Annotated in this window: 72 protein-coding genes, 1 rRNA gene, 1 pseudogene and 2 other annotated features (1 of these 76 cut by a window edge); of the genes and pseudogenes, 70 read left to right on the top strand and 4 right to left on the bottom strand. The window is 38.0% G+C overall.

What is annotated here, in order from left to right:
- From ACFSTA_RS19920 to rpsI, 59 genes are all read left to right on the top strand, one after another.
- On the top strand, nt 1–110 hold the end of the coding sequence (locus tag ACFSTA_RS19920) for a PIN/TRAM domain-containing protein (RefSeq protein WP_377558582.1). 991 nt of this gene lie to the left of the window's left edge; the window shows 110 of its 1,101 coding nt (coding positions 992–1,101); its start codon lies off the left edge, out of view; the stop codon is at nt 108–110.
- Between the two features lie 239 nt (nt 111–349).
- Nucleotides 350–1,819, top strand: coding sequence for a glutamate--tRNA ligase (gltX, locus tag ACFSTA_RS19915; RefSeq protein WP_377558581.1), 1,470 nt, complete (start codon nt 350–352; stop codon nt 1,817–1,819).
- A gap of 43 nt (nt 1,820–1,862) precedes the next feature.
- Nucleotides 1,863–2,107 (top strand) — a binding site (T-box leader).
- A gap of 51 nt (nt 2,108–2,158) precedes the next feature.
- Complete coding sequence (gene cysE, locus ACFSTA_RS19910) at nt 2,159–2,827, top strand: serine O-acetyltransferase (protein ID WP_377558580.1); 669 nt, start codon at nt 2,159–2,161, stop codon at nt 2,825–2,827.
- Nucleotides 2,808–4,208 carry a cysteine--tRNA ligase gene (cysS, locus tag ACFSTA_RS19905; RefSeq protein ID WP_377558579.1) on the top strand — a complete coding sequence of 467 codons (1,401 nt, stop codon included), beginning with the start codon at nt 2,808–2,810 and terminating at the stop codon, nt 4,206–4,208. The genes cysE and cysS overlap by 20 nt, the downstream gene beginning before the upstream one ends.
- Before the next feature lie 3 nt (nt 4,209–4,211).
- The gene (locus ACFSTA_RS19900; RefSeq protein WP_377558578.1) at nt 4,212–4,610 is read left to right on the top strand and encodes a Mini-ribonuclease 3; all 399 of its coding nucleotides are present in this window, start codon (nt 4,212–4,214) and stop codon (nt 4,608–4,610) included.
- Complete coding sequence (rlmB, locus tag ACFSTA_RS19895; RefSeq protein ID WP_377558577.1) at nt 4,610–5,353, top strand: 23S rRNA (guanosine(2251)-2'-O)-methyltransferase RlmB; 744 nt, start codon at nt 4,610–4,612, stop codon at nt 5,351–5,353. The genes ACFSTA_RS19900 and rlmB overlap by 1 nt, the downstream gene beginning before the upstream one ends.
- A gap of 2 nt (nt 5,354–5,355) precedes the next feature.
- Nucleotides 5,356–5,865: an NYN domain-containing protein gene (locus ACFSTA_RS19890; RefSeq protein ID WP_377558576.1), complete on the top strand. Its 510-nt coding sequence runs from the start codon at nt 5,356–5,358 to the stop codon at nt 5,863–5,865.
- A gap of 127 nt (nt 5,866–5,992) precedes the next feature.
- Nucleotides 5,993–6,625, top strand: coding sequence for an RNA polymerase sporulation sigma factor SigH (sigH, locus tag ACFSTA_RS19885; RefSeq protein WP_377558591.1), 633 nt, complete (start codon nt 5,993–5,995; stop codon nt 6,623–6,625).
- 165 nt (nt 6,626–6,790) lie between these two features.
- Entirely contained in the window at nt 6,791–6,940 is a 150-nt protein-coding gene (rpmG, locus tag ACFSTA_RS19880; RefSeq protein ID WP_377558575.1) for a 50S ribosomal protein L33, read from the top strand.
- A gap of 36 nt (nt 6,941–6,976) precedes the next feature.
- Nucleotides 6,977–7,144, top strand: a complete 168-nt coding sequence (gene secE / locus ACFSTA_RS19875; RefSeq protein WP_377558574.1) for a preprotein translocase subunit SecE — start codon at nt 6,977–6,979, stop codon at nt 7,142–7,144.
- 325 nt (nt 7,145–7,469) lie between these two features.
- Complete coding sequence (gene nusG / locus ACFSTA_RS19870; RefSeq protein WP_377558573.1) at nt 7,470–8,003, top strand: transcription termination/antitermination protein NusG; 534 nt, start codon at nt 7,470–7,472, stop codon at nt 8,001–8,003.
- 165 nt (nt 8,004–8,168) lie between these two features.
- On the top strand, nt 8,169–8,594 hold the full coding sequence (rplK, locus tag ACFSTA_RS19865; protein WP_139177966.1) for a 50S ribosomal protein L11: 426 nt from the start codon (nt 8,169–8,171) through the stop codon (nt 8,592–8,594).
- A gap of 194 nt (nt 8,595–8,788) precedes the next feature.
- Nucleotides 8,789–9,481 (top strand): 50S ribosomal protein L1, encoded by a 693-nt coding sequence (gene rplA, locus ACFSTA_RS19860; protein ID WP_377558572.1) that lies wholly within the window; start codon nt 8,789–8,791, stop codon nt 9,479–9,481.
- 47 nt (nt 9,482–9,528) lie between these two features.
- Nucleotides 9,529–9,665 (top strand) — a sequence feature (ribosomal protein L10 leader region).
- Nucleotides 9,666–9,706: 41 nt separating this feature from the next.
- Nucleotides 9,707–10,207: a 50S ribosomal protein L10 gene (gene rplJ / locus ACFSTA_RS19855; protein WP_377558571.1), complete on the top strand. Its 501-nt coding sequence runs from the start codon at nt 9,707–9,709 to the stop codon at nt 10,205–10,207.
- A gap of 67 nt (nt 10,208–10,274) precedes the next feature.
- Nucleotides 10,275–10,640 carry a 50S ribosomal protein L7/L12 gene (gene rplL, locus ACFSTA_RS19850; RefSeq protein WP_377558570.1) on the top strand — a complete coding sequence of 122 codons (366 nt, stop codon included), beginning with the start codon at nt 10,275–10,277 and terminating at the stop codon, nt 10,638–10,640.
- A 99-nt stretch (nt 10,641–10,739) separates the two neighbouring features.
- Nucleotides 10,740–11,339 carry a class I SAM-dependent methyltransferase gene (locus ACFSTA_RS19845; RefSeq protein WP_377558569.1) on the top strand — a complete coding sequence of 200 codons (600 nt, stop codon included), beginning with the start codon at nt 10,740–10,742 and terminating at the stop codon, nt 11,337–11,339.
- Between the two features lie 506 nt (nt 11,340–11,845).
- Nucleotides 11,846–15,382: a DNA-directed RNA polymerase subunit beta gene (gene rpoB / locus ACFSTA_RS19840; protein WP_377558568.1), complete on the top strand. Its 3,537-nt coding sequence runs from the start codon at nt 11,846–11,848 to the stop codon at nt 15,380–15,382.
- A gap of 108 nt (nt 15,383–15,490) precedes the next feature.
- Nucleotides 15,491–19,102 (top strand): DNA-directed RNA polymerase subunit beta', encoded by a 3,612-nt coding sequence (rpoC, locus tag ACFSTA_RS19835; RefSeq protein WP_377558567.1) that lies wholly within the window; start codon nt 15,491–15,493, stop codon nt 19,100–19,102.
- A 153-nt stretch (nt 19,103–19,255) separates the two neighbouring features.
- Nucleotides 19,256–19,522, top strand: coding sequence for a ribosomal L7Ae/L30e/S12e/Gadd45 family protein (locus ACFSTA_RS19830; RefSeq protein WP_377558566.1), 267 nt, complete (start codon nt 19,256–19,258; stop codon nt 19,520–19,522).
- 123 nt (nt 19,523–19,645) lie between these two features.
- Nucleotides 19,646–20,059, top strand: coding sequence for a 30S ribosomal protein S12 (gene rpsL, locus ACFSTA_RS19825; protein ID WP_377558565.1), 414 nt, complete (start codon nt 19,646–19,648; stop codon nt 20,057–20,059).
- A 37-nt stretch (nt 20,060–20,096) separates the two neighbouring features.
- The gene (gene rpsG / locus ACFSTA_RS19820) at nt 20,097–20,567 is read left to right on the top strand and encodes a 30S ribosomal protein S7 (RefSeq protein ID WP_377558564.1); all 471 of its coding nucleotides are present in this window, start codon (nt 20,097–20,099) and stop codon (nt 20,565–20,567) included.
- Nucleotides 20,568–20,612: 45 nt separating this feature from the next.
- A complete protein-coding gene (gene fusA, locus ACFSTA_RS19815) occupies nt 20,613–22,691 on the top strand; it encodes an elongation factor G (RefSeq protein WP_377558563.1) in 2,079 nt (692 codons plus the stop codon).
- A gap of 118 nt (nt 22,692–22,809) precedes the next feature.
- The gene (gene tuf, locus ACFSTA_RS19810; protein ID WP_377558562.1) at nt 22,810–24,000 is read left to right on the top strand and encodes an elongation factor Tu; all 1,191 of its coding nucleotides are present in this window, start codon (nt 22,810–22,812) and stop codon (nt 23,998–24,000) included.
- Between the two features lie 435 nt (nt 24,001–24,435).
- Nucleotides 24,436–24,744: a 30S ribosomal protein S10 gene (gene rpsJ / locus ACFSTA_RS19805; RefSeq protein WP_377558561.1), complete on the top strand. Its 309-nt coding sequence runs from the start codon at nt 24,436–24,438 to the stop codon at nt 24,742–24,744.
- 30 nt (nt 24,745–24,774) lie between these two features.
- Complete coding sequence (rplC, locus tag ACFSTA_RS19800; protein ID WP_377558560.1) at nt 24,775–25,404, top strand: 50S ribosomal protein L3; 630 nt, start codon at nt 24,775–24,777, stop codon at nt 25,402–25,404.
- A gap of 26 nt (nt 25,405–25,430) precedes the next feature.
- Nucleotides 25,431–26,054 carry a 50S ribosomal protein L4 gene (gene rplD, locus ACFSTA_RS19795; RefSeq protein WP_377558559.1) on the top strand — a complete coding sequence of 208 codons (624 nt, stop codon included), beginning with the start codon at nt 25,431–25,433 and terminating at the stop codon, nt 26,052–26,054.
- A complete protein-coding gene (gene rplW, locus ACFSTA_RS19790) occupies nt 26,054–26,341 on the top strand; it encodes a 50S ribosomal protein L23 (protein WP_377558558.1) in 288 nt (95 codons plus the stop codon). Before rplD ends, rplW begins: the two co-directional genes overlap by 1 nt.
- Nucleotides 26,342–26,370: 29 nt before the next feature.
- Nucleotides 26,371–27,201, top strand: a complete 831-nt coding sequence (rplB, locus tag ACFSTA_RS19785; RefSeq protein WP_377558557.1) for a 50S ribosomal protein L2 — start codon at nt 26,371–26,373, stop codon at nt 27,199–27,201.
- A gap of 57 nt (nt 27,202–27,258) precedes the next feature.
- The gene (rpsS, locus tag ACFSTA_RS19780; protein ID WP_377558556.1) at nt 27,259–27,537 is read left to right on the top strand and encodes a 30S ribosomal protein S19; all 279 of its coding nucleotides are present in this window, start codon (nt 27,259–27,261) and stop codon (nt 27,535–27,537) included.
- Between the two features lie 18 nt (nt 27,538–27,555).
- The gene (gene rplV / locus ACFSTA_RS19775) at nt 27,556–27,897 is read left to right on the top strand and encodes a 50S ribosomal protein L22 (protein WP_377558555.1); all 342 of its coding nucleotides are present in this window, start codon (nt 27,556–27,558) and stop codon (nt 27,895–27,897) included.
- 3 nt (nt 27,898–27,900) lie between these two features.
- A complete protein-coding gene (gene rpsC, locus ACFSTA_RS19770) occupies nt 27,901–28,542 on the top strand; it encodes a 30S ribosomal protein S3 (protein ID WP_377558554.1) in 642 nt (213 codons plus the stop codon).
- Between the two features lie 18 nt (nt 28,543–28,560).
- On the top strand, nt 28,561–28,995 hold the full coding sequence (rplP, locus tag ACFSTA_RS19765; RefSeq protein WP_155671307.1) for a 50S ribosomal protein L16: 435 nt from the start codon (nt 28,561–28,563) through the stop codon (nt 28,993–28,995).
- On the top strand, nt 28,985–29,185 hold the full coding sequence (gene rpmC, locus ACFSTA_RS19760) for a 50S ribosomal protein L29 (RefSeq protein WP_377558553.1): 201 nt from the start codon (nt 28,985–28,987) through the stop codon (nt 29,183–29,185). Before rplP ends, rpmC begins: the two co-directional genes overlap by 11 nt.
- A 23-nt stretch (nt 29,186–29,208) precedes the next feature.
- Nucleotides 29,209–29,472, top strand: coding sequence for a 30S ribosomal protein S17 (rpsQ, locus tag ACFSTA_RS19755; protein ID WP_090872370.1), 264 nt, complete (start codon nt 29,209–29,211; stop codon nt 29,470–29,472).
- 42 nt (nt 29,473–29,514) lie between these two features.
- A complete protein-coding gene (gene rplN / locus ACFSTA_RS19750) occupies nt 29,515–29,883 on the top strand; it encodes a 50S ribosomal protein L14 (RefSeq protein WP_377558552.1) in 369 nt (122 codons plus the stop codon).
- A gap of 57 nt (nt 29,884–29,940) precedes the next feature.
- A complete protein-coding gene (rplX, locus tag ACFSTA_RS19745; protein WP_377558551.1) occupies nt 29,941–30,252 on the top strand; it encodes a 50S ribosomal protein L24 in 312 nt (103 codons plus the stop codon).
- A gap of 26 nt (nt 30,253–30,278) precedes the next feature.
- The gene (gene rplE, locus ACFSTA_RS19740; RefSeq protein WP_377558550.1) at nt 30,279–30,818 is read left to right on the top strand and encodes a 50S ribosomal protein L5; all 540 of its coding nucleotides are present in this window, start codon (nt 30,279–30,281) and stop codon (nt 30,816–30,818) included.
- 29 nt (nt 30,819–30,847) lie between these two features.
- Nucleotides 30,848–31,033, top strand: coding sequence for a type Z 30S ribosomal protein S14 (locus ACFSTA_RS19735; protein ID WP_377558549.1), 186 nt, complete (start codon nt 30,848–30,850; stop codon nt 31,031–31,033).
- 29 nt (nt 31,034–31,062) lie between these two features.
- Nucleotides 31,063–31,461, top strand: coding sequence for a 30S ribosomal protein S8 (gene rpsH / locus ACFSTA_RS19730; protein ID WP_155671315.1), 399 nt, complete (start codon nt 31,063–31,065; stop codon nt 31,459–31,461).
- A 29-nt stretch (nt 31,462–31,490) separates the two neighbouring features.
- Nucleotides 31,491–32,027: a 50S ribosomal protein L6 gene (gene rplF, locus ACFSTA_RS19725; protein WP_377558548.1), complete on the top strand. Its 537-nt coding sequence runs from the start codon at nt 31,491–31,493 to the stop codon at nt 32,025–32,027.
- A 30-nt stretch (nt 32,028–32,057) separates the two neighbouring features.
- Nucleotides 32,058–32,420: a 50S ribosomal protein L18 gene (rplR, locus tag ACFSTA_RS19720; RefSeq protein ID WP_377558547.1), complete on the top strand. Its 363-nt coding sequence runs from the start codon at nt 32,058–32,060 to the stop codon at nt 32,418–32,420.
- Nucleotides 32,421–32,443: 23 nt separating this feature from the next.
- Nucleotides 32,444–32,947 (top strand): 30S ribosomal protein S5, encoded by a 504-nt coding sequence (rpsE, locus tag ACFSTA_RS19715; protein WP_377558546.1) that lies wholly within the window; start codon nt 32,444–32,446, stop codon nt 32,945–32,947.
- Nucleotides 32,948–32,960: 13 nt separating this feature from the next.
- Nucleotides 32,961–33,143 (top strand): 50S ribosomal protein L30, encoded by a 183-nt coding sequence (rpmD, locus tag ACFSTA_RS19710; protein WP_377558545.1) that lies wholly within the window; start codon nt 32,961–32,963, stop codon nt 33,141–33,143.
- Nucleotides 33,144–33,174: 31 nt separating this feature from the next.
- Nucleotides 33,175–33,615, top strand: a complete 441-nt coding sequence (gene rplO, locus ACFSTA_RS19705) for a 50S ribosomal protein L15 (protein ID WP_377558544.1) — start codon at nt 33,175–33,177, stop codon at nt 33,613–33,615.
- Nucleotides 33,615–34,910 (top strand): preprotein translocase subunit SecY, encoded by a 1,296-nt coding sequence (gene secY / locus ACFSTA_RS19700; RefSeq protein WP_377558543.1) that lies wholly within the window; start codon nt 33,615–33,617, stop codon nt 34,908–34,910. Before rplO ends, secY begins: the two co-directional genes overlap by 1 nt.
- Before the next feature lie 33 nt (nt 34,911–34,943).
- The gene (locus ACFSTA_RS19695) at nt 34,944–35,588 is read left to right on the top strand and encodes an adenylate kinase (protein ID WP_377558542.1); all 645 of its coding nucleotides are present in this window, start codon (nt 34,944–34,946) and stop codon (nt 35,586–35,588) included.
- 173 nt (nt 35,589–35,761) lie between these two features.
- Nucleotides 35,762–36,097, top strand: coding sequence for an RNA-binding protein (locus ACFSTA_RS19690; protein WP_377558541.1), 336 nt, complete (start codon nt 35,762–35,764; stop codon nt 36,095–36,097).
- Nucleotides 36,075–36,293: a translation initiation factor IF-1 gene (gene infA, locus ACFSTA_RS19685; RefSeq protein ID WP_010652072.1), complete on the top strand. Its 219-nt coding sequence runs from the start codon at nt 36,075–36,077 to the stop codon at nt 36,291–36,293. The genes ACFSTA_RS19690 and infA overlap by 23 nt, the downstream gene beginning before the upstream one ends.
- Before the next feature lie 31 nt (nt 36,294–36,324).
- Nucleotides 36,325–36,438, top strand: coding sequence for a 50S ribosomal protein L36 (rpmJ, locus tag ACFSTA_RS19680; RefSeq protein WP_010095733.1), 114 nt, complete (start codon nt 36,325–36,327; stop codon nt 36,436–36,438).
- 25 nt (nt 36,439–36,463) lie between these two features.
- The gene (gene rpsM / locus ACFSTA_RS19675; protein ID WP_377558540.1) at nt 36,464–36,829 is read left to right on the top strand and encodes a 30S ribosomal protein S13; all 366 of its coding nucleotides are present in this window, start codon (nt 36,464–36,466) and stop codon (nt 36,827–36,829) included.
- Between the two features lie 22 nt (nt 36,830–36,851).
- Nucleotides 36,852–37,241, top strand: a complete 390-nt coding sequence (gene rpsK, locus ACFSTA_RS19670; protein WP_377558539.1) for a 30S ribosomal protein S11 — start codon at nt 36,852–36,854, stop codon at nt 37,239–37,241.
- A 263-nt stretch (nt 37,242–37,504) separates the two neighbouring features.
- The gene (locus ACFSTA_RS19665) at nt 37,505–38,449 is read left to right on the top strand and encodes a DNA-directed RNA polymerase subunit alpha (protein WP_377558538.1); all 945 of its coding nucleotides are present in this window, start codon (nt 37,505–37,507) and stop codon (nt 38,447–38,449) included.
- Between the two features lie 45 nt (nt 38,450–38,494).
- The gene (gene rplQ, locus ACFSTA_RS19660; RefSeq protein WP_155671339.1) at nt 38,495–38,848 is read left to right on the top strand and encodes a 50S ribosomal protein L17; all 354 of its coding nucleotides are present in this window, start codon (nt 38,495–38,497) and stop codon (nt 38,846–38,848) included.
- A gap of 335 nt (nt 38,849–39,183) precedes the next feature.
- Nucleotides 39,184–40,023 (top strand): energy-coupling factor ABC transporter ATP-binding protein, encoded by an 840-nt coding sequence (locus tag ACFSTA_RS19655; protein ID WP_377558537.1) that lies wholly within the window; start codon nt 39,184–39,186, stop codon nt 40,021–40,023.
- A complete protein-coding gene (locus ACFSTA_RS19650; RefSeq protein WP_377558536.1) occupies nt 39,999–40,871 on the top strand; it encodes an energy-coupling factor ABC transporter ATP-binding protein in 873 nt (290 codons plus the stop codon). The genes ACFSTA_RS19655 and ACFSTA_RS19650 overlap by 25 nt, the downstream gene beginning before the upstream one ends.
- Nucleotides 40,864–41,664 (top strand): energy-coupling factor transporter transmembrane component T family protein, encoded by an 801-nt coding sequence (locus tag ACFSTA_RS19645; RefSeq protein ID WP_377558535.1) that lies wholly within the window; start codon nt 40,864–40,866, stop codon nt 41,662–41,664. The genes ACFSTA_RS19650 and ACFSTA_RS19645 overlap by 8 nt, the downstream gene beginning before the upstream one ends.
- An 18-nt stretch (nt 41,665–41,682) precedes the next feature.
- Entirely contained in the window at nt 41,683–42,447 is a 765-nt protein-coding gene (gene truA / locus ACFSTA_RS19640) for a tRNA pseudouridine(38-40) synthase TruA (protein ID WP_377558534.1), read from the top strand.
- Nucleotides 42,448–42,710: 263 nt separating this feature from the next.
- Nucleotides 42,711–43,148, top strand: coding sequence for a 50S ribosomal protein L13 (gene rplM / locus ACFSTA_RS19635; protein ID WP_377558533.1), 438 nt, complete (start codon nt 42,711–42,713; stop codon nt 43,146–43,148).
- 19 nt (nt 43,149–43,167) lie between these two features.
- On the top strand, nt 43,168–43,560 hold the full coding sequence (gene rpsI, locus ACFSTA_RS19630; protein ID WP_377558532.1) for a 30S ribosomal protein S9: 393 nt from the start codon (nt 43,168–43,170) through the stop codon (nt 43,558–43,560).
- A gap of 126 nt (nt 43,561–43,686) precedes the next feature.
- Here the strand turns inward: rpsI and ACFSTA_RS19625 are convergent, their stop codons facing one another.
- Nucleotides 43,687–44,553 (bottom strand): RNA polymerase sigma-70 factor, encoded by an 867-nt coding sequence (locus tag ACFSTA_RS19625; protein ID WP_377558531.1) that lies wholly within the window; start codon nt 44,551–44,553, stop codon nt 43,687–43,689.
- Entirely contained in the window at nt 44,543–45,814 is a 1,272-nt protein-coding gene (locus ACFSTA_RS19620; protein ID WP_377558530.1) for a phytoene desaturase family protein, read from the bottom strand. Before ACFSTA_RS19620 ends, ACFSTA_RS19625 begins: the two co-directional genes overlap by 11 nt.
- A gap of 140 nt (nt 45,815–45,954) precedes the next feature.
- Here ACFSTA_RS19620 and ACFSTA_RS19615 point away from each other — a divergent pair, with 140 nt between their 5' ends.
- From ACFSTA_RS19615 to ACFSTA_RS19580, 8 genes and pseudogenes are all read left to right on the top strand, one after another.
- On the top strand, nt 45,955–46,239 hold the full coding sequence (locus ACFSTA_RS19615) for an RNA polymerase sigma factor (protein ID WP_377558529.1): 285 nt from the start codon (nt 45,955–45,957) through the stop codon (nt 46,237–46,239).
- A gap of 10 nt (nt 46,240–46,249) precedes the next feature.
- Nucleotides 46,250–46,486: pseudogene (locus ACFSTA_RS19610) on the top strand (sigma factor-like helix-turn-helix DNA-binding protein); the annotation flags it as partial.
- Nucleotides 46,473–47,489 (top strand): anti sigma factor C-terminal domain-containing protein, encoded by a 1,017-nt coding sequence (locus tag ACFSTA_RS19605; RefSeq protein ID WP_377558528.1) that lies wholly within the window; start codon nt 46,473–46,475, stop codon nt 47,487–47,489. The pseudogene ACFSTA_RS19610 and the gene ACFSTA_RS19605, both read left to right, overlap by 14 nt.
- An 83-nt stretch (nt 47,490–47,572) precedes the next feature.
- Complete coding sequence (locus ACFSTA_RS19600) at nt 47,573–48,736, top strand: GNAT family N-acetyltransferase (RefSeq protein ID WP_377558527.1); 1,164 nt, start codon at nt 47,573–47,575, stop codon at nt 48,734–48,736.
- 162 nt (nt 48,737–48,898) lie between these two features.
- Nucleotides 48,899–49,573, top strand: a complete 675-nt coding sequence (locus ACFSTA_RS19595) for a hypothetical protein (protein WP_377558526.1) — start codon at nt 48,899–48,901, stop codon at nt 49,571–49,573.
- Nucleotides 49,573–50,802, top strand: coding sequence for an efflux RND transporter periplasmic adaptor subunit (locus ACFSTA_RS19590; protein ID WP_377558525.1), 1,230 nt, complete (start codon nt 49,573–49,575; stop codon nt 50,800–50,802). The genes ACFSTA_RS19595 and ACFSTA_RS19590 overlap by 1 nt, the downstream gene beginning before the upstream one ends.
- Nucleotides 50,803–51,047: 245 nt before the next feature.
- On the top strand, nt 51,048–51,773 hold the full coding sequence (cwlD, locus tag ACFSTA_RS19585; protein ID WP_377558524.1) for an N-acetylmuramoyl-L-alanine amidase CwlD: 726 nt from the start codon (nt 51,048–51,050) through the stop codon (nt 51,771–51,773).
- A gap of 114 nt (nt 51,774–51,887) precedes the next feature.
- On the top strand, nt 51,888–52,946 hold the full coding sequence (locus tag ACFSTA_RS19580) for an Mrp/NBP35 family ATP-binding protein (protein WP_377558523.1): 1,059 nt from the start codon (nt 51,888–51,890) through the stop codon (nt 52,944–52,946).
- A 65-nt stretch (nt 52,947–53,011) separates the two neighbouring features.
- On the opposite strand, the gene gerD is transcribed toward ACFSTA_RS19580, so the two are convergent.
- Nucleotides 53,012–53,653 (bottom strand): spore germination lipoprotein GerD, encoded by a 642-nt coding sequence (gerD, locus tag ACFSTA_RS19575; protein WP_377558522.1) that lies wholly within the window; start codon nt 53,651–53,653, stop codon nt 53,012–53,014.
- Between the two features lie 171 nt (nt 53,654–53,824).
- On the opposite strand from gerD, the gene ACFSTA_RS19570 reads away from it, so the two are divergent.
- The gene (locus ACFSTA_RS19570; protein ID WP_377558521.1) at nt 53,825–54,451 is read left to right on the top strand and encodes a KinB-signaling pathway activation protein; all 627 of its coding nucleotides are present in this window, start codon (nt 53,825–53,827) and stop codon (nt 54,449–54,451) included.
- 41 nt (nt 54,452–54,492) lie between these two features.
- Here the strand turns inward: ACFSTA_RS19570 and pdaB are convergent, their stop codons facing one another.
- Nucleotides 54,493–55,251 carry a polysaccharide deacetylase family sporulation protein PdaB gene (gene pdaB / locus ACFSTA_RS19565; RefSeq protein WP_377558520.1) on the bottom strand — a complete coding sequence of 253 codons (759 nt, stop codon included), beginning with the start codon at nt 55,249–55,251 and terminating at the stop codon, nt 54,493–54,495.
- Nucleotides 55,252–55,485: 234 nt separating this feature from the next.
- On the opposite strand from pdaB, the gene ACFSTA_RS19560 reads away from it, so the two are divergent.
- Together ACFSTA_RS19560 and ACFSTA_RS19555 are read left to right on the top strand one after the other, a co-directional pair.
- Nucleotides 55,486–55,707, top strand: coding sequence for a hypothetical protein (locus ACFSTA_RS19560; RefSeq protein WP_377558519.1), 222 nt, complete (start codon nt 55,486–55,488; stop codon nt 55,705–55,707).
- A gap of 459 nt (nt 55,708–56,166) precedes the next feature.
- Nucleotides 56,167–56,374: ribosomal RNA gene (locus ACFSTA_RS19555) — 16S ribosomal RNA — on the top strand; the annotation flags it as partial.

Raw genomic sequence — 56,374 nt, 5'->3', positions numbered from 1 at the left:
GTAGAAATTATATCGGTAAAACGATTGAAGTACTTATAACTAGTGTCTTACAAACTTCTGCCGGTCGAATGATCTTCGCCAAACCAAAATTACTTGAAAAAGCATTGTAAAAAGGGTATAACTTATAGTGGATATAAAAAGTGATAACAGTTAATGTTATCGCTTTTTGTTATAATAATACAATAGTTATTTATAAGGCTATTTTCACATAGTTTGTTGCTATATTGGTAAAACCTGTTGTTACTAAGCGGTTTATATCAATTATTAACAAGTATTCATAATCTAGAAAAGCAACATGCTTAAAAACAGCTAGTACAAATTAAATCTTCTTGAAGGGAAGGATTCAATTATGGCAAATGAAGTTCGAGTTCGCTATGCGCCAAGTCCAACTGGACACTTACATATTGGGAATGCGCGTACAGCCCTCTTTAATTATCTATATGCAAAACATTTTGATGGAAAGTTTATTATACGTATTGAAGACACAGACGATAAAAGAAATGTAGAAGGTGGAGAAGAAAGTCAGTTAAAGTTTCTAAAATGGCTTGGCGTAAATTGGGACGAGGGTGCTGATGTTGGTGGCGAATATGGTCCTTATCGTCAAATGGAACGACTAGAGATCTATCAAAAATACATTGATGAATTACTAGAACGAGGATTAGCATATAAGTGCTATATGACTTCAGAAGAATTAGAGCGGGAACGTGAAGAACAATTAGCCAATGGTCAAACACCGAAGTATTCTGGAGCGCATCGTGATTTAACCGGTGAGCAAATTGCTGCGTTTGAAGCAGAAGGAAGAAAACCTAGTATCCGCTTCCGTGTACCTGAAAACAAGACATATGTATTTAATGATATTGTCCGTGACAATATTACGTTTGAATCTGCTGATTTTGGAGATTGGGTAATCGTGAAGCAAAATGGCATTCCAACATATAATTTCGCAGTAGCAATTGATGACCATTTAATGCAGATCACGCATGTACTTCGAGGGGAAGAACATATTTCCAACACACCTAAACAGATGATGGTTTATGATGCATTTGACTGGTCTCCGCCACAATTTGGGCATATGACGTTAATTTTAAACGAAGAACGAAAGAAATTAAGTAAACGTGACCAACATATATTACAATTTATTGGGCAATACCATAATTTAGGTTATCTGCCGGAAGCCCTATTTAATTTCATTGCTCTACTAGGTTGGTCTCCAGTTGGCGAAGAGGAGATCTTTGACCAAGAGACATTAATTAATATATTTGATCCGGAACGGTTAACTACCTCACCAGCTATTTTTGATGCGCAAAAATTAAAATGGATGAACAATGAGTATATCAAGGCTTCAGAACTAGAAAAGGTAATTGACTTAGCTTTACCTCATTTAATCGATGCAGGTAAACTTCCTAAAAACATGGATGACAAAACGAGAAGCTGGGCAGAGAATGTTATATCTTTATATCGCGAACAATTACGTTATGGACAGGAAATTGTTGAACTAACCGAGTTATTCTTCAATCAAGAAATTAAGTATGATGAGGCTGCAAAAGAAGTATTGGCAGAAGAACAAGTACCTGAAGTGTTACAAGTATTTACGGATAAATTAATTCATTTAGATGAATTTAATAAAGATACGATAAAAGCACAATTCAAAGCGACACAAAAAGAAACTGGTCATCGTGGGAAGAAATTATTTATGCCAATTCGTGTAGCAACTACTGGACAAACCCATGGGCCAGAATTACCTTTTGCTATTGAACTGTTAGGAAAAGAAGTTATTCTGAAACGTTTGGATGCATTATTAAAAGATTTAGGAGCTTAATCTTTTCACATTCTTGGGAATATGTAATATAGTAGTAATACAATATGGAACGTTGAAAAGGGAAAGTAGGAGCGGTCTTACTCATCCAGAGAGAGTCACCATCGGCTGGGAGTGACTCTGGGTATCCGTTTCGAAGTGCCCCTTGGAGTCCGTTATGGAACTTTAGGTATTCCCTATTAGTACATAATGGCGGTCAAAACTCTACCGTTATCAGAGGATAAGTTGGGAAGGACCTTGTTTATCAAGGTAATTTCAAACAGAGTGGAACCGCGCAAAAGCGTCTCTGTGTTTTTAACACAGGGGCGTTTTTGCGTTAACTTCGTGAAAAGGAGGTTCAATATGGGGATTTTTAAACGTATGAAAGAAGACATGGATGTTGTATTTGAACAGGATCCAGCTGCAAGAACTTATGTTGAAGTTTTCTTAACTTATTCTGGATTACATGCTGTATGGTCACATCGTCTAGCTCATGTTTTTTATAAACGAAAGTTATTTTTTATCGCACGTGCCATCTCACAAATTAGTCGCTTTTTTACAGGAATCGAAATTCATCCAGGAGCTCAAATGGGGCGACGAGTATTTATTGATCATGGGATGGGTGTAGTCATAGGTGAAACATGTGAAATTGGAAACAACGTCACCATTTTTCAAGGAGTAACATTAGGTGGAACTGGGAAAGAAAAAGGTAAACGACATCCAACCGTCAAAGATAATGCGCTTATTGCCTCTGGGGCGAAAGTGCTAGGGTCTATAACAATAGGAGAAAGTGCAAAAATAGGAGCGGGTTCCGTTGTACTAAAAGATGTACCTGATCATTCAACCGTTGTAGGGATACCTGGTAAGGTCGTTGTGCAAAATGGGTATAAAGTAAGACGTGATTTAGATCATCATAAACTACCAGATCCTATAGAAGATAGATGTTCCCAATTACAAAATGAAATTGAAGCACTAAAAGAAGAAATTATGGAGCTAAAGGAAGGGAAAGCAAATGACAATATCCATTTATAATACTGTATCTCGTGAAAAAGAGCCGTTTAAACCATTACATGAAGATAAAGTAAGTATGTATGTATGTGGACCGACTGTATATAACTATATTCATATTGGAAATGCACGTCCTGCAATTGTTTTTGATACGGTCAGAAGATATTTTGAATATAAAGGGTACACGGTTGATTATGTACTAAATTTCACGGATGTAGATGATAAAATCATTAGAACGGCAAATGATTTAGGAGAAGATGTATTTCAGGTTGCTAACCGTTTTATTGATGCCTATCTAGAAGATATAGAAACGTTAGGTGTCAAAAAAGCGACGTATAATCCTCGTGTAACCGAAACGATGGAGGACATTATTTCGTTTATTGATGGGTTAGTCCAAAAAGGTTATGCGTATGAAGCAGACGGTGATGTATATTTTAAACCACGAGCTTTTGAAGACTATGGTAAATTATCACATCAGTCAATTGATGAACTTCGATCTGGAGCAAGAATTCAAGTTGGTGAGAAAAAAGAAGATCCACTAGACTTTGCCTTGTGGAAGGGTGCGAAAGAGGGAGAAATTGCTTGGGACTCACCTTGGGGGAAAGGAAGACCGGGTTGGCATATTGAATGCTCCGCAATGGCCAAAAAATATCTTGGCGATACAATTGATATTCATGCCGGTGGACAGGATTTAACGTTTCCACATCATGAAAATGAAATTGCTCAGTCAGAGGCATTAAACGAAAAAACATTCGCTAACTATTGGATGCACAATGGGTATATTAATATTGATAATGAAAAGATGTCAAAATCACTTGGCAACTTTGTGTTAACAAGAGAATTAATAGCAAAACATGATCCGCAAGTGCTTCGATTCTTTATGCTTAGCGTACATTATCGTAATCCGATTAATTTTTCGGAAGAACTTTTGAATTCTGCACAAAATAGCTTAGAGCGAGTGAAAACAGCTTATTACAACTTGGGTCATCGAAAAGCGATGAGTACGGGTATAGATACAAAGGCGGATGATTGGCTAGAGAAGATTCAATCGTTCACAAACCGCTTTGAAGCAGAAATGGATGATGATTTTAATACAGCGAATGCTATCTCTGTATTATTTGATCTAACGAAAGAAGCAAATGTTTATCTGCAATTAAATCATACTTCAAAACATGTAATAGAAGCATTTCAGGAAGTGATTCTTACATTGCTTCACGTACTAGGTATTTCTCTTGAGGAAGAGAAGGAGTTATTGGATGAAGATATTGAGGCGTTAATTCAAGAAAGAAATGAAGCGCGTAAGGACCGAAATTTTGCACGAGCAGATGAAATTAGAGATATGTTAAAGGAACAAAACATTATTTTAGAAGATACTCCTCAAGGTGTGCGTTGGAAAAGGGGCTAGAAAATGGATTTGGATGTTAAACAGATGAAGAGTCTGGCCCTTGCTTATATGGGCGATGCCATTTACGAGGTTTACGTTAGAGAGCATTTGTTACAAACTGGACAAATCAAACCACAGCAATTACATCAGCATGCTATAACGTTTGTCTCTGCTAAGGCACAGTCAGCAGTTATTTTAGATTGGCTAGAATCTGATTTCCTTTCAGAAGAGGAGAAAAGTGTAGTTAAACGTGGAAGAAATGCTAAGTCTGGATCTGTACCAAAGAATACAAGTGTCCAAACATATCGTTATAGCACTGCTTTTGAAGCGTTAATTGGCTATCATTATTTATTAAAAAATGAAAACAGGCTATTGGAATTGCTTGAAAAAGCGGTACAGCATTTAGAAGGGAGAAAACCATAGTGGACCAAGAAATGATCATTGGAAAAAACCCGGTAATAGAAGCGTTGAAATCAGGACGGTCAGTTAATAAAGTATTGCTATCAGAACAATTAAATACAAATGTGCAAGGTAAGCTCGTCCAGTTAGGGAAATCGGCGGGTACTATCGTTCAAAAGGTACCAAAAAACAAACTAGATCGATTGACGAATGACAATCATCAAGGTGTTATAGCATATGTTGCCTCATATCAATATGCAGATGTAGAGGATTTGTTTGCGAAGGCAGAAGCTAAAAATGAGGATCCTTTCTTTATTATCTTGGATGAATTAGAAGACCCTCATAATTTAGGGTCCATATTGCGAACAGCAGATGCGGCGGGTGTTCACGGTGTGATTATTCCTAAACGTAGATCAGTTGGATTAACTGCGACTGTTGCCAAAACAGCTGCCGGTGCTATGGAACATGTACCTGTTGCTCGTGTGACGAATATAGCTAATACGATTGATGAACTAAAACAACGAAACGTTTGGGTAGTTGGTACAGAAGCGGAAGCTACAGAGGACTATCGTAAACTGGATGGTATGATTCCTGTTGCACTAGTTATTGGAAATGAAGGTAAGGGAATGAGTCGTTTAGTTAAAGAAAAGTGTGATTGGACAGTGAGTCTTCCAATGGAAGGTAAGGTTTCCTCGCTAAACGCCTCGGTTGCTTGTAGCTTGTTGTTGTACGAAGTGTACCGAAAAAGGCACCCTATGGGTGAGTGATGATGGTTGTATTAGTAGTTGACGGCTATAATATTATTGGAGATTGGGAAGAATTAAAAAGGCTGAAGGAAAAAGATATTGGACAAGCTAGGGACCGGTTAATTGAATTAATGGCCGAATATCAGGCATATTCTGGGAATCGAATAATACTTGTGTTTGATGCCTATTATGTGCGTGGAATGGAAAGTAAGTTAAAGCAGCATAAGGTGGAGGTAATTTATACAAAGGAAAAAGAAACGGCGGATGAATGCATTGAACGACTAGTTAAAAAGGTAAAAAATATCAAAACACAAGTATACGTTGCAACTTCTGATTATGCTGAACAAAGAACAATCTTTGGACAGGGTGCATTGCGTAAGTCAGCTCGTGAACTGCAAATTGAAATGGATAATATTGAAAGAGAAATCGAAGCAAATGTAGAGGTTCACAAAAATAATAGACCACAATCCAAAATAGCGTTAAATGAAGAAATTCTAGAAAAATTCGAAAAATGGCGACGAGGGGACATCTGAGTTTGTTCTCCCCTTGTTAATTAGTAGTTGAGGCTGTTGAGTTATTGAAGCGCTTACTGTATAATAGATTATATTTACAACTGTGTGTGTAAAGTAGGGGGCATTGTGGGTGGACATCAAGCAGAAGATTCTCAAAAATAAAAATATACAAACGCTTGATGATGATGAAGTAATCCGCTTGATTCATCAAGGAGATAAGCAAGCTTTGGATTTTTTAATAGATAAATACAAAAATTTTGTCCGCGCAAAAGCAAGAACCTATTTCTTAATAGGTGCAGATAAAGAAGATATTATTCAAGAAGGAATGATTGGACTCTATAAGGCGATTCGAGATTATGATGGAGAAAAACTATCATCCTTTAAAGCATTTGCTGAGCTATGTATTACCAGACAGATTATCACTGCAATTAAAACGGCCACTAGACAAAAGCATATTCCGCTTAATTCATATGTTTCGTTGGACAAGCCGATTTATGATGAAGAATCGGATCGTACATTGTTGGATGTTATAGCGGGTTCAAAAGCAATTGATCCTCAAGAGTTACTGGTAAACAGGGAAAAATTTGGAGATATGGAAATAAAATTATCAGAATTATTGAGCGAATTTGAAAGAGATGTGCTTCACCTTTACTTGGACGGTCGCTCTTATCAAGAGATATCAGACGAGTTAAAAAGACATGTAAAATCAGTAGATAACGCCCTTCAACGGGTGAAACGGAAGCTAGAACAGCTACTTGATACAAAAGAAGTAAACTTATAAAGCGAAACTTAAATAAGTGGAAGACTTACCGCCCGTCACATGTGGAAAAAATTAGTTTTAGTATGCATTTGTTTCTCGTTTTACGTATGAGATGAAAGTCCCGTTGACACTTGTGGACAACCATGCTACATTTATATGAGAAAAACCCTTAATGGGGTGAAAACGATGACTAAGAAAATTACTTTAGCGTGTGCGATTTGCTCCAGTAGAAATTATACTACAAATAAAAATGTGTCCACACATTCTACACGGTTAGAAGTACGGAAATACTGTAAGACTTGTGGGAAACATACATTGCATCGCGAAACGAAATAAACGCATTCTTCGGGTAGAGTTTGGGGAGGGTACAAAATGTTTAAATTCCTTAAAAATGTATCTCGTGAAATGAAAAAAGTTAGTTGGCCTAAAGGTAGGGAACTAACTAGTTATACAATCACTGTTATTGCAACAGTTGTATTTGTAGCGGTTTTCTTCGCGATCATTGATCAGTTAATAACATTGGTCTTAAATTTATTTTAATGCTATTATTTGAATAATTACATGATATGTATGTTATAATGTAAATGAATAAGCGAGTAATATTTCAAAAACCCGGGGAACCATCGGGTTTTTTTAGTATCTTTTATTTAAGTTATTCTCGTGATTTGTGTTGATTATCTTTTTCAAAATTAATATAAACTGCGACGTATAGCAGAGTGATACTTTTTTGTATTAAAACAACAATCTTCTAGAAAAAGCATTATTTAATACGTAACCGTATAAATGCAAATATTTAGATCAAAATCCATAAATAAGTAAAACTTATCCAAAGGGAGGGAAGGGCAGCGTAGATTGTCCTGTAATCATGGAAAAAAATTGGTATGTTGTTCATACATATTCTGGGTATGAAAATAAAGTAAAGACAAATTTAGAAAAACGCGTGGAAACAATGGGGATGGAAGATAAAATCTTTCGAGTTATTGTTCCAGAAGATGAAGAAGCAGAAATTAAAAACGGTAAGAAAAAAATTGTTAAGAAAAAAGTGTTTCCAGGCTATGTATTAGCTGAAATGATTATGACAGATGATTCTTGGTATGTTGTGCGTAATACGCCGGGAGTAACTGGATTTATTGGGTCAAGTGGTGGGGGTACGAAACCTACACCTTTATTACCAGATGAAGTTGACACTATTCTTAAACGGATGGGTATGGCTGAGCCTGTTGTACAAATTGATTTCGAATTAAAAGAAAGTGTTCGAGTCACGGATGGGCCATTCTCCAACTTCACGGGAACTATTGAGTATATTGACATAGATAAACAAAAAGTGAAAGTTCATGTAAACATGTTTGGTAGAGAGACCCCAGTAGAGCTTGATTTTTCACAAATTGAAAAATTATAATGTAAATTAGCTTGAGAATGAACTTGCATTATTTCTTTATTCATGCTAAAATTCTTTTGTTATTCATGCCCTCGAAATTTGAGGGATAATGGCTAAATATGAGTGGGAGGGGCAAATAAAAAAATCCCCTATTACCACATCACGGACTTTAAGGAGGTGTGTCTCGTGGCTAAAAAAGTAATCAAATTAGTTAAACTGCAAATTCCAGCTGGTAAAGCTAACCCAGCACCACCAGTAGGACCAGCTTTAGGTCAAGCAGGTGTTAATATCATGGGATTCTGTAAGGAATTTAACGCACGTACGCAAGATCAAGCGGGTATGATTATTCCGGTTGAAATTACAGTGTTTGAAGACCGTTCATTTACTTTTATTACTAAAACTCCACCTGCAGCTATATTGCTTAAAAAAGCAGCTGGTATTGAAACTGCATCAGGTGAGCCGAACCGTAATAAAGTTGCGACTTTAAAGCGTGACAAAGTAAAAGAAATCGCAGAAACAAAAATGCAAGATCTGAATGCCGCTGACGTAGAAGCAGCGATGCGCATGGTTGAAGGAACTGCGCGTAGCATGGGTATTGTAATCGAAGACTAATACTCATAACAATTCTGAATAAATAAGGTTGCGGTGATGAGGGAATTTTCATTCGCGCAACCTTTTTCATGAATATGATTCACTGTTAGGTTTAATCTATAGATGAGTCATTTCGCGAGCTTTATAAAAGCGGTCTTTGCTTTTATAAGTGGGAGGTATTACCGTTATAACCACATTAGAGGAGGAAATTAATAATGGCTAAAAGAGGTAAAAACTATCAAGAAGCTGCAAAGCTTGTTGAACGTTCAAAAGCATATGATATAAAGGAAGCTGTTACTTTATTAAAAGAAACAGCAAAAGCAAAATTCGACGAAACGGTTGAAGTTGCATTTCGTTTAGGTGTTGATCCTAAGAAAGCGGACCAACAAATCCGTGGAGCAATGGTTTTACCACATGGTACTGGTAAAACACAACGCGTTCTAGTATTCGCTAAAGGCGATAAATTGAAAGAGGCAGAAGCAGCTGGAGCTGATTATGTAGGAGATCAAGATTTAATTAGTAAAATCAACCAAGGTTGGTTTGACTTTGATGTAATCGTTGCTACTCCTGACATGATGGCTGAAGTTGGTAAACTTGGTCGTGTATTAGGACCTAAAGGTTTAATGCCAAACCCTAAAACAGGAACAGTTACTTTTGAAGTTGAAAAAGCTGTTAAAGAAATTAAAGCTGGTAAAGTAGAGTACCGTGTAGATAAGCAATCAAATGTACACGTACCAATTGGTAAAATTTCATTTGATAATGAAAAACTAGTTGAAAACTTTGAAGCTTTAATTGAAACAATTGTAAAAGTGAAACCACAAGCAGCTAAAGGGATTTATATCAAGAATGTTTCTGTAACATCTACTATGGGCCCTGGAATTAAAGTGGATTCTTCAAATTACCGTTAATTGGTAGTTGACTTTTCAGAGGCTATTCGTTATACTAAGTTTCGTTATGAATTGAATACGTTGTACCGTAGACAGTAGGTGCGAATGATCGCTTAATATCCTGCCGAGGTGTTTAATAATAAATGCAACTTTCTTGTGTTTAGTTAAGCCTCCATGTCTACATGGAGGCTTTTATAATACTTGAGCTCGAACGGTATAATGGATAAAACTACGGGAGGTGGAACAATGTCTAAAGTTATCGAACAGAAAAAACAAGTTGTTCAAGAGATTGCTGATAAATTACGTGAAAGCCAATCAACTTTATTAGTTGATTATCGTGGACTTGATGTAGCTGAAGTAACACAATTACGTAAAGAACTTCGTGAAGCTGGCGTTGAATTCAAAGTGTATAAAAACACAATGGCTCGTCGTGCAGCAGAGGATGTAAACTTGGGCGAATTGAATGAATTATTAGTTGGACCTACTGCGATCGCGTTTAGTAAAGAAGACGTAGTAGCACCTGCGAAAATCCTAAATAATTTCGCAAAAGATCATGATGCATTAGAGATCAAAGCTGGTGTAATTGAAGGTAAAATGGCTACTCTTGATCAAATTAAAGAGCTTGCAGATCTACCAAACTACGAAGGTATGGTTTCAATGCTACTCAGCGTATTACAAGCACCTATGCGAAACTTTGCATATGCTACAAAAGCTATTGCGGAACAAAAAGAAGAGCAAGGCGCGTAAGTTAAATAATCAATTATGTGTTTCGATCATATAAAAAATCAATTATAAAAATTAGGAGGAAATAAAAATGACTAAAGAGCAAATTATCGATGCTATTAAAGAAATGTCTGTATTAGATTTAAACGATTTAGTAAAAGCAATTGAAGAAGAATTCGGTGTAACTGCTGCAGCACCTGTTGCTGTTGCTGGTGGAGCTGCTGGTGGAGACGCTGCTGCTGAACAAACTGAATTTGATGTAGTTCTAGAAAGTGCTGGAGCTTCAAAAATCAAAGTAGTTAAAGCTGTACGTGAAGCAACTGGTCTTGGACTAAAAGACGCTAAGGAATTAGTAGATAACGCTCCAAAAGCAATTAAAGAAGGCGTTTCTAAAGAAGAAGCTGAAGAGCTTAAAGGTAAGCTAGAAGAAGCTGGAGCATCTGTAGAAGTTAAATAATTAATTTTATTCAAAGAGGAGCTCGTCGTTTTTTTTCGGCGGGCTCTATACTTACACATTAATTCTTCTCTAACTATTATGAACAAAGTAGGTGCCCAAATGTCTGAGCATTACTTTTCACAAAAACCCCAATCAAAAAGTTCACCCAAGACATGGAATTATCAATTAAGAGAAAAAAACTATACCTTTACTAGTGATGTTGGTGTGTTTTCGAAGAATGAAGTAGACTTTGGCTCCAAATTACTAATTGAACAATTTGAAGCCCCCAATGTTCAAGGTGATATCCTTGATATGGGATGTGGATACGGTCCAATTGGCATTGCTTTAGCTGATTGTTTCCCGGGTAGGACAATTGTTATGGCGGATGTAAATGAGCGAGCCTTGGAATTAGCGGCTCAAAATGCGAATCATAATGAAGTGAATAACACCTTATTTGTTAAAAGTGACCAGTTTTCTGAGTTGGAAGGTCGATCTTTTGCGGCAATCCTAACGAATCCACCTATTCGAGCGGGTAAAAAAGTCGTTCATGGGATATTTGAAGAAAGTAAAAAATCGTTGTTATCTGGTGGAGAATTATGGGTTGTTATTCAAAAAAAGCAAGGTGCTCCGTCGGCGAAAGAGAAACTAGAAGATTTATTTGAAGAAGTTCAAGTTGTTGCTCGAGATAAAGGCTATTTTATTTTGCGGGCTATTAAATGATTGACTTGAGTAGAATGATTATGATAACATAATAAAATGCTAACATGGGACTTCCTTTGTCAAGAGGAATTTTTATGAAATGTATAAATCATTGGTATTCGGAAACACTAATAAAATCGACAATGGGACGTTTTCTGCTAGTATTTCCCTGTACATATGGTTTCTTGAGGGGTTTGAAAATCTATTCTATTTTAAAATGATAACCCATTATCATTGGTATGGCAAGAGTGATTTTAAAACCTTATAGCGTTTTATATATTTCTTAGTAGTTTTGTAACAAACAAAGGTTATAGTTTATAGACCTTTTTATTGGCGTTTCCAAAAGCGTTAATAACAAGGTTATATCATGGCCCTGTGTTAATTAACTAAGTGATTTATTTAGAGGGGTTAATTCCTGAGGTTGCTATTCTTAGGTTTAAGTTCTCTGAAAATATTATAGAAGTTTTTCATGTGAAGAATACATTAATTCACAGAACAAAATATGCATGATTTGAGAGGTGAAGCAGTTGACAGGTCAACTAGTTCAGTATGGACGGCACCGGCAGCGCAGAAGCTATGCGCGTATTAGTGAAGTGTTAGAATTACCAAATCTTATCGAAATCCAAACCGCTTCATATGATTGGTTTTTAGAAGAGGGTTTGCGAGAAATGTTCCAAGACATTTCACCAATTGAAGATTTCACAGGAAACCTATCATTAGAGTTTGTGGATTACAGTTTAGGTGATCCGAAATATCCTGTTGATGAATCAAAGGAAAGAGATGTTACGTACAATGCCCCACTTCGTGTGAAAGTTCGTTTGATAAATAACGAGACAGGTGAAGTGAAAGAGCAGGAAGTGTTCATGGGTGATTTTCCGCTTATGACAGCCACGGGTACCTTTGTTATTAATGGTGCAGAGCGGGTAATTGTTTCCCAATTAGTACGTTCGCCAAGTGTTTACTTTAATGAAAAAGTAGATAAAAATGGTAAAAGAGGTGTTGCTGCAACTGTCATCCCAAATCGTGGTGCATGGTTGGAGTTTGAAACGGATGCCAAAGATGTAGCTTATGTACGTATTGACCGTACACGTAAGCTCCCAATCACCGTGCTATTACGCGCACTAGGCTTCGGTTCAGATCAAGAAATCATTGATCTAATCGGTGATAACGAATACCTCATTAACACACTAGAAAAAGACAACACAGAAACAACTGAAAAAGCATTGCTAGAAATATATGAGCGTCTACGCCCAGGTGAACCACCGACTGTAGAAAACGCGAAGAGTTTATTGGTTTCACGCTTTTTCGATCCAAAAAGATACGATCTTGCACATGTAGGTCGTTATAAAATGAATAAGAAATTACACATTAAGAATCGTTTATTCAATCAAGTGTTAGCTGAAACTGTTGTAGACCCTGAAACGGGTGAAGTTTTAGCTCAAAAAGGAGATAAATTAGAGCGTAAACTGCTAGATAAGATAATCCCTTACCTTGATAACGATGATGAAATTCTTGGTGAAAGAATATTTGAACCGCAAGATGGCGTATTGGATGACCCTGTTCGTCTTCAGTCCATTAAGATTGTTGATCCAACAGACCCAAGCGGAGAAAAAGAACTAAATGTTATTGGAAATGCCAATGTTGAAACTGGCGTTAAGAATATTACGCCTGCTGACATTCTTTCTTCTATAAGCTATTTCTTTAACTTGCTTCATCGAGTTGGAGATACGGATGATATCGATCATCTTGGTAATCGTAGACTCCGCTCGGTTGGGGAGTTATTACAAAACCAATTCCGTATTGGACTTTCCCGTATGGAGCGTGTTGTTAGAGAGCGCATGTCCATTCAGGATACATCGAGTGTAACGCCGCAACAATTAATTAACATTCGTCCTGTAATAGCATCTATCAAGGAATTCTTTGGTAGTTCCCAGCTATCGCAATTTATGGATCAAACAAATCCATTGGCAGAGTTAACGCATAAACGTCGTTTATCTGCACTAGGACCTGGAGGATTAACACGTGAACGTGCTGGTTTTGAGGTGCGCGACGTTCACTATTCTCACTATGGACGTATGTGTCCGATTGAAACACCTGAGGGACCGAACATCGGGTTAATTAACTCGTTATCTAGTTATGCGAAAGTCAATAAGTTTGGATTTATTGAAACACCATACCGACGAGTTGACCCAGAAACAGGAAAGGTAACTGCGCAAATCGATTACCTTACTGCCGATGAAGAGGATAATTATGTCGTAGCACAAGCGAATGCGAGATTGCTTGATGATGGTAGTTTTGAAGATGATGAAGTAATTTCCCGTTTCCGAGGAGAAAACACAGTCGTATCTCGCGACCGTATCGACTATATGGATGTATCGCCGAAACAGGTTGTTTCAGCGGCAACAGCATGTATTCCGTTCTTAGAAAACGATGACTCAAACCGCGCATTGATGGGTGCAAACATGCAACGTCAAGCAGTGCCATTGCTTAAACCACAAGCGCCCCTTGTTGGTACTGGTATGGAATATGTATCAGGAAAAGACTCTGGAGCAGCTGTGATTTGTCAGAACGCTGGTATTGTTGAACGAGTGGAAGCAAAACAGGTTCATGTTCGACGTGTTACAGAAGTGGATGGAAAAGAAGTAAAAGGCGATGTAGATCGCTATAAACTTCAAAAGTTTATCCGTTCTAACCAAGGAACTTGTTATAATCAGCGCCCAATCGTTAGTGAAGGTGACCGAGTTACTAAAGGTGAAATTTTAGCAGATGGTCCTTCCATGGAAGATGGAGAACTAGCATTAGGACAAAACGTTCTTGTTGGGTTTATGACCTGGGAAGGTTATAACTACGAGGATGCAATCATCATGAGTGAAAGACTTGTGAAAGATGATGTTTATACTTCTATCCATATTGAAGAATATGAATCGGAAGCTCGTGATACGAAACTTGGACCTGAAGAAATTACGAGAGATATACCAAATGTTGGTGAAGAAGCTCTTAAAAATCTTAATGAACAAGGGATTATTCGAGTGGGAGCGGAAGTTACTGACGGAGATATCCTGGTTGGTAAAGTAACACCTAAAGGAGTAACAGAATTATCTGCGGAAGAACGTCTACTTCATGCTATTTTTGGAGAAAAAGCACGTGAAGTACGCGATACTTCACTTCGCGTTCCACACGGCGCGGGCGGTATCGTTCTAGATGTTAAAGTATTTAACCGCGAAGATGGTGATGAATTACCACCAGGTGTTAATGAATTAGTTCGTGTTTATATTGTCCAAAAACGTAAAATTCATGAAGGAGATAAGATGGCTGGTCGTCACGGGAACAAAGGGGTAATATCTAGAATTTTACCTGAAGAAGACATGCCTTTCTTACCAGATGGCACACCTATCGATATTATGCTTAACCCATTAGGGGTTCCTTCTAGAATGAACATTGGGCAGGTTCTTGAATTACATTTAGGAATGGCCGCAAGAGAACTAGGTATTCATGTAGCATCCCCTGTATTTGACGGTGCTCGAGAAGAAGATGTATGGGGTACATTAGAAGAAGCTGGAATGTCTCGTGACGCTAAAACAGTTCTTTATGATGGAAGAACGGGTGAACCATTCGACAACCGCGTGTCTGTTGGTGTAATGTATATGATTAAACTAGCTCACATGGTTGATGATAAACTTCACGCTCGTTCAACTGGTCCATACTCACTTGTTACACAGCAACCACTTGGTGGTAAAGCACAATTTGGTGGTCAGCGTTTTGGGGAAATGGAAGTATGGGCGTTAGAGGCCTATGGTGCAGCGTATACCCTACAAGAAATTTTAACAGTTAAGTCGGATGACGTTGTAGGACGTGTTAAAACATACGAGTCGATTGTTAAGGGGGATAATGTCCCAGAACCAGGGGTGCCTGAATCATTTAAAGTACTCATTAAGGAATTACAAAGTCTAGGAATGGACGTAAAAATGCTCTCAAGTAATGAATCAGAAATTGAGATGCGTGAACTAGAAGACGAAGAAACGCAAGCAGCGAGCAAGTTGAATATTGAAGTAGAAGAAAACTAGAACCATAATTAGTTTCTATAAAGAGCAGAGGATAAAAATTGTATTTTTATCCTCCCTCTATAAAATAAATGGATTGGTAAAAACGCACATTAAAAGGGAGGTATACCCTTGCTAGATGTAAACAACTTTGAGTATATGAAGATAGGCTTAGCTTCACCAGAGAAAATTAGATCTTGGTCTTTCGGCGAGGTAAAAAAACCAGAAACAATTAATTATCGTACATTAAAACCAGAAAAAGATGGTTTGTTTTGTGAACGAATCTTTGGTCCACAAAAAGACTGGGAATGTCATTGTGGTAAATACAAAAGAGTACGTTATAAAGGGGTAGTTTGTGACAGATGTGGTGTTGAAGTCACAAAAGCAAAAGTACGTCGTGAACGAATGGGACATATTGAGCTTGCTGCACCGGTATCACATATTTGGTACTTTAAAGGTATTCCGAGTCGTATGGGACTAGTCTTAGACATGTCGCCACGTGCGCTGGAGGAAGTTATTTACTTTGCTGCATATGTCGTTACTGACCCTGGGAGTACACCATTAGAGAAAAAACAACTGTTGTCTGAAAAAGAGTATCGTGCTTATTACGATAAATATGGAGCAACATTTAAAGCACAAATGGGCGCAGAAGCAATTCGTAAGCTATTACAAGATGTAGATCTTGATAACGAAGTAGATGCACTCAAGGAAGAATTGAAAACAGCACAAGGACAAAGAAGAACTAGAGCAATTAAACGTCTTGAGGTTCTGGAATCGTTCCGTAACTCTGGAAACGAAACATCTTGGATGATTTTAGATGTTCTTCCGGTAATTCCACCAGAAATTCGTCCGATGGTTCAGCTTGATGGTGGGCGTTTTGCAACTTCGGATTTAAATGATCTGTACCGTCGTGTTATCAATCGTAACAATCGACTTAAACGATTGTTAGATCTTGGTGCACCGAGCATTATCGTGCAAAACGAGAAACGTATGCTCCAAGAAGCGGTTGATGCATTAATTGATAATGGTAGACGTGGTCGTCCAGTGACTGGACCAGGAAATCGTCCACTAAAATCTTTATCTCACATGCTAAAAGGGAAGCAAGGTCGTTTCCGTCAAAACCTATTAGGAAAACGTGTGGATTACTCCGGTCGTTCCGTTATCGTTGTTGGACCACATTTAAAAATGTATCAGTGTGGTCTGCCGAAAGAAATGGCTCTAGAGCTATTTAAGCCGTTTATTATGAAGGAATTAGTTGAAAGAGGAATTGCTCATAATATCAAATCGGCAAAACGTAAAATTGAACGCGTTCATCCAGATGTTTGGGGTGTGTTGGAAGAGGTCATTAAAGAGCATCCAGTGTTGCTTAACCGTGCACCTACATTACACAGACTGGGAATTCAAGCATTTGAGCCTACATTAGTGGAAGGTCGGGCAATTCGTTTGCATCCATTAGTATGTACTGCTTATAACGCAGACTTTGATGGTGACCAAATGGCTGTGCACGTTCCGTTATCTGCTGAAGCACAAGCAGAAGCTAGAATTCTAATGCTAGCCGCTCAGAACATTTTAAATCCAAAAGACGGTAAACCTGTTGTTACACCGTCACAGGACATGGTTTTAGGAAACTATTACTTAACCATGGAGCGCGAAGAAGCGTTCGGCGAAGGTGCCGTGTTTAAAGATACTAGCGAAGCATTGCTAGCTTATCAAAATGGTTATGTTCATTTGCATACAAGAGTTGCTGTTCAAGCATCAAGCTTAAACAACAAAACGTTTACCGAAAAACAACAGAATCAATTGCTGTTAACAACGGTCGGAAAACTAATTTTCAATGAAATATTGCCAGAATCGTTCCCATATATTAACGAACCGACAAAAGAAAACTTAGAAATCCGTACTCCGGAAATGTATTTTGTTGAAAATGGAACAAATATTAGAGAAGAAATTAAGAAACGAGATACAATTAAGCCGTTTAAAAAAGGCTTCTTAGGTGATATTATCGCCGAAGTATTTAAACGATTTAAGATTAGTGAAACTTCAAAAATGCTTGACCGCATGAAGGATCTAGGATTTAGCTACTCTACGAAAGCTGGTATGACTGTAGGGGTATCTGATATCGTTGTATTAGCAGAAAAAGAGAAGATTCTAGTAGAAGCACAAACGAAGGTAGATAATGTATTGAAGCAATTCCGTCGTGGTCTGATTACAGAAGAGGAAAGATACGATAGAGTAATTGCGATCTGGTCACAAGCTAAAGACACTATTCAAGATAAATTAATGCAATCCCTAGATCACCGCAATCCAATCTTCATGATGAGTGATTCAGGTGCAAGGGGTAACGCATCAAACTTCACACAGCTAGCAGGTATGCGTGGTTTAATGGCCAACCCAGCTGGTCGTATCATCGAGTTACCTATTAAATCTAGTTTCCGCGAAGGCTTAACCGTGTTAGAATACTTTATTTCAACACATGGTGCTCGTAAAGGATTAGCGGATACAGCACTGAAAACTGCTGACTCAGGTTACTTGACACGCCGTCTTGTAGATGTTGCGCAAGATGTTATCGTACGCGAAACAGATTGTGGAACAGACCGAGGCTTAACGGTTGCTGCACTAATGGATGGCTCTGAGTTGATAGAACCGTTGCTTGACCGACTAATTGGTCGTACGGCATTTGAAGATGTTCGTCACCCAGAAACCAATGAAGTTATTGTCGCATATGATACTGTTATCTCAGAGGATCAAGCGAAAGAAGTTGTTGAATCTGGTGTTGAACAAGTGACGATCCGAACAGTATTTACATGTAATACAAATCATGGTGTTTGTAAAAAATGTTATGGTCGTAACTTAGCTACAGGTTCAGAGGTTGAAGTTGGAGAAGCTGTTGGTATTATTGCTGCTCAATCAATCGGTGAGCCAGGAACACAGCTTACAATGCGTACATTCCATACAGGTGGTGTTGCTGGAGACGATATTACACAAGGTCTTCCGCGTATCCAAGAACTGTTTGAGGCACGTAATCCAAAAGGGCAAGCAATTATTAGTGAGATTCATGGAACAGTTCATGAAGTCGTTGAAGTCAAAGATAAACAAGAAATTGTTGTTCAAGGTGACGTTGAGTCGCGTTCATACGCGGTTCCATACAATGCTCGCTTAAAAGTGTCTGTCGGAGACGAAGTGATTGCTGGTCAAGAACTAACAGAAGGTTCAGTGGATCCAAAAGCACTGCTACGTGTTCAAGGTGTAGAAGGTGTTCAAGATTACATCCTGCGTGAAGTTCAACGCGTATATCGTATGCAAGGTGTTGAAATCGGTGATAAGCACGTAGAGGTAATGGTACGTCAAATGCTACGTAAAATCAGGGTTATAGACTCTGGTGATACAGAAGTATTACCTGGATCTCTACTAGAAATTCACCAGTTCAAGGATGCCAATAAAAATGTGTTGGTTGAAGGTGAACAGCCTGCTGTTGGTAAACCAGTACTACTTGGAATTACAAAAGCATCTCTTGAAACAGATTCCTTCTTATCTGCTGCATCGTTCCAAGAAACAACTAGAGTTCTTACAGATGCTGCAATTAAAGGAAAACGTGATGAATTATTAGGATTAAAAGAAAATGTCATTATCGGAAAACTTGTTCCTGCAGGTACGGGTATGCAACGATACCGTAATATAGAAGTACCGGTTGAGGAAGTCGAAGAAAATGACGTAGAAGAAGTAGAACAACAACCAGTTCAGTAGTGTTAGGTTTGTTGAAACAAGTAAATATATCGGAAGCACTGTAAAAAACTTTCCTTAAAAATTATCAAAATTGAGTTGACAATAAAATGCGAGTTTGATAATATATTCAAGGTGCTTCCGATTCATTCTTGTTACTTTGGAGGATATGAGTAAATGTCTTATGAGAAAGTGACGCAATTACAGTCAAATGTAATTATCGGAACAAAACAAACACTTAAGGCTATGAAAAATGGCGAAATAAGTGAAGTGTATGTTGCGGATGATGCTGATCAGCAAATAACACGAAAAGTACAGGATTTAGCTAAAGCGCTGGATATACCGTGTCAGTGCGTTGACTCCAAGAAAAAATTAGGTATCGCATGTGGTATAGATGTTGGCGCATCAACAGTAGCAATAAAAAAAGATGGTTTTGGCGACTAAATCGCTAAAGCTTTGTTTTTGCCCAAAGATGAACCGCCTGGATGTGTGGGTTTACAAAAGGGCTTGCTAGTTTTGTTTTCTATTTATATTTAATTTTATCAACGAGGAAGGAGGAACATCATTATGCCTACAATCAACCAGCTTGTACGTAAAGGCCGTGTGAGTAAAACAAGAAAATCTGACTCACCAGCACTTAACAAAGGGTACAACAGCTTCAAAAAGTCTTTGACTGACGAAAGCTCACCACAAAAACGTGGAGTATGTACTCGTGTTGGTACATTGACACCGAAAAAACCGAACTCAGCACTTCGTAAATATGCACGTGTTCGTTTGTCTAACAACATGGAGGTAACTGCATACATTCCTGGAATTGGACACAACCTACAAGAACACAGTGTGGTATTAATTCGTGGTGGTCGTGTAAAAGATTTACCGGGGGTTCGTTATCATATCGTTCGTGGCGCACTAGATACTGCAGGAGTAGATGGTCGCATGCAAGGACGTTCAAAATACGGAACGAAAAGACCTAAAAAATAAGCTTTAAGACAACAATGATAGGAAAGGAGGGGGACATATGCCACGTAAAGGACCAGTACCTAAACGCGATGTCTTGCCAGATCCACTTTATAATTCTAAATTAGTAACTCGTTTAATCAACCAAATTATGATTGACGGTAAAAGAGGTAAGGCGCAAAAAATTCTTTATAATGCATTTGATTTAGTTGGCCAAAGAAGCGGACAAAATCCTATGGAAGTTTTTGAACAAGCTATGAAAAACGTAATGCCTGTTCTTGAAGTTCGTGCTAGACGTGTTGGAGGATCTAACTATCAAGTACCGGTTGAGGTTCGCCCAGAACGCCGTCAAGCATTAGGTTTACGTTACGTTGTAAACTATTCACGCTTACGCGGAGAAAAGACAATGGAAGAGCGTCTTGCTAATGAAATCTTAGATGCTTCTAACAACACTGGAGCTTCTGTTAAGAAACGCGAAGAAATGCATAAAATGGCTGAAGCGAATAAAGCATTCGCTCACTACCGTTGGTAAGATCCAAAAAAATAAAATAGTAATTAACAGGAAGGAGAAGAATACATGGCTAGAGAGTTCTCCTTGGAAAAGACACGCAATATTGGTATTATGGCACATATCGACGCAGGTAAAACCACTACTACTGAGCGTATTCTTTTCTACACAGGACGTATTCATAAAATTGGTGAAACACATGAAGGTGCTTCACAAATGGACTGGATGGAACAAGAGCAAGAGCGTGGAATTACAATTACTTCTGCGGCAACTACTGCTCAATGGAAAAACCATCGTATCAACATCATCGATACACCTGGACACGTAGACTTCACTGTTGAAGTTGAACGTTCATTACGTGTATTAGATGGCGCTGTAACAGTTCTTGATGCACAATCAGGTGTAGAACCACAAACAGAAACAGTATGGCGTCAAGCGACAACTTATGGTGTACCAAGAATTGTTTTTATTAATAAAATGGATAAAATTGGTGCAGACTTCTTGTATTCTACAGGAACATTAAAAGATCGCTTGGGTGCGAATGCACATCCAGTACAGCTTCCAATTGGAGCTGAAGATGACTTTGAAGGTATTATTGACCTCATCGACATGGTTGCTTACTACTATGAAGATGATTTAGGTACACGTGCAGAAGCTCGTGACATACCTGCAGAGTACAAAGATAAAGCGGAAGAGCTACGCACAGGCCTAGTTGAAGCTGTATCTGAACTAGACGAAGAGCTTATGATGAAGTATCTTGAAGGAGAAGAAATCTCTAAAGAGGAACTGAAAAAAGCAATTCGTACTGCAACTTTAAATGTTGAATTTTACCCAGTATTTGCTGGATCAGCATTTAAAAACAAAGGTGTTCAATTAATGCTTGACGGTGTACTTGATTTTCTTCCTGCACCAACAGACGTACCTCCTATCGAAGGTATCGTTCCTGGTACAGAAGATAAAGTTGCACTTCCATCTTCTGATGATGCACCTTTCTCTGCACTAGCATTTAAAGTTATGACAGATCCATTCGTTGGTAAGTTGACATTCTTCCGCGTTTACTCTGGAACTTTAGATTCTGGTTCATATGTAAAGAACTCTGTAAAAGATAAGCGTGAACGTGTAGGACGTATTCTACAAATGCACGCAAACTCACGTGAAGAGATTTCAACAGTATACTCTGGTGAAATTGCTGCCGCTGTGGGATTAAAAGATACTTCTACTGGAGATACACTTTGCGAAGAGAAAAACCTGGTAATTCTTGAATCTATGGAATTCCCTGAGCCGGTTATCTCTGTTGCTATCGAGCCTAAAACTAAAGCCGACCAAGATAAAATGGCTATTGCTTTAGGTAAACTGGCGGAAGAGGATCCGACTTTCAGAACGGAAACAAACCCTGAAACTGGTCAAACGATCATTTCTGGTATGGGTGAACTACACCTTGATATTATTGTTGATCGCTTAAAGCGTGAATTCAAAGTAGAAGCTAACGTTGGTGCACCTCAGGTTGCATACCGTGAAACATTCCGTGGATCTGCTGAAGTCGAAGGAAAATTCGTACGTCAGTCTGGTGGACGTGGACAATACGGTCACGTTTGGGTTAAATTTGAGCCAAACGAAGAAGGCGCCGGCTTTGAATTTGAAAACAAAATTGTTGGTGGTGTAGTACCACGTGAATATATCCCTTCTGTTGAAGCAGGAATTAAAGAATCAGCAGAAAACGGAGTATTAGCTGGATACCCACTAATCGACTTCAAAGCTTCCTTGTATGATGGTAGCTATCATGATGTCGATTCAAATGAGATGGCATTTAAAGTTGCTGCCTCTATGGCATTAAAAGCAGCTAAAACTAAATGTAAACCTGTTATCTTAGAACCGATGATGAGAGTCGAGGTTGTAATCCCTGAAGAATACATGGGAGATATCATGGGTGATGTTACTTCACGTCGTGGACGCGTGGAAGGTATGGAAGCTCGCGGACCTGCACAAGTAGTAAAAGCATTTGTACCACTTGCTGAAATGTTTGGTTATGCGACTGCATTACGTTCAAACACGCAAGGACGCGGGGTTTACACAATGCATTTCGATCACTATGAAGAAGTGCCGAAAAGCATCTCAGAAGAAATTATTAAGAAAAATGCTGGAGAATAATTGATTTTTATCTGATTCTCAAGTATAACTTTTATTGTAAGCTAAGAAATAACGTAAGGTTATTTCTTGGCTGTAAATACTTAAAAATTACTTTCATTTATTTAAGGAGGAACTATAAATGGCTAAAGAAAAGTTCGATCGCTCGAAAAGTCACGTTAACATTGGAACAATTGGACACGTTGACCATGGTAAAACTACACTAACAGCTGCAATCACTACTACATTGCACAAAAAATCTGGTAAAGGTACTGCAATGGCTTATGACCAAATTGATGGTGCTCCAGAAGAAAAAGAACGTGGAATTACAATTGCTACTTCTCACGTAGAATATGAAACTGACAGCCGTCACTATGCACACGTTGACTGCCCAGGTCACGCTGACTATGTTAAAAACATGATCACTGGTGCTGCACAAATGGACGGAGCTATCCTAGTAGTATCTGCTGCAGATGGTCCAATGCCACAAACTCGTGAGCACATCTTACTATCTCGTAACGTAGGGGTACCTTCAATCGTTGTATTCCTAAACAAAGTAGATATGGTAGATGACGAAGAATTACTAGAACTAGTAGAAATGGAAGTACGTGACCTATTATCTGAATACGACTTCCCTGGTGATGATGTACCAGTAATTAGTGGTTCTGCACTAAAAGCTCTTGAAGGTGAAGAAAAATATGAGCAAGCTATTTTTGATTTAATGGCTGCAGTAGATGAGTACGTTCCAACTCCAGAACGTGACACTGACAAACCATTCATGATGCCAGTTGAGGATGTATTCTCAATCACTGGTCGTGGTACTGTTGCAACTGGACGTGTTGAGCGTGGTGAAGTAAGAGTTGGTGATGAAGTTGAAATCATCGGTCTTAATGAAGATGCTTCTAAAACTACTGTAACAGGTGTTGAAATGTTCCGTAAGCTTCTTGACTATGCAGAAGCTGGAGATAACATTGGTGCACTTCTTCGTGGGGTTTCTCGTGAAGATATCAGCCGTGGTCAAGTATTAGCTAAACCAGGTTCAATTACACCACACACAAACTTCAAAGCTGAAGTTTATGTATTATCAAAAGAAGAAGGTGGACGTCATACTCCATTCTTCGGTAACTATCGTCCTCAGTTCTACTTCCGTACAACTGACGTAACTGGAGTTATCCAACTTCCAGAAGGAGTAGAAATGGTAATGCCTGGCGACAACATCGAAATGAGTGTAGAACTTATTTCTCCAATCGCTATCGAAGACGGTACTCGCTTCTCAATCCGTGAAGGTGGACGTACTGTTGGATCAGGCGTTGTAACTACAATCGAAAAATAATAATTTTAATTAAACAGGCAGCGTTAAGACGCTGCCTGTTTTTTTGTGGATATTAGGGGGATGATCGAGGATTCGCTCAGAAAAGGAAATATTCGCTCAGAACCAGCAAGGATTCGCTAATAAAACAAAATATTCGCTCACAAGCAACAATTCATCAAAGAACCCAAACCCAACCAAACTTTCCCAATAAAAAAATATTCTACAACCCTTGCAATCACTAATAATAGTAAGTATAATACATAGATGTGCAACAAATAGATTTCCCATAAAAAAAGGTTGCATTGGCCGTTGATATTCTATATAATAAGAATGTTGGTCATTGAAGGCGATGAAATGAAAGGTTGTTGGCACACCCGGCCCCTTTGCCATGGCGGGATGTCAAGGAATTTTCATGGAGAATGTCTATTATAAAATGGGCGAAAAGGAGGGAAAATAATGGCAAAAGAAAAAATCAGAATCCGTTTAAAAGCATATGATCACCGTATTTTAGATCAATCTGCTGTAAAAATCGTAGATACTGCGAAGCGTTCTGGAGCAAATGTTTCTGGTCCGATTCCACTACCTACGGAAAAAGCTATTTATACTGTATTACGTGCGGTGCACAAATACAAGGATTCACGTGAGCAATTCGAAATGCGTACACATAAACGCTTAATCGATATTGTTAACCCAACACCACAAACTGTTGATTCGCTAATGCGTCTTGACTTGCCATCTGGTGTTGACATTGAAATCAAATTATAATTAATGTTTTATTAATAGGAGGTGTAACGGATGACGAAAGGAATCTTAGGTCGTAAAATCGGCATGACTCAGCTTTTCTCTGATAACGGTGAATTAATCCCTGTAACAGTAATCCAAGCTGAGCCAAACGTAGTATTGCAGAAGAAAACATTAGAAAATGATGGTTACGAAGCAGTGCAAATCGGTTTTGCTGATGAAAAGGAATCACGTTCAAACAAAGCGGAAAAAGGTCATGCTGAGAAAGCAAACACAGCCCCTAAGCGCTACGTTCGTGAAATCCGTGACGCAATTCTTGATGACTATGAAGTTGGTCAAGAAGTTAGCGTTGAAGTTTTTCAAACAGGCGAAAAAGTAGATGTAACAGGTACTTCTAAAGGGAAAGGTTTCCAAGGTGCAATCAAGCGCCATAACCAACAACGCGGACCTATGACTCACGGTTCTCATTACCACAGATCACCAGGTTCAATGGGTGTAATTGACCCAATGCGTGTATTACCAGGTAAAAAATTACCAGGTCATATGGGTGATGAACAGGTTACCATTCAAAACCTAGAAGTAGTTAGTGTAGATGCAGAAAAAAATCTATTACTAATCAAAGGTAATGTACCTGGTGCAAAAAAATCAGTCGTTCAAATTGCAAGTGCAATAAAGGCTAACTAATCATACACACGAAGGGAGGATATGTCATGCCTAAAGTAGCACTATTTAAACAAGATGGTTCACAGGCTGGAGATGTTGTTCTTAATGAATTAGTTTTTGGCATTGAACCAAACACACATGTATTACATGAAGCGGTAGTTATGCAACGCGCATCATTACGCCAAGGTACACATGCTGTTAAAAATCGTTCAGAAGTACGCGGCGGCGGTCGTAAACCATGGCGTCAAAAAGGAACTGGACGCGCTCGTCAAGGGTCTATTCGCTCACCACATTGGGTAGGTGGAGGAACTGTATTCGGTCCTACACCACGTAGCTATAGCTACAAACTACCTAAAAAGGTTCGTCGTTTAGCACTTAAATCAGCATTTTCTTCTAAAGTAAAAGAAGAAAGTTTAGTTGTTTTAGAGAGCCTATCATTTGATGTTCCAAAAACAAAAGAAGTTGTTAACATGCTAGCTGCACTAAACGTAAATGAAAAAGCATTAATCGTTACTGCTGACAAAGATGAAAATGTTTTCCGTTCAGCAAATAACCTTCAAGGGGTAAAAGTTCTTACTGTGGAAGAGGTTAACGTATTAGATTTGCTTACGCATGACAAGTTGATCTTAACAAAAGATGCAGCTGAAAAAGCAGGGGAGGTGCTTGCATAATGAAAGATGCACGTGATATCATTAAGCGCCCTGTCATCACAGAGAATTCTGCTGACTTAATGGCAGAGAAGAAATACACGTTTGAAGTAAGTACGAAAGCTAACAAAACTCAAATCAAGGATGCCGTTGAAGAAGTCTTTGGTGTTAAAGTAGAAAAAGTAAATACAATGAACCTTAAAGGTAAATTCAAGCGAATGGGACGTTACGGAGGATTCCGCCCAAATCGCAAAAAAGCTATCGTTCAGCTTTCAGAAGACAGTAAAGATCTAGACTTCTTTGAAGCTTAAGAAAAAGTTATGTGAAGGAGGGAAAAAAGATGGCGATTAAAAAGTTCAAACCTACCACTAATGGTAGACGTAATATGTCTGTGTCAGATTTCGCTGAAATCACAACAGATACTCCAGAAAAATCCTTGTTAGCTCCACTTCATAAACGTGGCGGTCGTAACAATCAAGGTAAATTAACCGTTCGTCATCAAGGTGGCGGTCATAAGCGTCAATACCGTATTATCGACTTTAAACGCGATAAAGATGGAATACCAGGACGCGTTGCTACAGTTGAGTATGATCCAAACCGTAGTGCTAATATTGCGTTGATTAACTATGTAGATGGTGAAAAACGTTATATCTTAGCGCCAAAAGGATTAAAAGTAGGTCAACAAATCGAATCTGGTGAAAATGCAGATATTAAACTTGGGAATGCATTACCATTAACTAACATTCCTGTAGGTACAATCATTCATAACATTGAATTAAAACCAGGTAACGGTGGACAGCTTGCTCGTTCTGCTGGTGCCGAGGCGCAAATTCTTGGTCGTGAAGGTAAATACACACTTGTACGTTTAGCATCTGGGGAAGTTCGTTTAATCTTATCAACTTGCCGCGCAACAATCGGTCAAGTAGGAAATATTGAACATGAGCTAATTCGTGTAGGAAAAGCAGGACGTTCTCGTTGGAAAGGTATCCGCCCAACTGTACGTGGATCTGTAATGAACCCGAATGATCACCCACACGGTGGTGGTGAAGGACGCGCTCCAATCGGACGTAAATCACCAATGTCACCATGGGGCAAACCAACACTTGGTTACAAAACGCGTAAACGTAATAAAACAACTGATAAGTTTATCGTTCGTAAACGCAAAAAATAATCGAATTTTCGATTGGACGCTTAGTCCTGTCTCTTAACTCTGAAAGGAGGTTTATCCATGGGTCGTAGCTTGAAAAAAGGACCTTTCGCAGATGATCATCTATTGAAAAAGATCGATCAACTAAACGAAACAGACAAGAAGCAAGTTGTTAAAACTTGGTCTCGTCGTTCAACAATTTTTCCAACATTTATAGGTCATACAATCGCAGTATATGATGGTCGTAAGCATGTGCCAGTTTATGTTACAGAAGACATGGTTGGACATAAATTAGGTGAGTTTGCGCCAACCCGTACGTATAAAGGGCACGCTGCTGATGACAAGAAAACAAAACGCTAATGAGAGGAGGCACTCCATATGCAAGCTAAAGCCGTAGCGAAATCAGTTCGCATTGCTCCTCGTAAAGTACGTTTAGTCGTTGATTTAATTCGAGGAAAAGATGTTGGTGAAGCGATTGCTATTTTACGCCATACACAACGCGGTGCTTCTCCAGTCGTAGAAAAAGTTCTAAACTCTGCAGTAGCGAATGCAGAACATAACTACGAAATGGATACGGATAATCTAGTGATTTCCGAAGCATTTGTAAATGAAGGTGCAACATTGAAACGTTTCCGTCCACGCGCTCAAGGACGTGCAAGCAAAATTAATAAGCGCACAAGCCACATTACAGTGGTTGTAACAGAAAAAAAGGAGGGATAGTCAGTGGGTCAAAAAGTAAATCCAACCGGTCTTCGCGTCGGTATCATTAAAGACTGGGAGTCAAAATGGTATGCAGGCAAAGACTATGCAGACTTACTACACGAAGATATCAAAATTAGAGAATATCTTGAAAACCGTTTAAAAACAGCTGCTGTTTCTTCTATTGAAATCGAACGTGCAGCTAACCGTGTAAACATCACAATTCATACTGGTAAGCCTGGTATGGTGATCGGTAAAGGCGGTTCAGAAGTAGAAGCTCTACGTAAATCATTAAACAGTTTGACAGGCAAACGTGTTCACATCAACATTGTTGAAATCAAGAAAGTAGATCTTGATGCAACATTAGTTGCTGAAAACATTGCTCGTCAATTAGAAAATCGTATTTCATTCCGTCGTGCTCAAAAACAAGCGATTCAACGTGCTATGCGCGGTGGTGCGAAAGGAATAAAAACACAAGTATCCGGACGTCTAGGTGGAGCAGACATCGCTCGTGCGGAACATTATAGTGAGGGAACAGTACCACTACACACACTACGTGCTGATATTGATTATGCACATGCTGAAGCTGACACAACTTATGGTAAGCTAGGTATCAAAGTGTGGATCTATCGTGGTGAAGTCCTTCCAACTAAAAACAGTAAATAAGGAAGGGGGCACATTTCTATGTTAATGCCTAAACGTGTTAAATATCGTAGACAACATCGTGGGAAAATGAGAGGCCAAGCAAAAGGTGGCACAACAGTTGCTTTTGGTGAATATGGAATTCAAGCTACAGAAGCTTCTTGGATCACAAGTCGTCAAATAGAAGCTGCTCGTATTGCAATGACTCGTTACATGAAACGTGGTGGTAAAGTTTGGATTAAAATCTTTCCAGACAAACCATATACTGCAAAACCTTTAGAGGTCCGCATGGGTTCTGGTAAAGGTGCTCCTGAAGGATGGGTAGCAGTAGTAAAACCTGGTAAAGTTATGTTTGAAATCGCAGGTGTATCTGAAGAAGTTGCGCGCGAAGCGTTGCGTCTTGCTTCTCATAAACTGCCGATCAAAACAAAATTCGTAAAACGTGAAGAAATTGGTGGTGAAAGCAATGAAGGCTAATGAAATAAGAGATCTAACCACTGCCGAAATTGAACAAAAAGTTAAATCGTTAAAAGAAGAATTATTTAATTTGCGCTTTCAACTTGCAACTGGTCAATTAGAAAACACTGCACGCATTCGTGAAGTAAGAAAAACTATTGCTCGTATGAAAACAGTTGTACGTCAACGTGAAATAAGCGTAAATAACTGATAATGAGAGGAGGTTAGCCTCAAATGACAGAACGTAATGATCGCAAAGTCTACACAGGCCGTGTTGTTTCAGACAAAATGGATAAGACTATTACTGTTTTAGTTGAAACATATAAATTCCATAAATTATACGGTAAACGTGTTAAGTATTCTAAAAAATTCAAAGCTCATGATGAAAACAACCAAGCAAAAACTGGTGATGTTGTTCGCATTATGGAAACTCGTCCGCTATCAGCAACTAAACGTTTCCGTCTAGTTGAAGTCGTGGAAGAAGCGGTAATTATATAATAAAGTTCGCTCGGAAGGTATCCGAAGGGAGGTCACAGCGATATGATTCAGCAAGAAACTCGTTTAAAAGTTGCAGATAACTCTGGTGCACGTGAAGTATTAACTATTAAAGTGCTAGGTGGATCAGGACGCAAAACCGCTAATATTGGTGATGTAATTGTTTGTTCGGTGAAACAAGCAACACCAGGAGGCGTTGTCAAAAAAGGTGAAGTTGTTAAAGCTGTCATCGTACGTACAAAATCTGGTGCTCGTCGTGCAGATGGATCATACATTCGTTTTGATGAAAATGCAGCGGTAATTATCCGTGATGACAAAAGTCCAAGAGGTACTCGTATCTTCGGACCAGTTGCACGTGAATTACGTGATGCAAAATTCATGAAAATCGTATCTCTAGCTCCAGAAGTTCTATAAATGAAAGTTTAACTTCTTAAGCAGTAACGAAAAGCCTTGTAAGGAGGTGCGTAAAGCATGCATGTAAAAAAAGGTGATAAAGTAAAAGTAATTTCCGGTAAAGACCGTGGGAAGCAAGGTACAGTTTTAGAAGCTTATCCGAAAAAGGATCGTGTTCTTGTAGAAGGAATAAACATGATTAAAAAACACGCAAAACCTTCACAAGATAATCCACAAGGCGGTATTCTTAATCAAGAAGCGCCGATCCATGTTTCTAATGTAATGCCAGTAGATCCTAAATCCGGTGAACCAACTCGTGTTGGCTATGAAGTACGTGATGGAAAGAAAGTCCGCATCGCTAAAAAATCCGGTGAAGCATTAGATAAATAATTTAGCGACGAAAGGAGGGCGACATGATGAATGAATTAAAACAAAAATACCAAGATGAAGTAGTACCATCTTTGATGGGTAAATTTGATTATAAATCAGTTATGCAAGTGCCTACGATTGAAAAGATCGTTATTAACATGGGTGTTGGTGACGCAGTTCAAAACTCTAAGGCATTGGATAACGCTGTTGAAGAACTATCTTTGATTTCTGGACAAAAACCAATGGTTACACGCGCTAAAAAATCAATTGCAGGATTCCGTCTACGTGAAGGAATGCCAATCGGTGCAAAGGTTACCCTTCGTGGTGAGCGTATGTTTGAATTCCTACAAAAGCTAATCGCGGTATCACTTCCACGTGTACGTGACTTCCGTGGTATTTCTAAAAAAGCTTTTGATGGTCGCGGTAACTACACTTTAGGTGTGAAAGAACAACTAATTTTCCCAGAAATTAATTATGATAAAGTAAGTAAAATTCGTGGTATGGACATCGTTGTTGTAACAACTGCTAATACCGACGAAGAAGCACGTGAACTTTTAGCTCAGCTAGGCATGCCTTTCCAAAAATAAGCTTAGAGCTAGTACAAGGAGGGAAAATTGTGGCTAAAAAATCAATGGTTGCGAAACAAAAACGTACACAGAAGTACAAAGTTCAAGAGTATACTCGCTGTGAACGTTGTGGCCGTCCACATTCTGTAATTCGTAAATTTAAACTTTGCCGTATTTGTTTCCGTGAACTTGCCTATAAAGGTCAAATTCCTGGTGTCAAAAAAGCAAGCTGGTAAACCCCGATTTGGGAAGGAGGTAATTAGTAATGGTTATGACAGATCCAATCGCAGATATGCTAACTCGTATTCGTAATGCTAACATGGTAAAACATGAAAAATTGGAGCTTCCTGCTTCTAAAATGAAAAAAGAGGTTGCAGATATCCTTAAACGAGAAGGCTTTGTACGTGATTATGAAGTAATAGAAGATAACAAACAAGGTGTTCTGCGTATTTTCCTTAAGTACGGTGCAAACGAAGAACGAGTAATTACAGGAATCAAACGTATTAGTAAACCAGGACTACGAGTTTATGCTAAAGCTGATGAAGTGCCGCGTGTACTTAATGGTTTAGGTATAGCTATCGTATCAACTTCTAAAGGTGTACTTTCTGACAAAGAAGCACGCTCACAAGCTGTTGGTGGCGAAGTTCTAGCTTACGTTTGGTAATCTAACATTTTTATGAGGAGGTGCATGGAATGTCTCGTATAGGACTTAAACCAATTGAAATTCCAGATGGTGTGGAAGTGAAACTAGACGGAGTTACTGTAACTGTAAAAGGCCCTAAAGGCGAACTCACTAGAAATTTCCACAGTGATATTAAAATTATCATTGAAGGTAACACGATAACTTTAGAGCGTCCTAGTGATCATAAAGAACATCGTTCATTACACGGAACTACTCGCAGCCTGATCGCCAACATGGTTGAAGGAGTTTCTAAAGGGTTTGAAAAACAACTTGAAATTATCGGTGTTGGTTATCGCGCACAAAAACAAGGTAATAAAGTAACTGTTAATGCTGGTTACTCACATCCAGTTGAACTTGATCCAATCGAAGGGATCGAAATTGAAGTACCTAAAAACACACAAGTTATTGTAAAAGGTATCGATAAAGAACTAGTTGGAGCCGTTGCTGCTAACATCAGAGCGATTAGACCACCTGAGCCGTATAAAGGTAAAGGTATTCGCTATGTTGATGAATATGTACGACGTAAAGAAGGTAAAACTGCTAAGTAAGGCTAGTTAGGCGAGAAAGGAGTGACCTAGATGATCACAAAACCTGACAAAAATGTTGCACGTAAAAGAAGACACGCACGTGTTCGAAAAAACCTTTTTGGAACTGCGGAGCGTCCTCGTCTAAACGTGTATCGTTCAAACAAACACATTTATGCACAATTAATTGATGACACAAATGGTTCAACATTAGTTAGTGCTTCTACAGTAGATAAAGAACTTAGCGCCGAATCAACAAGCAGTGTAGACGCTGCGACAAAAGTCGGTGAATTAGTTGCTAAACGTGCCCAAGATAAAGGTTACAAATCAGTAGTATTTGATCGCGGAGGCTACCTTTATCATGGACGTGTAAAAGCTTTAGCAGATGCTGCTCGCGAAGCAGGTCTTGAATTTTAATCGATAAAGGAGGGAAACCTTACATGAAAACAATGATTGATCCGAACAAATTAGATCTTGAAGAACGCGTTGTAGCGGTCAACCGTGTAGCGAAGGTAGTTAAAGGTGGACGTCGTTTCCGCTTTGCTGCATTAGTAGTTGTTGGTGACAAGAACGGTCACGTTGGCTTCGGTACAGGAAAAGCACAAGAAGTACCTGATGCTATTAAAAAAGCAGTTGATGATGCAAAGAAAAACCTAATTACTGTACCAATCGTTGGAACTACAATTCCACATGAAATTCATGGTCAATTTGGATCTGGTAACGTATTAATGAAGCCAGCTTCTGAAGGTACTGGAGTTATCTCTGGTGGTCCAGTTCGTGCGGTATTAGAATTAGCCGGTGTAGGTGACATTTTAACAAAATCACTAGGTGCAAACACACCAATTAACATGATTCGTGCAACAATTAATGGTTTAACAAACTTAAAGCGTGCAGAGGACGTAGCAAAACTACGTGGAAAGTCTGTAGAAGAACTGTTAGGATAAGGAGGGAAACACTATGTCTAAAAAATTAGAAATCACCCTCACTCGTAGTGTTATTGGATCAAAAGACAAACAAATCAAGACGGTTCAAGCACTTGGTTTAAAAAAGATTCGTCAAACAGTGGTACTAGAAGATACAGTAGCTATTCGTGGAATGGTTGATAAAGTATCTCATCTTGTATCAGTTAAAGAAGTTTAATAAATACAATGTGTAAAGAGGAGGTGCTCGCATGAAACTTCATGAATTGAAGGCATCAGAAGGAACTCGCAAAAATCGTAATCGTGTAGGTCGTGGTACGTCATCTGGTAATGGTAAAACATCTGGCAGAGGACATAAAGGACAAAATGCACGTTCAGGCGGTGGCACACGTCCAGGATTCGAAGGTGGTCAAATGCCATTATTCCAACGTCTACCGAAACGTGGTTTTACTAACATTCACCGCAAAGAATTTGCTATCGTTAACTTAGATGCACTAAATCGTTTTGAAGACGGCACAGAAATTACACCTGAGCTCTTACTTGAAGAAGGTGTCGTATCGAATCTAAAAGCAGGTTTAAAAGTACTTGGTAATGGTTCTGTCGAGAAAAAAGTAACAGTAAAAGCTCATAAGTTCTCTGCTTCGGCTAAGGAAGCTATCGAAGCAGCGGGCGGTAAAGTAGAGGTGATCTAATGTTCCGTACAATCTCCAATTTTATGCGCGTAGGTGACATTAGACGGAAGATCATATTCACATTGCTTATGTTAATTGTATTCCGTCTAGGCACATTTATTCCTGTGCCGTTCACAGATAAAAATGCTATTGAAGGTATTATGGGCCAAGGAGATAATGTGTTTGGCTTCTTAAATACATTTGGTGGTGGGGCACTTCAAAACTTCTCTATTTTCGCAATGGGGATTATGCCTTACATTACAGCATCGATTATAATGCAGTTATTACAAATGGATGTTGTACCAAAGTTTGCAGAATGGAAAAAGCAAGGTGAAATGGGCCGCAAAAAGCTAGCTCAGATTACCCGATATGGAACAGTCGTTCTTGCGTTTGTTCAAGCAATTGCCATGTCCGTTGGATTCAATGCTATGGCAGGTGGCTTACTGATCGCAGATCCTAATCCGCTTAAGTTCCTAATCATTGCACTCGTATTAACAAGTGGAACAACATTTTTAATGTGGTTAGGTGAACAAATCACTGCACATGGAGTTGGAAACGGAATTTCCATCCTAATATTTGCAGGTATTGTTGCAGCAGTACCAAATGGTGTACAACAATTATTAGCGCTGTACTTCACCAATCCTGGTGATGAACTGTTCATAAATATTATAATTGTTGTATTAATTGCTTTGGTAGTTGTTGCAGTAACTGTAGGAGTTATCTTTATACAACAAGCATTACGTAAAATCCCAATTCAATATGCTAAGAAACTAGTTAATCGTTCACCAGTTGGTGGTCAATCAACTCATTTACCGTTAAAAGTAAATGCTGCAGGAGTTATTCCAGTGATTTTCGCAATCGCCTTTATTATTGCTCCAAGAACGATTGCAGGCTTCTTTGAAGGTGATATTGCTTCAACAATTGGGACGATATTTGACTATACTCAGCCTATTGGTATGGTAATCTATGTAGCGCTAATTATTGCGTTCACATATTTCTATACGTTTGTTCAAGTTAATCCAGAACAGATGGCTGAAAACTTACAAAAACAAGGTGGATATATCCCAGGTATTCGTCCGGGTAAAAATACAGAAACGTATCTAACACGCGTTATGTATCGCTTAACATTTGTAGGCTCTATCTTTTTAGCAGCTGTTTCTGTACTACCTATAATATTGGGTAGTCTTGCAAATCTACCTCAAGCAGTACAAATCGGCGGCACAAGTTTACTAATCGTTGTTGGTGTAGCATTACAAACAATGAAACAACTTGAAAGTCAGTTAGTAAAGCGCCACTACAAAGGATTTATTAAGTAGGCATCTGCTGCTAGTGAGAGCGAGGGGAAAGTTTTGAATTTAATCTTAATGGGTCTTCCTGGTGCCGGAAAAGGTACACAGGCAGAAAAAATAAACGAAAAATACAACATCCCTCATATCTCAACAGGAGATATGTTCCGTTTAGCAATAAAAGAAGGAACCGAACTTGGAAAAAAAGCCAAGAGCTTTATGGACCAAGGAGATCTAGTTCCGGATGATGTAACAATTGGTATTGTGAAAGATCGTCTTAGTAAAGATGATTGTAAAAATGGGTTTTTATTGGATGGATTTCCAAGAACCATTGCACAAGCCGAAAGTTTACAAAATCTTTTATCTGACATGAATCAATCGATTGACCATGTATTACATGTGAATGTACCAGAAGAAATCTTAGTGGAGCGTTTAACAGGGCGTCGAATTTGTCCATCATGTGGTAAAGCATATCATGTGATCTATAATCCTCCAAAAGAAGAGGGTATATGTGATCGAGATGGCCAGGCGTTAATTCAACGGGATGATGATAAACCTGATACGGTAAAAAATCGATTGGCTGTAAATATCGAGCAAACGAAACCGTTACTCAACTTTTACGAGGAAAAGGGATATCTTGTAACTGTTAATGGTGATCAGGAAATTGATCAAGTGTTCCAAGATATTCAATCACACATTGAAAAATAAGCAATGAACTGTATGGCCCCAACACGAATAGATGAATTTCTGTTTGTTAAAAGATATAATAAAAGGTATGCAAGTATGTTATTTGCTACAAGAATAAATACGTGACGCATGGTGGTTATGAATATATAAGCCTTAAATATAAGGTAAATATACCTAAGTGAAGGTGATCGTTGTTGAGCGAAGATGATTCGATTCCACGAATAGGTCAAGTTGTTCGTATTATGCAAGGGCGTGAAGCTGGGCAATATATGGTCGTCATCCAGGTGATAGACGATCGGTTTGTCTTGCTAGCAGATGGGGAAAAACGTAAATATGATCGACCAAAGAAAAAGAATATACATCATATTGAAGTTATGGATTATACCTCTCCGGAAGTCCAAAACAGCCTTCTAGAAACTGGTCGTGTCACAAATGGGAAATTGCGATTTGCCTTAACAAAGTTTGTAGGTGAGATTGTGACTGATTTGAAGAAGGGAGATCAACACGATGGCGAAAGACGATGTAATTGAAGTGGAAGGAACCGTAACGGATACATTGCCAAACGCAATGTTTAAAGTAGAGCTTGAAAACGGCCATACGGTCTTAGCACATGTATCGGGTAAGATTCGAATGCATTTCATCCGTATTTTACCAGGTGATAAAGTAACGGTAGAACTCTCTCCGTATGACTTAACACGAGGACGAATTACGTACCGTTATAAATAAGCGAGCTCCGATATAAAAGGAGGTAAAAAAGATGAAAGTAAGAGCATCTGTAAAACCAATTTGTGAAAAATGTAAAGTAATAAAACGCAAAGGCAAAGTAATGGTGATTTGCGAAAACCCTAAACACAAGCAAAAACAAGGCTAAATAACAAGGAGGTGCATCTAAGCTTATGGCACGTATTGCAGGTATAGATATTCCACGTGATAAACGTGTAGTAATTTCATTGACTTACATTTATGGAATCGGAAAAAACACTGCACAGAAAGTCCTTAAAGAAGCAGGCGTTTCAGAAGATACTCGTGTACGCGATCTTACAGAAGATGAATTAAGTAAGATTCGTCAAGCAGTTGAAGCATATACAATTGAAGGAGACCTTCGTCGTGAAGTTTCTCTTAACATTAAGCGTTTGATTGAGATTGGATCATACAGAGGACTTCGTCACCGTCGTGGATTACCAGTTCGCGGACAAAAAACGAAGAACAACTCTCGTACACGTAAAGGTCCACGTCGTACAATCGCTAACAAGAAAAAATAGTAAAAAGGAGGTAAGCTAATTCATGGCACGTAAACAAAATACACGTAAACGTCGTGTGAAAAAGAATATTGACACAGGTATTGCACATATCCGTTCTACGTTCAACAACACTATTGTAACGATTACAGATGTGCAAGGGAACGTTATTGGCTGGAGCTCTTCTGGAGCATTAGGCTTTAAAGGTTCTCGTAAGTCAACACCATTTGCTGCACAAATGGCTGCTGAAACAGCTGCTAAAACTGCAGTTGATAATGGCATGAAAACATTAGAAGTTACTGTTAAAGGCCCTGGTGCTGGTCGTGAAGCAGCAATTCGTTCACTTCAAGCAGCAGGATTGGAAGTTACTGCTATTAGAGACGTAACACCAGTACCTCATAATGGATGCCGCCCACCAAAACGTCGTCGTGTTTAATTTTTAGCGTATATAATTTGTCACCCTGTCAATAATGGGTTATGATGGCTAAAAGTATATAAAAAAGAAGTTTTTAACAAATTTCATGGAGGTTGCTCATTATCGTGACCGAATCATGATAATAACCTCGGTATACAGCATCGCTTAAGACAAAAAGTACGATAAATGTTAGGTAGCGCAGAAACGCCAACTGCCTATTTGAGGAATTTCGGTTAGACAGTGTCTAACCGGGGTTTCGACGTTTTTAAGGAGGGTTTTATGGAATGATCGAAATAGAAAAGCCAAAAATTGAAACGGTAGAGATAAGCGAAGATGCTACGTTTGGAAAATTTGTGGTAGAACCGTTAGAACGTGGTTATGGTACTACTTTAGGAAACTCCTTGCGTCGTATCCTACTATCCTCACTTCCAGGTGCTGCTGTTACATCAGTTCAAATTGATGGAGCATTACATGAATTTTCAACGATTGATGGTGTCGTAGAGGATGTTACGACGATTATCTTGAACTTGAAGAAGTTAGCTCTGAAAATTTACTCTGATGAACCAAAAACATTAGAAATTGATGTGCAAGGAGAAGGAAAAGTTACAGCTTCTGATCTAACATATGATAGTGATGTAGAAGTATTAAATCCAGATCTACCTATTGCTACTCTTAATAGTAAAGGTAACTTGCATATGAAAATTAACGCAGAGCGTGGTCGGGGCTATCGTCCAGCTGAAGAAAATAAAAAAGAGGATCAACCGATTGGCGTCATTCCAGTTGATTCGATCTTTACACCAGTATCACGTATTACTTATCAAGTAGAGAATACTCGTGTAGGACAGAGCGCGAATTTTGATAAATTAACTCTAGATGTTTGGACAGACGGTAGCATTCGTCCTGAAGAAGCAGTTTCTTTAGGTGCGAAAGTCTACATGGAACATTTAAACATTTTTGTTGGTTTAACGGATGAAGCGCAAAATGTTGAAATCATGGTCGAGAAAGAAGAAGACCAAAAAGAAAAAGTAATGGAAATGACAATTGAAGAATTAGATCTTTCTGTGAGATCTTACAATTGTTTAAAACGTGCTGGCATAAATACAGTTCAAGAGCTTTCAAATAAATCAGAAGAAGATATGATGAAAGTACGTAATTTAGGCCGTAAATCACTAGAAGAAGTAAAAATAAAACTAGAGGATCTTGGCTTAGGCTTACGTAAAGATGACTGATAGGTACAGACACCTTTAGATTCACGAGAAAGGGAGGGATAGTCCATGGCTAGAAAATTAGGTCGTACAACAGATCAACGTATGGCATTACTTCGCAACCTTGCATCTGACTTAATTATTCACGAACGGATTGAAACAACAGAAGCAAAAGCGAAAGAATTAAAGTCAGTAGTTGAAAAAATGATTACGCTAGGTAAACGTGGTGATCTACATGCACGTCGTCAAGCTGCTGCGTTCTTATATAATAAAGAGGCTAATGAAGAAGATACTGTTCTTCAAAAGCTTTTCAATGATGTTGCAAAACGCTATGAAGACAGACAAGGTGGTTACACACGCGTTCTTAAACTTGGCGAGCGTCAAGGTGACGGAGCGAAAATGGCAATCATTGAATTAGTTTAATGAGACCATATGCGTTAAGGGCAGGACTGAATCTCTTCCACGAGGTGAATCCCAGCCCTTTTTTTGTAGCTGAAAAAGTGTAGACGAGCAAGGACTGGTTTAATATAGAAGCAACATGAAAGCAGCAGGTACTAGGAGAATGGTGAATGGGTGTTGGGAATAGTGCGTGGCGTAGGATACAGGAGCCTGGCACCGATCACTTAAACATCGTTAAAAACAAAAACTACTAAAGTTAATTCCACATTATTAACATTGCTCCAAATTAGTTGTACAATATGACATGAAATACATAAAAACAAACTCAGGGTTAGCCGAGCAGTAGAGGAGGAATTTCAGTGCGAGAGAATTTAATAGAGTTTAGAAATGTATCATTTCGATATGGAGAAGAAGAGCCTTGGGTTTTGAAGAATTGTTCTTTTAATATATTTAAAGATGAGTGGGTAGCCATCATAGGACATAATGGCTCAGGAAAATCTACGATTGCAAAGCTAATGAATGGATTATTATTTCCGCAAGAAGGGGAAATATACATTAATGGTCAATTGGTTAATGAAGATACGATTTGGGAAATACGAAAAGAAGTAGGAATGGTATTTCAAAATCCAGATAATCAGTTCGTCGGTACTACCGTTCAGGATGATGTTGCTTTTGGTATGGAAAATAGGGGTATTGCTAGGGAAGAAATGATAAAACGAATTGATGAATCTTTAACGGCGGTTGGTATGCAGGACTATCGATTGACGGAGCCCCATCGGTTATCTGGAGGACAGAAGCAACGAGTGGCTATTGCTAGCGTATTAGCGATTTCACCTGAGGTTTTAATTTTAGATGAAGCAACAGCCATGCTGGATCCTAAAGGTCGTTTGGAGATTATGAGTACAGTAGCAAACGTACAGGAACAAAAGGAACTATCATTAATAACTATTACCCACGATCTTCGAGAAGTAGTACAAGCTGAACGCGTAATTGTCATGAATGAAGGAGTAATATGGGATGAAGCAAAACCGAGGGAGATATTTACCAAAAAAGACGGGTTACGTAAAATAGGATTAGATGTTCCGTTTATTGCTATATTGGCAGAAGAACTAAATAAGACAGGTATGGCTATTATCAATGAACCTTTAAATCATAATGAATTATTGGAGGACCTATGGACATTACATTCAAAGATGTAACTTATACGTATCAGGAAAACTCTCCCTTTGCACATACTGCTATAGAGAACTTATCATTCCATATACCGTCAGGATCCTTTGTAGCTATTATCGGACATACCGGATCTGGCAAATCAACATTAATACAACATTTAAATGGTTTAGTGAGACCAAGTAAAGGTGAGGTCCAAATTGGGGATTTCCGATTAACTAAGGAAGAAAAGCCAAAAAACATGAAAGATCTACGTAGTCGTGTCGGTGTTGTATTTCAGTATCCAGAACATCAATTATTTGAAGAAACCGTTGCTAAGGATATAGCTTTTGGACCAGAAAATTTTGGTGTATCTAAAAGTACCATTGATAAGCGAATTAAGGAATTAATTCCTGCAGTAGGTCTTTCCGAAGAACTGTTGGAACGTTCACCATTTGACTTAAGTGGAGGACAAATGAGAAGAGTAGCTATTGCAGGTGTATTAGCTGTAAAACCAGATGTACTTGTATTAGATGAACCAACTGCAGGCTTAGATCCACGTGGTCAAAAAGAAATAATGGAGATGTTTTATGAACTGCACCAGAAGGAAAACTTAACTACGGTATTGGTCACCCATAGTATGGAGGATGCTGTTAAATATGCTGATCAGGTCATTATAATGAATAATGGCACAAAGTATATGGAAGGTATGCCAGAAGAGGTATTTACGCAGCAGCATGCATTAAAAAAGGTTCATCTGGATGTTCCTGAAATGATTGAATTCTTGTATGCATTTGAACAACGTTTTGGGAATCCTATCCCATTTAAACGACAATCTGTACAACAATTGGCCAAGGAGATTCAGCAATTGATGAAAGGAGCTGAATCCCATGAATAATTCCTTGATCATAGGTCAATATGTACCCGGGAATTCTGTTGTACATCGATTAGATCCTCGTACAAAAATAACAATTATTTTCCTGTTTGTAATTTTCGTGTTTTTTGCTAATTCGGTGCCTAGTTATGGCTTGTTAGCAGCATTTGCTATTAGTACAACACTTATAACAAGAATTCCTATTCGATATATACTAAAAGGATTGACCCCGGTATGGTTTTTAATAGCATTTACGTTTATATTGCACATTTTTGTCACGAAAGAAGGATCCGTCTTATTAGAAATTTTCACATTTGAAATCTATACAGGCGGTATTATTCAAGGACTGGCAATATCGTTACGTTTTTTCTTGTTAATTCTTGTAACATCTTTATTAACATTAACAACTACACCAATTGAAATAACCGATGCAATAGAGGATATGCTTCATCCATTGAAAAAAGTAAAGTTTCCTGTACATGAACTGGCGCTGATGATGTCCATCTCATTACGTTTTATTCCAACGCTAATGCAAGAAACGGAAAAAATTTCTAGAGCACAAGCATCTCGTGGTGTTGATTTTAGAACTGGTCCGCTTAAAGAACGAATAAAAGCAATTGTTCCTTTGCTGGTGCCACTATTTGTCAGTGCATTTAAACGCGCTGAGGAACTGGCTATGGCGATGGAGGCGCGAGGATATCAAGGTGGGGAAGGGCGTACGAAATTACGTGAATTAAAGATAGAATCACGAGATATTTTCGTGTATATTATTTTTGCATGTGTAATTACGGCTTTATTTTTAACTAGAACGTACTAGAAAGAAGGGCTGGATAGGTTGAAGAAGATAAAATGTGTTATAAGTTATGATGGTACCAATTTTAAAGGGTATCAAATCCAGCCAAAAAAACGGACGGTACAAGGTGAATTGGAACAAGCGCTTAAAAAAATTCATAAAGGTACTCCAATACGTATTCAGGCGTCAGGTAGAACAGATACAGGTGTCCATGCCAAAGGACAAACCATTCATTTTGAAACAGACTATAGCCTCTCAAGTTATAATTGGATAAAGGCGATGAATACGCTTCTACCAGATGATATCTATGTAAAAGAAGTAGTGGAGGCATCTAATACTTTTCATGCAAGGTACGATGTCATCGAGAAGGAATATCATTATTTCATTTGGAATGAAAAAGAGACCGATGTATTTAAACGCAATTATGCCTATCAGTTTCCTTACCATTTAGATATGAAGGCAATGCAAAAGGCTTGTGCTTTTTTTGAAGGTACACACGATTTTACGACGTTCTCTTCCGCTAAAGCAACCATTATGGGAAGTAAAGTCCGCAATTTATTTGAAGCATCATGTAGACAAAATGGGAAAGAAATTGAATTTATTTTTCGGGGAAGTGGCTTCTTATATAACATGGTTCGTATTATGGTAGGAACAATATTAGATGTTGGGCAAGGTAGACTTGATCCAGATGACATTCCAGTATTACTAGAGAAGAAAGATAGAAGAGAAGTTGGTTTAACTGTTCCCCCTCAAGGCTTATATTTATGGCAAGTAAAGTATGAAGATGGGGAATCTAGTGAATCATAATTTAGTAATATCATTTCCCGGGAAATGTCGACAATTTACTCCATTATTTTGCCGAAATATGAGTTTTCAAAGATATAAGATAAAAATGCTATCCTTTTCTATAAAATACTTAAGAATCACTTGACATATACCCCTGTTTTGGTATATTATGATCTATGGCATTTTATTTCTAAAACCGCGATTAGCCCCGGAACTAATTGTGTTGAAAATATAGGAATAACGAAACTAAAAATGAATTTTTGACTAATGGAGGGAAACCAATCATGCGCACAACTTTCATGGCGAATGAAAATAATATTGAACGCAAATGGCTTGTTGTGGATGCTGAAGGCCAACGTTTAGGTCGTTTAGCTAGTGAAGTGGCTGCAATCCTTCGTGGAAAGCATAAACCAACTTACACTCCACACGCTGATACAGGTGATAATGTAATCATCATCAACGCTGACAAAATCGAATTAACAGGTAAAAAATTAAGTGACAAAATGTACTACCGTCATTCAGGACATCCAGGTGGATTAAGAGAACGTACTGCTGACGAAATGCGTACAAAATACCCTGAGCAAATGTTAGAGCTTGCGGTCAGAGGAATGCTTCCAAAAGGTTCTTTAGGACGTAAAATGGGTAAAAAATTACATGTATTCAGAGGTTCTGAACACAATCATCAAGCACAAAAACCAGAAGTTTACGAACTTCGTGGATAATTAAAAGGAGGTTAATCAATTGGCACAAGTACAATACTACGGCACAGGACGTCGTAAAAGTTCAACTGCACGTGTACGTTTAGTACCAGGAACTGGTAGCGTAAAAATCAATGGTCGTGAAGCAAAAGACTATTTCCCATATGAAACACAACTTCTAATTCTAAACCAGCCACTTAAGGCTACAGAAACAGAAGGCACTTATGATGTATTAGTAAACGTTGATGGTGGAGGATTTACTGGCCAAGCTGGTGCTATCCGCCACGGAATCGCTCGTGCTCTTCTAGAAGCTGATCCAGAATATCGTGCTTCTCTAAAACGCGAAGGATTCTTAACACGTGACGCACGTATGAAAGAACGTAAGAAGTACGGTCTTAAAGGCGCACGTCGTGCACCTCAGTTCTCAAAACGTTAATATTTATTACGTTTCAAAGGCTCTCCACCAATTTGGTTGGGGGTCTTTTTTATTGTAAATTAGTATTTATCAAAGGACTGAGATTAGATTTATATAAAAAATTGTTTGGAGAAATTCCAAACCATTTTACTGATAGCTCGTTAGCTTTTCTGGATTTAAAGTTATATAGATTTCATTGATTGTATTATTTTCGATATAAAAGCTAATGACACTGTGCAACTTACCTTCCATAAAAAATAATATAGAAGGCTGACCGTTTACTTTCCTAATTTCATATCCATAATCATTACCCGCTTTTTTTATTAACCCATTCAGGAAAGCAGAAACCTTATTACGTGACTCAATTGGTCGTAAGGCTGCAAGTACTTTACCGCCTCCATCAGAGAATAGCGTTATGTTATCCGATAATAGATCAAGTAATTGTTCTTTGTGCTGCATTTGAAGTGCTGTAATAAATTGATCAATAACATACTTGTTTTTATCATAGTGTAAGCTCTCGTTTTCTACTTTCACTAACTTCGCTTTTGATCTACCATAAATCTTTCTACAATGTTCTACTTTTTTATCTACTATTTCCGAGATTTCAATATAAGGTGAGTCAAAAACATCTCTTAAAATAATAACCGCCCTTTCCACAGGAGATAGGTTTTCCATCATGCGTAAATAAGCAATAGACAGCCCTTCTTTTTCAAGCAAAATATCGATTGGATTATCTTCTTGATGGTTTTCCATTATTAATGGTTCTGGATTCCAAGGTCCAATATACTGCTCTCTTTGAACTCGAGCGGATTTTAACACATCCAAACAACGATTTGTCATCATTTTGCACAGATAAGCTTTCTTATTATCAATTTTTTCTTCATTGACATTGTAAGCACGCAAAAAAGTTTCTTGTACGATGTCCTCTGCTTCTGTTATAGAGCCAAGAAGACGATAACCTAAAGAAAATAATAATGGTTTATATTTTTGGTACTCCTCATTACTAATTTGCATCCAATTCCCCCATCATTTCTTTTGCAGATTGTTTACCAGTAGCTATTGCTGCATCTGATAATATGGAATATGGAGAAGCCCAATCACCAGCTATAAATAAGTTTCGGATGGCTGTTTTTGAGTTCCGCAGCATATCCTCATCTCCAACAAGTGGTAATCGTTGGCTCACTGTAATGTTTGGTAAAAATCTACTTGTTATTTCATAATTACGCCAACCCGGCTGAATTCTTTCTAAAAAATTTTCAAGCTCCTGCTTTATTGTTTTGAAGTCTACATTTTCTTCTGGTTTGTGGTATTTTAATACATGTAATATATGACTATTTCTTTCTTCTGAAAGCTTTGCGTATCTTGAATGTAAAGAATAGTAATAAGGTTGATCCATTCTCAAAGTGAAAGAATTATTAGGTTGTGGTAATTTTCGTAATGCTACATCTAATGTTGCGGCTTTAACTGGTATGATTTCATCAAGAAAGCTATCTAGTGTAGTATTCATTAATAAATGATTTAAGTGATGCGGATCTCCGGTATAAAGTACTTGCTTAGCATGTATGACATCGTTAGTTAAAGTAAGTGTAAATGAATTATTCTCCTCCACAAAAATCTGTTTTACTGTTGATTGTTTTTTTATCTGTACGCCATGAGTAATAGCTTGATTATGAAGTTGATCAATGATTGTTTGCCACCCGTAATCTACATATAGAACTCCTGATAATACACGCTGTAAATGTGTTAAAATGACTTTTGCACTTGCTTTGTCTGGCGCATCACAGTATGTTGCTAAGCGTGCGAGTGTGTATAACAGAGTTTGAATGGTCATCACATTTGAAGTCTTTAATACCCATTCTTTAAAAGTAATATCGTCCATATTTTCTATATTTGTTTTACTTATTTTTAATATAACACGAATCCATGCTACTCGTTCCCTCCAACTTAATAGGTTAGTTGAAAATATGCTAAGAGGTGAAAAAGGTGCTTTATATATTTGATCTTCGTTAATTAACCATCCTCCTGTTTTAGGGGAGGATCCATCTAATTGGATTCCTAAATCATCAAGAATTGGCATTGCTGCTCCTCTTTTATATAAAGCATGAGGTCCCAAGTTAAAATTTTGCTTTTGTATGAGATCTGTTTTGGCTCTTCCCCCATAAAATTTACTTTTTTCTATGAGTAAAACTCGTAATGAAGACCTACCTAAATAATTGGCTGCTACATAACCAGCAAGCCCACTGCCTATAATTACTACATCCCATGTTTTATTCATATTACTTCCTCCTTTTAACCTTTTATACGCAAGACGAGGAAAAGGTAAGAGTTGTGACAAAGGATTATAAAAAAAGTTTGTGTTAGGATGTAACAATTTCATGATACGATCGTTTTAATACATGAAGGGGGGAAAGTTGGTTGAAAAAGTTCATATTTAAGGAATTATTCGAAGCATACCAGCTTCCTCTATTTCGTTATTTATTACAAATGAGTAGAAACCGTGAGATTGCGGAGGACTTGTTGCAAGAAACCTTCTACCGAGCGATGGTTTCTTTAGATGTAAAAAGTATGATGCAAGCGAAAGCGTGGCTTTTTCGAGTTGCTAGAAACTTATATATTGACACTACAAGAAAGAATAAAACAGAAATGAAGTTAGTGGAACGATTGAAGAAACATTTTAACCCTTCGAGTGTGATAGGGTGACCCAGAGCAACAGTTGGAAAAGAAAACGAGGCAGGAAGAATTAGAAGAAGTTTTAGGGATGTTACCGGAAAATATGTGTACGATTCTCTACCTTAGAGAGGTGCAAGGATTTACGTATAAGGAACTTGCTGTAACAATGAATCTGACCGATAGTCAAGTAAAGGTGACGCTACATCGAGCGAGAGAAAAGTTTAAGCAATTTGACGAGCGGTTACGGAAAGGGGATGAAGCTAATGTCAGAAGATAAGGTGTTAAAATCCTGGAATGATAAACAGAAACTAGATAAAAAGCAGGCGAGGAAATTGGTTTGGAAAACAAGACTTTCTATAGGGTTTGCGGTTGTGCGTGTGTTATTTATCATTTTCTTACTATATACAGCGTATATGTTAACGATAAGTATTTACTATAATCAATCAGGAAATAGCCAGGATTTTGAACGGTTTGTCAGTACGTTGGTCGAAACTAGAAATCCAGGGATTAGTGTAGAATGGGACAGATTTGATACAGAAATAAGTCCATTGCTAACCCAAAAAACTAGCGCTACACTGTATCGCCATATTGGAGACTGGGAAGTTGCTGTTGGAGAAGTTACTGCAGAAAAAATATTATTTAATCCAATTTACTATTCCATAGAATATAACAACAAATATATAAATGAATCTTCTCCATACTATGTAGTTCCACCGGACTTACTTGGTAGAAATTTCGAAGTAGAAGCTGATAATAGCCTGTTAAGTCAATTGGAGAAAATGGAGGATGGTTATGTCGTTCAGGTTCTTTTATCGACAAAGAAAGGAATGGATCCAGAGGCATTACGAAAAATTCTTTCTGCGTATGATATTGAAATATATCAAATGCCGATTTATGCAGGAGAATTAACCAATTTTGAAGTAAATAATTTTGGGAGCTCGAACCATGTTTCTGTGGATTCATTGATGTTACGTCCACAAATTGTATATGGGGAAGAAAACAGCTGGACATCGAGACTGCGATCACTAACAGATCAAGAGTCACTAAAAAAGTCTGTAGCTCAAGTCCCTAAAGACCTGGAGTGGTTAGTGGATCAAAGGAACTACTTTGATAAAGAAACCGATGTAAAACGATTAGCGTATATAAAAGAAAATGGTATTCAAGTATACGGAGCAACAGTTACTGGACCGGTCCGAGAAATTGAACGACTTATGGAAGAGGAAATGCTTCATCAGTTCCAATTAGGTGGTATTGAAGTGTGGAATTGGACTGAAAAATAACTTCGTGGAATTTTCTCTGAAGTTATTTATAAAAGTATGAAAATAATTTATTATTTTACTATGTGAATAATGGAGGTGTACGTATGATAAAGGAATTAAATATTGAACACGATTATCGCGAAATTTTCGATCTTTCACAATTTGCATTTCAATATCAACTTTCTGAAACGGATCTGGATAAGAAACGTAAGGAAGCTCGGAGGCATATTATATGGGGGTATATGGATGGAGATACTACAGCGGCAAAACTTCATTTAATCCCATTGTCCTGTTATATCGGTGGGAAAGCATTTAAAATGGGTGGAATAAGCTCGGTAGCAACATGGCCGGAATATCGTAGAAAAGGGATAGTAAAGGAGCTACTAGCACATGCGTTGAAATACATGAAGGAAAACGGACAAACGATTTCGTATCTACACCCTTTTTCCGTTCCTTTTTATCGCAAATTTGGTTGGGAAATTGCTTTTAATGAAAAATCCTACACTATACCAATGGAGAAGTTAAAAAAGAACTGGGATGGCCATGGTTATGTGCGAAGGATGTCACCAGACTATAACATCTTAAATCAGATCTACTCTGAGTATGCCAAAGCATACACAGGGATGCTTGTACGGGATGAAAAATGGTGGGAGCAGCGGGTATTAAAAGATAGTATGCATATTGCTGTTGCGTATAATGAGGAAGAAACACCTGAAGGGTATATTATTTTTGAAGTAAAGGATAAAGTATTTTCTGTTGTGGAAATGGTCAATCGTTCATTGAATGGGTTGAGGCTATTGACCCAGTTTATAGCTAATCATGATTCCATGGTACAAAAGGTTGAAATGATCGCTCCAGAAAATGATACATTACCACTCTTAATCGAGGACCCGAGATTTGAACAAAAAATTGAACCTTACTTCATGGTTCGAATCGTAAATGTGTTTGAATTTCTCAAACATTATCCATTTGCAGCAGCTAATCATAGTGTTTCATTACATATTCAAGATGATTTTTTATCAGAGAACAATGGAACATATGAGATCAAACGAACAGAAGTAGATTCAAATGTAACATGTACCCGGGCAGACAATCGATCGGTAAAAAGGGTATCATGTAGTATTCAACACCTTACTACCTTGTTTTTTGGATATAAACGACCGATGGAATTGTTTAACCTTGGACTTATTCATGGACCAAAGGAAGAAATAGAAAAACTCGAGGAGATCATACCGAAACAACAACCTTTTTTTGCGGATTTCTTTTAATTGGAGTGTACTATCCCCCCTCTTTTTTCAGGGGGGGTATTTTTAGGTCTTAAGTACCTATATTTTCAAAATAAAAAGAAAACAATAGAAATTTGTTGAATTTTAAGGTAAAATTGGAAAAAACATGTGTGAACAAGCCATAAGTGAAAAAGGATGAATTCGATGACTTATTCTATTCATTTAATCAAACTATTCTTCGCAATCGACGACCATGTCTTTCGAATTAGAAGGGCTGAAACTATTAAAAACCTTTGGAAACTGGCGATCTTAGTAAGTTTTTTTAGTGTGGTTATTTATGCATGGATGGCATTGTTGGGTATTGGTTCAGACCTTATTTCTAGTAATGCTGTACATTTATCCTCACATGAATATGAACTTCGTAAGTTTTGGTTCATTATTGGAAGGATTAGTTTTTCAATCTTACTAGCGGTAGTAGTATTATTTATACCTTCTTTCATTTTTTATCTTGTAACATCAATTCCTTATCGGAAATTAGTTTTGATGCAATTAATCGTACTATCTGTAATGCTTCTAGAGAGAGTTATATGGATTCCCTTTTTCTTATATGTAGGATTAGATTGGTATGTTTCCCCGTTATCGTTTGGGATTATTGCTTCCTATATGACTGAAAATCCGTTTCTTATTTATTTGTTTGGTTCAATCTCACTATTTCAATTATGGATAATCTGGTTCCAAATAAAGTTTCTCCAAAAATTATCAGCAACGAAAAAGCTGTGGATATGGGTAACGGTAATTTTATTACATATTGCTTTCTGGATTGTGACTGCATTATTAGCTGACACTGATGTTAACTTGATTGGTAGGTGGTTTGAATAATGCGGAAAAAACTTATTTGGATAGCTATTCTATTATTTATAGTAACCAATGGAATATTAGTGTGGATGGATGATGACGGAAAAGTTAATCGAAAGGCTCACGTTTCGGATTGGGACATGACATTTGAAGCGGATCTCTTTGATACGGTGGAAGCTCCTGGAGTTATCGCATACTCCGGTGAAAGTTACGTGTATTTTGATGAAACTGCCGGTAGCTTTCAAGGTTTTTCATTGGAAGAAGGAAATGAAATTAATGTCGGGGATCCACTATTTACGTATCGTGTAAACGATTTTGCTGAAACGGAAGCCTTCCTAGTAAGCGAATTGGAAAAAGTCAACGGAGAAATTACCGCGATAGAGGATGCGATAACTGAAATGGTGGCATATGAGATTCCTCGTCCAACTATACCGGTGATAAGTCAGGGTGAAGAAGATGAGAATGAGAATATATCTCCTCCTCGTGAACCTGTTGAAGCAGACCTATTAAAGAAGCAGTATCTTATTGAGAAGGAAATGGAGCTTTCTGCAAGGAAAGAGCAGGCACTAAGTATTCAATCTCAGTTAGAGGAACTTCAATCAAATGGAGATACAATTACTGTAGAAAGTCCGTATCAAGGGAAAGTAAAAACGATCTCGACGACGTTAAGCGATCCTCTCATTGTTATCGAAGATACAAAGTTAGTGGTACAGGGTGAGCTTCAAGAGGATGAACGTAAACAAGTGGAACAAGGATTGCCTGTTCACATTGATGTGTCGGATAGTGATGATCATCACTATCAAGGTGTTATTGAGGAAGTGGGAGTTTCTCCGGTTGATGGCGCTGAAATAACAAACGAAAGTAAATATGCGTTTGAAGTTTTGTTTGATGATGGAGAAGAATTAGATGCACTGTTACCTGGTTATCATGCAGACATATCGGTAATTTTAGATGACGCAATGAATGCGACGGTAGTTAGGGAAGATAGATTGTTTGATGATCATTTGTGGAAATTAACTGAAGTAGGTAAAATACAAAAAGTACCTGTTCAATCGGGTATTCGTATGGATGGTAGTGTTGAAGTCAAGGATGGAGCATCCACAGGTGAATGGATCTTAACAGAAGAGTTAAGTTCCGTTTATGCTGATACGACATTTGTGACTCCATTTAAAATTACAAAAGCACCGTGGCTAAAGCTTGGTGATTATGAGAATTGGAAAAAATATTTGATCATAGGTATTCTTTCTAGATAAAAGAGATCGTTCGCATATCAAATCGCACAGTATTTTTTACTGTGCGATTTTGTTATGTATTCCTTGCAACAATTCACTTGTTGTATTGGAAGAAGTATTTCTATGGATGAAGGTGTTTTATGAAATAACATAATCCATGTCTGGTTCATGTTGATAGAATGGAACTCGCTCTCAATTTAATCTTGTCATAAAGCGATAACCTGTCCCATAGAATAGGAAAAGGATTAGGATAAGGGGCGAGTAGGATGGATCGTTACGGAAAATTAGTCATTTGGTTGCTTGGCATTATTGTGCTAATTGTCTTAGTACAAATTCCGATTTTGAATACAACAGAGAATACTTGGGGAACATGGTCACTTCCGTTATCAGGTAAGACCATTGTGATTGACCCTGGTCATGGAGGAGTGGATGGAGGAGCGGTCGGTAAAGATGATACTCTTGAAAAAGATATTGCGTTAGAGGTTTCGAAAAAATTACAAGATTATTTGCAGCAAGCAGGTGCGCTCGTATATTTAACTAGAGAGACAGATAAAGATTTAGCAGCGGAGGATACAAAGGGATTGTCGAAGCGAAAGGCGGAAGATATTCGGAAAAGAATGCAGTTTATCCATGATAAAGATGCAGATTTTTTCTTATCTATTCATTTAAATGCTACACCTTCATCACAATGGAAGGGAGCTCAAACGTTTTATTATCCCAAATCGGAGGAAGGAAAACATTTAGCCAAAATGGTTCAAGATGAAATCACTCGTAATTTAGAAAATACAAAGAGATCCGCATTATCGATTAATCATCTTTACTTATTGAAGAATGCAGAAATCCCCGGTGCGTTAGTTGAAATTGGATTTTTATCCAATGTTGAAGAACGGGAGCAATTAAAACAAGATGATTATCAACGACAAATGGCAGGTAGTATATATACAGGGATTTTAAGATTTGTTACAGAGGAGCCAAAGGATGTAGAGGAATAAAAAGGAAAACCCTTCCACGATTCATATCACTTAGGTTTTACGTGATTTGTGTTATACTAGCGTTGGACAAACTATAAAGTTTACGAAGCTAGGATAAGGAAGGTGGACTTACAATTGTTAACTAAAGAAGAAGTAGTACAACTCCTAAACCCTGTAAAAGACCCATTTTTACATAGAACACTAGAAGAAACTGGTGGGATTTCAGAAGTAACGATAAAAGAAGAGAAAAAGCATATAAGTGTTAAAGTTGCGATAGGTAAAACAAATACCGCCGAACAAATGCAGTTGCAGCAAGAGTTAGTTGGTATTTTAAAGAAAAATGGAGCAACAACTGTTGGGTTGCGATTTGAGCAGCTTCCGGATGAAGTAATTAAAAAATTCCAACCTGCAATGCAAAATGCACAAGAAAAAACGTTGATGGGTGGAAATAAGCAGCCTCACTTTATTGCTGTCGCAAGTGGAAAGGGTGGCGTCGGGAAATCGACTGTTACCGTTAACCTAGCAATGGCATTAATGCGTTTAGGTAAAAAAGTAGGAATTATCGATGCTGATATTTATGGCTTTAGTATTCCTGATATGATGGGTGTAGAAGAAAGGCCTGTAGTTCGAGCAGAAAAAATTATCCCTGTAGAACGATTTGGTGTGAAATTAGTTTCTATGGGCTTCTTTGTTGAAGATAATTCGCCAATTATTTGGCGTGGCCCAATGTTAGGTAAAATGCTGAACAGCTTCTTTAAAGAAGTGGAGTGGGGCGATCTAGATTACCTTCTACTTGATCTACCACCAGGTACAGGTGACATCGCTATGGACGTTCATGAGTTATTGCCTTCCTGTAAAGAAGTTATTGTCACAACGCCACACCCAACTGCCGCATTTGTTGCAGCGCGTGCTGGTCAAATGGCAATTAAAACAGAACACGAAATATTAGGTGTTGTGGAAAACATGGCATACTTCCAAAGCAAAGTAACTGGCGAAAAAGAATATGTTTTCGGTCGTGGCGGCGGACAAAAGCTTGCAGAGGTTTTGAAAACGAAAGTATTAGGTCAATTACCACTTCAACAGCCATATGAAGAGGAGGATGTTTTTGCTCCTTCTGTTTACCAGGAAGACCATCCACTTGGTAAGGAATACCATAAAATTGCAGCAAAAGTAATTGCAAAAGTAGAAGAATAAACATTTAAAAAGCTAAGACATAACCCATTCATTGTGTTATGTCTTAGCTTTTTGTGGTAAAGGCATTAACTTCCGCCACCGCCTGAGCCGCCGCCAGAGTCACCGCCTTCTCCGCCGCCACCACCGGATTGACCACCGCCTTGCCCTTGACCACCTTGTTGGCCACTTCCTTGCTTTTCAGCAGCCTTTAAAAGGATATCCTGAATTTTGGCTTGGAATAGCGGTGATTCAAACGTTTGTTGTATTGTTTCTTCTAAGTGCGACCGAAATTGTTGGCTTTTTAGCGTTTGTAACATCTGATCCGTCATTTCAGGATTCTGCAATAAATCAAGCATTTGTTTTTGATACTCCGAATCCTTTAACAGATCAGTCATTAATTTTTTTTGGTCCTCTTCAATTGATTTTACATAAGTTTCCACAAATTTTGGGTCTTCAAATAACTTTTTCCACATTTCTTTTCCCTTATCCGAAGTAAGGGTTTCATTTATAGCTTGTTTAACAGCATTGGATTCAATGACAAGTCTTTCCTGCATCTTTTCATCAGCTAAAATTTCACCCAATGCTTTTTTTCCATCTTCGGTTTGTAGTATATCAACAACCATTTTTTTGGTTGCGTCATAGTCGGTTTCTTTATTAGCGCTCTCCCCACCACAAGCGCCGAGGAATAGTAACATTCCAAAAACAAATAAATAAACGATACGCAGCATCCAAAGAATCCTCCTTCCGCTTATAATTAATATGGGTTTAAAAATAAAAAATATGCACTTCAAAAAGGAAAAAAACATGTGTTCATGTTAAAATACGATTGGACATATTTTGAAGAATAATTTTATTGAATAAGTTGACATACATAGTGTGTGCAGTAGGAGGAAATAGTATTGAATAGTCGGAAAGTCGTTGGATTGTTTTTAAAAACATTAGCTATTGGTGGAGTTACTGGTCTTTTAACCAGTTTCTTTGTGAAAGCTGAGGATTATCAAGAGTACTTAAGTCCATTTAATTTCATGGAATTAATTGGGTTAATTGTTTTTTTTATCGGCCTAGGACTAGTGTTTAGTGTAGTTAGTCAAACTGGCTTTTTTGCATATTTATTTGTAAATCGTTTAGGTCTAGGACTTTTCCGTTCCTTTTGGCCAACAGTTCAAGTTTTGGTTATAGCATTTGTTGCATTTGATCTCGTGTACTTCCCGTACCAAGCAACAAAAGGGGAGGTTTCCATTCTTTGGTATTTACTTATGTCGGTTGCACTTCTCGTGTATAGTTGGTTCATTGCTAGGATTAAGGCTAAAGAGACAAATAAACGTGCTTTTATACCGGCACTATTTTTTATGGTTGTGATTACAACGGTTGAATGGGTCCCTGGTCTAAGAACAGAAGGGACAGACTATGCTTGGTTAATGATAATCCCATTATTAGCTTGTAATACGTACCAACTTCTGATTCTTCATCGTTTACAAAATGATGCTACAGGTAGCAATAATACTACTAAAGCTAAAAAAGCATAATTAAAACCTGATGATTAATGTACATAATCATCAGGTTTTTTCTAATCAACTATTTTAGATTCGGCATGTGCTTGGTTCATCAGTTCTGATATAGTCACATACTTAAATCCTTTGTTTTTTAATCCAGGAAGTATTGTTTTTAAGGATTCGGCTGTTTGTTTTACAGAATCGGAGGCATGTAATAAAATAATATCTCCATTTGCTGTCTGTTCCATGACATGGTTAGTAATTTCTTGTGTGCCAGGATTTTGCCAGTCATTTGGATTCACGTTCCAATGGACCACTTTATTCCCTAGACTTTCGGCTAACTCAATAATTTCTTCATTAAGATGCCCACTTGGTGCGCGGACAAGTTCCATTTTATCATACCCAAGCTTACGGAATATTTCTTTTGCATATAGTAAATCTTTCCTCACTTGTTCTATGTCCTGTTCTAAATAGCTTTTATAACGGTACCCTAACATACCAAGTTCATGTTTTTCTTCTGTGATCTTTTTTAGAATATCTGGATGCCGTTCAGCCCATTCACCACTTACGAAGAAGGTGGCTTGTACTTGGTGCTGCTCAAGTTGTTTCAGGATATCAAAGACTTTTTCTTCTCCCCAGCTTATATTAAAAGTTAATGCAATATTTGGTTCATCTGCATTTCCTTTTGTTAGTGCAACTGATTTATCTTTTGAGAAGATGGAAAAAGCCCCATTTTGCTCAAACGATAAAAAAGTTGCTGTAAACAATGCGAAGGCTATAACTACTAACCAACGTTTCCAATTTTTAAAACGCCAAACATAGAAATGCTGCACTTTACCAACTCCTATTCAACTGCATGTCCTATTACATATGTGTATGATACTGTATTGGAAATATGAACATACAAATGAAGGTATGTTATAAAAGATTGACTAATATATGGATAAAACAGGTTGTGTTCTGGGTACAGTAGGTATGTAATATTAGAAAATATTACTTCCATACATAATAATTTTAATTTCAGGATATGTTAATTAATGAACTATGGATAAATTTGAGGTGATGTAATGCTAGGATTTATGATTAACGAAATAGAACAAAAAGAAATGGAATACCTAGTAAAGCGTGAGCTTGATGAACTATTAATGGATATGGAAGACCACCGAATTGATCGTATGGTAAAGTATGCAATGATGGAGAGGTATAAAATCCTTTTTCAAATACTTCGGCGTGTCTCTAATGAGAAAGAGTGCATGAAATACATACCTAAACGAAGCAAGAACCAATAATGCATTTTTGTGACTAACTAAATAAAACGTTGTTCAAACCAAAACAAAAAAATACATTTTTGCTATGTGTTTTTTTGTTTTTTATATTGATTTTCTAATTTACCTATGATATATTAATTTCTGTTGTCAGTTAAACAAAACAAGCAAATAAATTTAAAAACAAATTTAAAAAAACTTGTTGACATTTAATTGCTACTATGTTAAATTATATCTTGTCGCTAAAAACGACGCAGAAACAAAATTGATCTTTGAAAACTGAACAAAACAACCAGTATGTCAAGAAAAACAACCCTGTTTTTCTTAAAAGCAACAAATCTAGAAGCTAGTGTTTCTAGTAGCTAAGAACTTTCATATGATTGATTGGTGTCAATCATATACAAACTTTTTTGGCAAACAATAAGAACTTGTTCTTATTTGCACAAGTGCAACTTCACTTTTGAAAATACCAAAAGTGAGTTTTCTATGGAGAGTTTGATCTTGGCTCAGGACGAACGCTGGCGGCGTGCCTAATACATGCAAGTCGAGCGCGGGAAGCAAGTTGATCCCTTCGGGGTGACGCTTGTGGAACGAGCGGCGGACGGGTGAGTAACACGTGGGCAACCTGCCTGTAAGACTGGGATAACTCCGGGAAACCGGGGCTAATACCGGATAATACTTTTTACTTCAT

Source organism: Ornithinibacillus salinisoli, from assembly GCF_042684965.1.
GTDB classification, from domain to species: Bacteria; Bacillota; Bacilli; order Bacillales; family Amphibacillaceae; genus Ornithinibacillus; species Ornithinibacillus salinisoli.
Note: the sequence above shows the minus strand (reverse complement) of the source record. Positions and strands in the feature narration are given on the sequence as shown.

Bases quoted from the DNA above. Each gene is read 5' to 3' on its own strand.
- gltX (WP_377558581.1), top strand. From the start codon at position 350: ATGGCAAATGAAGTTCGAGTTCGCTATGCGCCAAGTCCAACTGGACAC.
- cysE (WP_377558580.1), top strand. From the start codon at position 2,159: ATGGGGATTTTTAAACGTATGAAAGAAGACATGGATGTTGTATTTGAA.
- cysS (WP_377558579.1), top strand. From the start codon at position 2,808: ATGACAATATCCATTTATAATACTGTATCTCGTGAAAAAGAGCCGTTT.
- ACFSTA_RS19900 (WP_377558578.1), top strand. From the start codon at position 4,212: ATGGATTTGGATGTTAAACAGATGAAGAGTCTGGCCCTTGCTTATATG.
- ACFSTA_RS19890 (WP_377558576.1), top strand. From the start codon at position 5,356: ATGGTTGTATTAGTAGTTGACGGCTATAATATTATTGGAGATTGGGAA.
- rpmG (WP_377558575.1), top strand. From the start codon at position 6,791: ATGACTAAGAAAATTACTTTAGCGTGTGCGATTTGCTCCAGTAGAAAT.
- secE (WP_377558574.1), top strand. From the start codon at position 6,977: ATGTTTAAATTCCTTAAAAATGTATCTCGTGAAATGAAAAAAGTTAGT.
- nusG (WP_377558573.1), top strand. From the start codon at position 7,470: ATGGAAAAAAATTGGTATGTTGTTCATACATATTCTGGGTATGAAAAT.
- rplA (WP_377558572.1), top strand. From the start codon at position 8,789: ATGGCTAAAAGAGGTAAAAACTATCAAGAAGCTGCAAAGCTTGTTGAA.
- rplJ (WP_377558571.1), top strand. From the start codon at position 9,707: ATGTCTAAAGTTATCGAACAGAAAAAACAAGTTGTTCAAGAGATTGCT.
- rplL (WP_377558570.1), top strand. From the start codon at position 10,275: ATGACTAAAGAGCAAATTATCGATGCTATTAAAGAAATGTCTGTATTA.
- ACFSTA_RS19845 (WP_377558569.1), top strand. From the start codon at position 10,740: ATGTCTGAGCATTACTTTTCACAAAAACCCCAATCAAAAAGTTCACCC.
- ACFSTA_RS19830 (WP_377558566.1), top strand. From the start codon at position 19,256: ATGTCTTATGAGAAAGTGACGCAATTACAGTCAAATGTAATTATCGGA.
- rpsL (WP_377558565.1), top strand. From the start codon at position 19,646: ATGCCTACAATCAACCAGCTTGTACGTAAAGGCCGTGTGAGTAAAACA.
- rpsG (WP_377558564.1), top strand. From the start codon at position 20,097: ATGCCACGTAAAGGACCAGTACCTAAACGCGATGTCTTGCCAGATCCA.
- fusA (WP_377558563.1), top strand. From the start codon at position 20,613: ATGGCTAGAGAGTTCTCCTTGGAAAAGACACGCAATATTGGTATTATG.
- tuf (WP_377558562.1), top strand. From the start codon at position 22,810: ATGGCTAAAGAAAAGTTCGATCGCTCGAAAAGTCACGTTAACATTGGA.
- rpsJ (WP_377558561.1), top strand. From the start codon at position 24,436: ATGGCAAAAGAAAAAATCAGAATCCGTTTAAAAGCATATGATCACCGT.
- rplC (WP_377558560.1), top strand. From the start codon at position 24,775: ATGACGAAAGGAATCTTAGGTCGTAAAATCGGCATGACTCAGCTTTTC.
- rplD (WP_377558559.1), top strand. From the start codon at position 25,431: ATGCCTAAAGTAGCACTATTTAAACAAGATGGTTCACAGGCTGGAGAT.
- rplW (WP_377558558.1), top strand. From the start codon at position 26,054: ATGAAAGATGCACGTGATATCATTAAGCGCCCTGTCATCACAGAGAAT.
- rplB (WP_377558557.1), top strand. From the start codon at position 26,371: ATGGCGATTAAAAAGTTCAAACCTACCACTAATGGTAGACGTAATATG.
- rpsS (WP_377558556.1), top strand. From the start codon at position 27,259: ATGGGTCGTAGCTTGAAAAAAGGACCTTTCGCAGATGATCATCTATTG.
- rplV (WP_377558555.1), top strand. From the start codon at position 27,556: ATGCAAGCTAAAGCCGTAGCGAAATCAGTTCGCATTGCTCCTCGTAAA.
- rplP (WP_155671307.1), top strand. From the start codon at position 28,561: ATGTTAATGCCTAAACGTGTTAAATATCGTAGACAACATCGTGGGAAA.
- rpmC (WP_377558553.1), top strand. From the start codon at position 28,985: ATGAAGGCTAATGAAATAAGAGATCTAACCACTGCCGAAATTGAACAA.
- rpsQ (WP_090872370.1), top strand. From the start codon at position 29,209: ATGACAGAACGTAATGATCGCAAAGTCTACACAGGCCGTGTTGTTTCA.
- rplN (WP_377558552.1), top strand. From the start codon at position 29,515: ATGATTCAGCAAGAAACTCGTTTAAAAGTTGCAGATAACTCTGGTGCA.
- rplX (WP_377558551.1), top strand. From the start codon at position 29,941: ATGCATGTAAAAAAAGGTGATAAAGTAAAAGTAATTTCCGGTAAAGAC.
- rplE (WP_377558550.1), top strand. From the start codon at position 30,279: ATGAATGAATTAAAACAAAAATACCAAGATGAAGTAGTACCATCTTTG.
- rpsH (WP_155671315.1), top strand. From the start codon at position 31,063: ATGGTTATGACAGATCCAATCGCAGATATGCTAACTCGTATTCGTAAT.
- rplF (WP_377558548.1), top strand. From the start codon at position 31,491: ATGTCTCGTATAGGACTTAAACCAATTGAAATTCCAGATGGTGTGGAA.
- rplR (WP_377558547.1), top strand. From the start codon at position 32,058: ATGATCACAAAACCTGACAAAAATGTTGCACGTAAAAGAAGACACGCA.
- rpsE (WP_377558546.1), top strand. From the start codon at position 32,444: ATGAAAACAATGATTGATCCGAACAAATTAGATCTTGAAGAACGCGTT.
- rpmD (WP_377558545.1), top strand. From the start codon at position 32,961: ATGTCTAAAAAATTAGAAATCACCCTCACTCGTAGTGTTATTGGATCA.
- rplO (WP_377558544.1), top strand. From the start codon at position 33,175: ATGAAACTTCATGAATTGAAGGCATCAGAAGGAACTCGCAAAAATCGT.
- secY (WP_377558543.1), top strand. From the start codon at position 33,615: ATGTTCCGTACAATCTCCAATTTTATGCGCGTAGGTGACATTAGACGG.
- infA (WP_010652072.1), top strand. From the start codon at position 36,075: ATGGCGAAAGACGATGTAATTGAAGTGGAAGGAACCGTAACGGATACA.
- rpmJ (WP_010095733.1), top strand. From the start codon at position 36,325: ATGAAAGTAAGAGCATCTGTAAAACCAATTTGTGAAAAATGTAAAGTA.
- rpsM (WP_377558540.1), top strand. From the start codon at position 36,464: ATGGCACGTATTGCAGGTATAGATATTCCACGTGATAAACGTGTAGTA.
- rpsK (WP_377558539.1), top strand. From the start codon at position 36,852: ATGGCACGTAAACAAAATACACGTAAACGTCGTGTGAAAAAGAATATT.
- ACFSTA_RS19665 (WP_377558538.1), top strand. From the start codon at position 37,505: ATGATCGAAATAGAAAAGCCAAAAATTGAAACGGTAGAGATAAGCGAA.
- rplQ (WP_155671339.1), top strand. From the start codon at position 38,495: ATGGCTAGAAAATTAGGTCGTACAACAGATCAACGTATGGCATTACTT.
- ACFSTA_RS19650 (WP_377558536.1), top strand. From the start codon at position 39,999: ATGGACATTACATTCAAAGATGTAACTTATACGTATCAGGAAAACTCT.
- ACFSTA_RS19645 (WP_377558535.1), top strand. From the start codon at position 40,864: ATGAATAATTCCTTGATCATAGGTCAATATGTACCCGGGAATTCTGTT.
- rplM (WP_377558533.1), top strand. From the start codon at position 42,711: ATGCGCACAACTTTCATGGCGAATGAAAATAATATTGAACGCAAATGG.
- ACFSTA_RS19625 (WP_377558531.1), bottom strand. From the start codon at position 44,553: ATGCAAATTAGTAATGAGGAGTACCAAAAATATAAACCATTATTATTT.
- ACFSTA_RS19620 (WP_377558530.1), bottom strand. From the start codon at position 45,814: ATGAATAAAACATGGGATGTAGTAATTATAGGCAGTGGGCTTGCTGGT.
- ACFSTA_RS19605 (WP_377558528.1), top strand. From the start codon at position 46,473: ATGTCAGAAGATAAGGTGTTAAAATCCTGGAATGATAAACAGAAACTA.
- ACFSTA_RS19600 (WP_377558527.1), top strand. From the start codon at position 47,573: ATGATAAAGGAATTAAATATTGAACACGATTATCGCGAAATTTTCGAT.
- ACFSTA_RS19595 (WP_377558526.1), top strand. From the start codon at position 48,899: ATGACTTATTCTATTCATTTAATCAAACTATTCTTCGCAATCGACGAC.
- ACFSTA_RS19590 (WP_377558525.1), top strand. From the start codon at position 49,573: ATGCGGAAAAAACTTATTTGGATAGCTATTCTATTATTTATAGTAACC.
- cwlD (WP_377558524.1), top strand. From the start codon at position 51,048: ATGGATCGTTACGGAAAATTAGTCATTTGGTTGCTTGGCATTATTGTG.
- gerD (WP_377558522.1), bottom strand. From the start codon at position 53,653: ATGCTGCGTATCGTTTATTTATTTGTTTTTGGAATGTTACTATTCCTC.
- ACFSTA_RS19560 (WP_377558519.1), top strand. From the start codon at position 55,486: ATGCTAGGATTTATGATTAACGAAATAGAACAAAAAGAAATGGAATAC.